General features: G+C 74.9%; 54 protein-coding genes and 1 other RNA gene (2 of these 55 cut by a window edge). 21 read left to right on the forward strand and 34 right to left on the reverse strand.

The genetic code is table 11. From position 1 onward, the window contains the following. The 4 genes from RM844_RS10345 to RM844_RS10360 form a co-directional block, all read right to left on the reverse strand. A protein-coding gene (locus RM844_RS10345; protein ID WP_311666728.1) for a hypothetical protein crosses the window boundary here: on the reverse strand, window positions 1–375 show its 5' portion. It extends 258 nt beyond the left edge of the window; the window shows 375 of its 633 coding nt (coding positions 1–375); it begins with the start codon at window positions 373–375; the stop codon falls past the left edge of the window. Then, on the reverse strand, window positions 375–953 hold the full coding sequence (locus tag RM844_RS10350) for a hypothetical protein (RefSeq protein WP_311666729.1): 579 nt from the start codon (window positions 951–953) through the stop codon (window positions 375–377). The genes RM844_RS10345 and RM844_RS10350 overlap by 1 nt, the downstream gene beginning before the upstream one ends. Before the next feature lie 104 nt (window positions 954–1,057). Then, window positions 1,058–2,272, reverse strand: coding sequence for a putative T7SS-secreted protein (locus RM844_RS10355; protein ID WP_311666730.1), 1,215 nt, complete (start codon window positions 2,270–2,272; stop codon window positions 1,058–1,060). A 371-nt stretch (window positions 2,273–2,643) separates the two neighbouring features. Further along, on the reverse strand, window positions 2,644–3,516 hold the full coding sequence (locus tag RM844_RS10360) for a LysR family transcriptional regulator (RefSeq protein ID WP_311666731.1): 873 nt from the start codon (window positions 3,514–3,516) through the stop codon (window positions 2,644–2,646). Window positions 3,517–3,728: 212 nt separating this feature from the next. Here RM844_RS10360 and RM844_RS10365 point away from each other — a divergent pair, with 212 nt between their 5' ends. The 4 genes from RM844_RS10365 to RM844_RS10380 all read left to right on the forward strand — a co-directional run bounded on the left by RM844_RS10365 (window position 3,729) and on the right by RM844_RS10380 (window position 8,152). After that, entirely contained in the window at window positions 3,729–4,628 is a 900-nt protein-coding gene (locus RM844_RS10365; RefSeq protein ID WP_311666732.1) for an oxidoreductase, read from the forward strand. A gap of 243 nt (window positions 4,629–4,871) precedes the next feature. After that, window positions 4,872–6,506, forward strand: coding sequence for a PepSY-associated TM helix domain-containing protein (locus RM844_RS10370; protein WP_311666733.1), 1,635 nt, complete (start codon window positions 4,872–4,874; stop codon window positions 6,504–6,506). A gap of 216 nt (window positions 6,507–6,722) precedes the next feature. Next, window positions 6,723–7,916: a UDP-N-acetylglucosamine--N-acetylmuramyl-(pentapeptide) pyrophosphoryl-undecaprenol N-acetylglucosamine transferase gene (locus RM844_RS10375; RefSeq protein ID WP_311666734.1), complete on the forward strand. Its 1,194-nt coding sequence runs from the start codon at window positions 6,723–6,725 to the stop codon at window positions 7,914–7,916. A gap of 104 nt (window positions 7,917–8,020) precedes the next feature. Then, window positions 8,021–8,152: a hypothetical protein gene (locus RM844_RS10380; protein WP_311666735.1), complete on the forward strand. Its 132-nt coding sequence runs from the start codon at window positions 8,021–8,023 to the stop codon at window positions 8,150–8,152. A gap of 29 nt (window positions 8,153–8,181) precedes the next feature. Here RM844_RS10380 and RM844_RS10385 read toward each other — a convergent pair whose 3' ends face one another. From RM844_RS10385 to RM844_RS10395, 3 genes are all read right to left on the reverse strand, one after another. After that, window positions 8,182–8,697: a TetR/AcrR family transcriptional regulator gene (locus tag RM844_RS10385; protein ID WP_311666736.1), complete on the reverse strand. Its 516-nt coding sequence runs from the start codon at window positions 8,695–8,697 to the stop codon at window positions 8,182–8,184. 76 nt (window positions 8,698–8,773) lie between these two features. Beyond that, window positions 8,774–9,988 (reverse strand): NAD(P)/FAD-dependent oxidoreductase, encoded by a 1,215-nt coding sequence (locus RM844_RS10390; RefSeq protein ID WP_311666737.1) that lies wholly within the window; start codon window positions 9,986–9,988, stop codon window positions 8,774–8,776. Window positions 9,989–10,092: 104 nt separating this feature from the next. Beyond that, a complete protein-coding gene (locus RM844_RS10395; protein ID WP_311666738.1) occupies window positions 10,093–11,037 on the reverse strand; it encodes an RNA polymerase sigma-70 factor in 945 nt (314 codons plus the stop codon). A 79-nt stretch (window positions 11,038–11,116) separates the two neighbouring features. Here RM844_RS10395 and RM844_RS10400 point away from each other — a divergent pair, with 79 nt between their 5' ends. Next, window positions 11,117–11,722 carry a sugar O-acetyltransferase gene (locus RM844_RS10400; protein WP_311666739.1) on the forward strand — a complete coding sequence of 202 codons (606 nt, stop codon included), beginning with the start codon at window positions 11,117–11,119 and terminating at the stop codon, window positions 11,720–11,722. Here RM844_RS10400 and RM844_RS10405 read toward each other — a convergent pair. From RM844_RS10405 to RM844_RS10435, 7 genes are all read right to left on the reverse strand, one after another. After that, window positions 11,719–12,699 carry an amidohydrolase family protein gene (locus RM844_RS10405; protein ID WP_311666740.1) on the reverse strand — a complete coding sequence of 327 codons (981 nt, stop codon included), beginning with the start codon at window positions 12,697–12,699 and terminating at the stop codon, window positions 11,719–11,721. The genes RM844_RS10400 and RM844_RS10405 overlap by 4 nt on opposite strands. Next, window positions 12,696–13,673, reverse strand: coding sequence for an MBL fold metallo-hydrolase (locus tag RM844_RS10410; RefSeq protein ID WP_311666741.1), 978 nt, complete (start codon window positions 13,671–13,673; stop codon window positions 12,696–12,698). The genes RM844_RS10405 and RM844_RS10410 overlap by 4 nt, the downstream gene beginning before the upstream one ends. After that, on the reverse strand, window positions 13,670–14,623 hold the full coding sequence (locus RM844_RS10415) for an ABC transporter ATP-binding protein (RefSeq protein WP_311666742.1): 954 nt from the start codon (window positions 14,621–14,623) through the stop codon (window positions 13,670–13,672). The genes RM844_RS10410 and RM844_RS10415 overlap by 4 nt, the downstream gene beginning before the upstream one ends. Further along, window positions 14,620–15,384 (reverse strand): ABC transporter permease, encoded by a 765-nt coding sequence (locus tag RM844_RS10420; RefSeq protein WP_311666743.1) that lies wholly within the window; start codon window positions 15,382–15,384, stop codon window positions 14,620–14,622. The genes RM844_RS10415 and RM844_RS10420 overlap by 4 nt, the downstream gene beginning before the upstream one ends. Before the next feature lie 212 nt (window positions 15,385–15,596). Then, window positions 15,597–16,394, reverse strand: a complete 798-nt coding sequence (locus RM844_RS10425; protein ID WP_311666744.1) for an ABC transporter permease — start codon at window positions 16,392–16,394, stop codon at window positions 15,597–15,599. Beyond that, complete coding sequence (locus tag RM844_RS10430; protein ID WP_311666746.1) at window positions 16,391–17,404, reverse strand: ABC transporter substrate-binding protein; 1,014 nt, start codon at window positions 17,402–17,404, stop codon at window positions 16,391–16,393. The genes RM844_RS10425 and RM844_RS10430 overlap by 4 nt, the downstream gene beginning before the upstream one ends. A gap of 242 nt (window positions 17,405–17,646) precedes the next feature. Next, complete coding sequence (locus RM844_RS10435; RefSeq protein ID WP_311666747.1) at window positions 17,647–18,399, reverse strand: class II aldolase/adducin family protein; 753 nt, start codon at window positions 18,397–18,399, stop codon at window positions 17,647–17,649. Window positions 18,400–18,659: 260 nt separating this feature from the next. Here RM844_RS10435 and RM844_RS10440 point away from each other — a divergent pair, with 260 nt between their 5' ends. Next, entirely contained in the window at window positions 18,660–19,394 is a 735-nt protein-coding gene (locus tag RM844_RS10440) for a Clp protease N-terminal domain-containing protein (RefSeq protein WP_311666748.1), read from the forward strand. Window positions 19,395–19,797: 403 nt separating this feature from the next. Continuing rightward, entirely contained in the window at window positions 19,798–21,387 is a 1,590-nt protein-coding gene (locus tag RM844_RS10445; protein ID WP_311666749.1) for a Na+/H+ antiporter, read from the forward strand. Window positions 21,388–21,622: 235 nt separating this feature from the next. On the opposite strand, the gene RM844_RS10450 is transcribed toward RM844_RS10445, so the two are convergent. Beyond that, window positions 21,623–22,918 carry an MFS transporter gene (locus RM844_RS10450; RefSeq protein ID WP_311666945.1) on the reverse strand — a complete coding sequence of 432 codons (1,296 nt, stop codon included), beginning with the start codon at window positions 22,916–22,918 and terminating at the stop codon, window positions 21,623–21,625. Between the two features lie 138 nt (window positions 22,919–23,056). Between RM844_RS10450 and RM844_RS10455 the strand changes: the two genes are divergently transcribed. After that, entirely contained in the window at window positions 23,057–23,638 is a 582-nt protein-coding gene (locus RM844_RS10455; protein ID WP_311666750.1) for a TetR/AcrR family transcriptional regulator, read from the forward strand. A gap of 328 nt (window positions 23,639–23,966) precedes the next feature. Here the strand turns inward: RM844_RS10455 and RM844_RS10460 are convergent, their stop codons facing one another. Further along, window positions 23,967–25,262, reverse strand: coding sequence for a serine hydrolase domain-containing protein (locus RM844_RS10460; RefSeq protein WP_311666751.1), 1,296 nt, complete (start codon window positions 25,260–25,262; stop codon window positions 23,967–23,969). Window positions 25,263–25,592: 330 nt separating this feature from the next. On the opposite strand from RM844_RS10460, the gene RM844_RS10465 reads away from it, so the two are divergent. Next, window positions 25,593–26,270, forward strand: coding sequence for a lytic polysaccharide monooxygenase auxiliary activity family 9 protein (locus tag RM844_RS10465; RefSeq protein WP_311666752.1), 678 nt, complete (start codon window positions 25,593–25,595; stop codon window positions 26,268–26,270). 91 nt (window positions 26,271–26,361) lie between these two features. On the opposite strand, the gene RM844_RS10470 is transcribed toward RM844_RS10465, so the two are convergent. Further along, window positions 26,362–26,562: a hypothetical protein gene (locus tag RM844_RS10470; RefSeq protein ID WP_311666753.1), complete on the reverse strand. Its 201-nt coding sequence runs from the start codon at window positions 26,560–26,562 to the stop codon at window positions 26,362–26,364. 333 nt (window positions 26,563–26,895) lie between these two features. On the opposite strand from RM844_RS10470, the gene RM844_RS10475 reads away from it, so the two are divergent. Both RM844_RS10475 and RM844_RS10480 read left to right on the forward strand, forming a co-directional pair. Then, window positions 26,896–27,585, forward strand: coding sequence for a hypothetical protein (locus RM844_RS10475; protein WP_311666755.1), 690 nt, complete (start codon window positions 26,896–26,898; stop codon window positions 27,583–27,585). A 34-nt stretch (window positions 27,586–27,619) separates the two neighbouring features. Further along, window positions 27,620–27,988, forward strand: coding sequence for a hypothetical protein (locus RM844_RS10480; protein ID WP_311666756.1), 369 nt, complete (start codon window positions 27,620–27,622; stop codon window positions 27,986–27,988). Between the two features lie 77 nt (window positions 27,989–28,065). On the opposite strand, the gene RM844_RS10485 is transcribed toward RM844_RS10480, so the two are convergent. The 6 genes from RM844_RS10485 to RM844_RS10510 all read right to left on the reverse strand — a co-directional run bounded on the left by RM844_RS10485 (window position 28,066) and on the right by RM844_RS10510 (window position 34,135). Then, a complete protein-coding gene (locus RM844_RS10485; protein WP_311666757.1) occupies window positions 28,066–28,797 on the reverse strand; it encodes a type I-E CRISPR-associated protein Cas6/Cse3/CasE in 732 nt (243 codons plus the stop codon). Next, on the reverse strand, window positions 28,794–29,660 hold the full coding sequence (gene cas5e / locus RM844_RS10490; RefSeq protein ID WP_311666758.1) for a type I-E CRISPR-associated protein Cas5/CasD: 867 nt from the start codon (window positions 29,658–29,660) through the stop codon (window positions 28,794–28,796). The genes RM844_RS10485 and cas5e overlap by 4 nt, the downstream gene beginning before the upstream one ends. Further along, complete coding sequence (locus tag RM844_RS10495; RefSeq protein WP_311666759.1) at window positions 29,657–30,994, reverse strand: type I-E CRISPR-associated protein Cas7/Cse4/CasC; 1,338 nt, start codon at window positions 30,992–30,994, stop codon at window positions 29,657–29,659. Before RM844_RS10495 ends, cas5e begins: the two co-directional genes overlap by 4 nt. Next, window positions 30,991–31,572, reverse strand: coding sequence for a type I-E CRISPR-associated protein Cse2/CasB (gene casB / locus RM844_RS10500; RefSeq protein ID WP_311666760.1), 582 nt, complete (start codon window positions 31,570–31,572; stop codon window positions 30,991–30,993). Before casB ends, RM844_RS10495 begins: the two co-directional genes overlap by 4 nt. After that, entirely contained in the window at window positions 31,565–33,205 is a 1,641-nt protein-coding gene (locus RM844_RS10505; RefSeq protein ID WP_311666762.1) for a type I-E CRISPR-associated protein Cse1/CasA, read from the reverse strand. The genes casB and RM844_RS10505 overlap by 8 nt, the downstream gene beginning before the upstream one ends. Before the next feature lie 750 nt (window positions 33,206–33,955). Then, window positions 33,956–34,135 carry a hypothetical protein gene (locus RM844_RS10510; protein ID WP_311666763.1) on the reverse strand — a complete coding sequence of 60 codons (180 nt, stop codon included), beginning with the start codon at window positions 34,133–34,135 and terminating at the stop codon, window positions 33,956–33,958. Between the two features lie 169 nt (window positions 34,136–34,304). Here RM844_RS10510 and RM844_RS10515 point away from each other — a divergent pair, with 169 nt between their 5' ends. Together RM844_RS10515 and RM844_RS10520 are read left to right on the forward strand one after the other, a co-directional pair. Next, window positions 34,305–38,171, forward strand: coding sequence for a hypothetical protein (locus RM844_RS10515; RefSeq protein ID WP_311666764.1), 3,867 nt, complete (start codon window positions 34,305–34,307; stop codon window positions 38,169–38,171). 359 nt (window positions 38,172–38,530) lie between these two features. Beyond that, the gene (locus RM844_RS10520; RefSeq protein ID WP_311666765.1) at window positions 38,531–39,343 is read left to right on the forward strand and encodes a hypothetical protein; all 813 of its coding nucleotides are present in this window, start codon (window positions 38,531–38,533) and stop codon (window positions 39,341–39,343) included. Window positions 39,344–39,360: 17 nt separating this feature from the next. On the opposite strand, the gene RM844_RS10525 is transcribed toward RM844_RS10520, so the two are convergent. Together RM844_RS10525 and RM844_RS10530 are read right to left on the reverse strand one after the other, a co-directional pair. Further along, a complete protein-coding gene (locus RM844_RS10525; protein WP_394814477.1) occupies window positions 39,361–39,714 on the reverse strand; it encodes a hypothetical protein in 354 nt (117 codons plus the stop codon). Beyond that, the gene (locus RM844_RS10530) at window positions 39,711–40,223 is read right to left on the reverse strand and encodes a SigE family RNA polymerase sigma factor (RefSeq protein ID WP_311666766.1); all 513 of its coding nucleotides are present in this window, start codon (window positions 40,221–40,223) and stop codon (window positions 39,711–39,713) included. The genes RM844_RS10525 and RM844_RS10530 overlap by 4 nt, the downstream gene beginning before the upstream one ends. Window positions 40,224–40,412: 189 nt before the next feature. On the opposite strand from RM844_RS10530, the gene RM844_RS10535 reads away from it, so the two are divergent. Continuing rightward, window positions 40,413–40,859, forward strand: coding sequence for a hypothetical protein (locus RM844_RS10535; RefSeq protein ID WP_311666767.1), 447 nt, complete (start codon window positions 40,413–40,415; stop codon window positions 40,857–40,859). A gap of 695 nt (window positions 40,860–41,554) precedes the next feature. On the opposite strand, the gene RM844_RS10540 is transcribed toward RM844_RS10535, so the two are convergent. Continuing rightward, window positions 41,555–42,178: a class I SAM-dependent methyltransferase gene (locus RM844_RS10540; RefSeq protein WP_311666768.1), complete on the reverse strand. Its 624-nt coding sequence runs from the start codon at window positions 42,176–42,178 to the stop codon at window positions 41,555–41,557. A gap of 63 nt (window positions 42,179–42,241) precedes the next feature. On the opposite strand from RM844_RS10540, the gene RM844_RS10545 reads away from it, so the two are divergent. Continuing rightward, a complete protein-coding gene (locus RM844_RS10545) occupies window positions 42,242–42,904 on the forward strand; it encodes a TetR/AcrR family transcriptional regulator (protein WP_311666769.1) in 663 nt (220 codons plus the stop codon). Window positions 42,905–43,177: 273 nt separating this feature from the next. Next, window positions 43,178–43,393: a hypothetical protein gene (locus RM844_RS10550; RefSeq protein ID WP_311666770.1), complete on the forward strand. Its 216-nt coding sequence runs from the start codon at window positions 43,178–43,180 to the stop codon at window positions 43,391–43,393. Window positions 43,394–43,463: 70 nt separating this feature from the next. On the opposite strand, the gene RM844_RS10555 is transcribed toward RM844_RS10550, so the two are convergent. The 3 genes from RM844_RS10555 to RM844_RS10565 are packed head-to-tail and all read right to left on the reverse strand — an operon-like array spanning window position 43,464 to window position 46,122. Beyond that, a complete protein-coding gene (locus RM844_RS10555; protein ID WP_311666771.1) occupies window positions 43,464–44,198 on the reverse strand; it encodes an ABC transporter ATP-binding protein in 735 nt (244 codons plus the stop codon). Window positions 44,199–44,212: 14 nt separating this feature from the next. Next, entirely contained in the window at window positions 44,213–44,812 is a 600-nt protein-coding gene (locus RM844_RS10560; RefSeq protein WP_311666772.1) for a hypothetical protein, read from the reverse strand. Further along, window positions 44,812–46,122, reverse strand: coding sequence for a DUF7224 domain-containing protein (locus tag RM844_RS10565; RefSeq protein ID WP_311666773.1), 1,311 nt, complete (start codon window positions 46,120–46,122; stop codon window positions 44,812–44,814). Before RM844_RS10565 ends, RM844_RS10560 begins: the two co-directional genes overlap by 1 nt. Before the next feature lie 814 nt (window positions 46,123–46,936). Between RM844_RS10565 and RM844_RS10570 the strand changes: the two genes are divergently transcribed. After that, the gene (locus RM844_RS10570; protein WP_311666774.1) at window positions 46,937–47,395 is read left to right on the forward strand and encodes a hypothetical protein; all 459 of its coding nucleotides are present in this window, start codon (window positions 46,937–46,939) and stop codon (window positions 47,393–47,395) included. 183 nt (window positions 47,396–47,578) lie between these two features. On the opposite strand, the gene RM844_RS10575 is transcribed toward RM844_RS10570, so the two are convergent. Beyond that, the gene (locus RM844_RS10575) at window positions 47,579–48,088 is read right to left on the reverse strand and encodes an NUDIX hydrolase (protein WP_311666775.1); all 510 of its coding nucleotides are present in this window, start codon (window positions 48,086–48,088) and stop codon (window positions 47,579–47,581) included. A 419-nt stretch (window positions 48,089–48,507) separates the two neighbouring features. Further along, window positions 48,508–48,922, reverse strand: an RNA gene (gene rnpB, locus RM844_RS10580) — RNase P RNA component class A. 96 nt (window positions 48,923–49,018) lie between these two features. On the opposite strand from rnpB, the gene yaaA reads away from it, so the two are divergent. Then, window positions 49,019–49,804 (forward strand): peroxide stress protein YaaA, encoded by a 786-nt coding sequence (gene yaaA / locus RM844_RS10585; protein WP_311666776.1) that lies wholly within the window; start codon window positions 49,019–49,021, stop codon window positions 49,802–49,804. 82 nt (window positions 49,805–49,886) lie between these two features. Here the strand turns inward: yaaA and RM844_RS10590 are convergent, their stop codons facing one another. Genes RM844_RS10590 through RM844_RS10600 form a run of 3 tightly spaced genes read right to left on the reverse strand, consistent with a single transcriptional unit; the run spans window position 49,887 to window position 52,715 of the window. Then, complete coding sequence (locus RM844_RS10590) at window positions 49,887–51,122, reverse strand: bifunctional RNase H/acid phosphatase (protein WP_311666777.1); 1,236 nt, start codon at window positions 51,120–51,122, stop codon at window positions 49,887–49,889. A 7-nt stretch (window positions 51,123–51,129) separates the two neighbouring features. Beyond that, window positions 51,130–51,873 carry a zinc ribbon domain-containing protein gene (locus tag RM844_RS10595; RefSeq protein WP_311666947.1) on the reverse strand — a complete coding sequence of 248 codons (744 nt, stop codon included), beginning with the start codon at window positions 51,871–51,873 and terminating at the stop codon, window positions 51,130–51,132. Further along, window positions 51,870–52,715: a Nif3-like dinuclear metal center hexameric protein gene (locus tag RM844_RS10600; protein ID WP_311666778.1), complete on the reverse strand. Its 846-nt coding sequence runs from the start codon at window positions 52,713–52,715 to the stop codon at window positions 51,870–51,872. Before RM844_RS10600 ends, RM844_RS10595 begins: the two co-directional genes overlap by 4 nt. A gap of 388 nt (window positions 52,716–53,103) precedes the next feature. Between RM844_RS10600 and RM844_RS10605 the strand changes: the two genes are divergently transcribed. The 3 genes from RM844_RS10605 to RM844_RS10615 all read left to right on the forward strand — a co-directional run. Beyond that, a complete protein-coding gene (locus RM844_RS10605) occupies window positions 53,104–54,447 on the forward strand; it encodes a hypothetical protein (protein ID WP_311666779.1) in 1,344 nt (447 codons plus the stop codon). Window positions 54,448–54,609: 162 nt separating this feature from the next. Continuing rightward, window positions 54,610–55,212, forward strand: a complete 603-nt coding sequence (locus tag RM844_RS10610) for a class I SAM-dependent methyltransferase (RefSeq protein WP_311666948.1) — start codon at window positions 54,610–54,612, stop codon at window positions 55,210–55,212. A gap of 163 nt (window positions 55,213–55,375) precedes the next feature. Next, window positions 55,376–55,558 carry the 5' portion of a DUF5336 domain-containing protein gene (locus RM844_RS10615; RefSeq protein WP_311666780.1) on the forward strand. Its footprint extends 588 nt past the window's final position, so 183 of the gene's 771 nt are visible here — the first part of the coding sequence; its start codon is at window positions 55,376–55,378; the stop codon falls past the right edge of the window.

Here is a 55,558-nt window from a genome sequence, read left to right on the forward strand (position 1 = left end):
GGCCGGCTGGCCGCACGGCAACCCGTAGACGTTGCCGCTCCACAGCTGCCCCCGGGCCGCCACCAGCGACTGGAGCACCCCCTCGGCGGCGACCCTGGCGCTGTCCCCGTAGGGGAACTCCGTGGCGGTGACCGCCATCGTGGCCAGCGAGGGCTCGCCCTCCATCGTGCCGATCACCGAGCCCGAGTACAGGGCGCCGATCCGCGCCAGCGCCTGCGAACCGCCGTGCACCTCCCGCAGGACGCGCCGCTGGACCTCGGCGTCGCCGGACTCCAGGTCCGGCAGGTTCTCGAACGCGTAGGCGTAGGCCTCCTCCGGGCTCATCCCGACCGGCATCTGCCGGAAGTGCTCCGGCACGTCGAACGCGACGTACATCAGCCGCCTCCCCCTTGTTCCTCGTGGCTCCAGAAGACCCGCTGCCGGTCGAAGTCGGCGAGCGTCCTCCGGTACTCCGCTTCCTTCCGCGCCCGCCGGCGCGGGTACCAGAGCAGCGACGCGCCGCCGGCCAGGGCGACGCCCAGGCAGGGCAGCGCGCCCAGCGGCGCGCTGACCAGGAACCAGACGCCCCCCGCCAGGGCCGCCACGATGATCGCGACCATCGGCCACAACTGCTGGATCAGCGGGCGCTTCTCGTACAGGTACAGCCCGAAGCGTGCCTCCGCCGCCGTCATGGGCGAGATCGCGCTCGCCGAGGGGCCCGGCGCCGCGGTCGCCCACCAGGCCCCGTTGGTCTCGTAGTGGTACTTCGCCCAGGCGGCCCGCCGCCTGGCCGACTCGTCGTCGTCCCTGGCGAAGGCGAACCTGCTGATGCCGGTCTGCGGGCTGATCTTGCACCAGGTCAGCTCGTAGCCGTACTCGTGGGCGATGGCCAGCACCGGGAACAGCCGCCCCTGGGTCACGACCTCGACCTCGGCCGCCCCGTCGAAAAGCGCGATGATCTGGTGGTCTTTCACGTGTGACTCCCGTGTGGTTCGGCTGGAGTGGGTGGTGCGGCCGGGGCGCCGGGTGCGGTCAGGCACCGCTGGTCACCGCTGCCCGGAACTGTCCCGGCGCCCCCTCAGCCTTCCTCGCCGCCCGAACGCCAGGCGTTCTCGAACGCGACCAGCAGCGGACCGCCGGTGAGCGCCATCTCCCCCCACTGCCGCGGGTTCTGTGGCACGAAGTGGTTGAAGACCGACGGGTCGCCGAACAGGCCGACCACGCTGTCCGCGAGGGAGATGTTGCCCAGGCCGGTGGTGTAGTCGCTCCCCCTGACCGCCGTGGCCGCCCGGCCGATCGTGCCGCCCACCCGGGCCAGGGCACCGACCACCGGGATGGCGCCCAGCGCGTCCTGCCCGATGCTGCGCCAGGAGACGTCGGCGCCCGCGAGCTTGGCCACTCCGTGGCAGACCAGGGCGCCCGCGGCGAGCCCGGCCGACACGGTGCCGAGGGCCGTGCCGACCGCCGCGCCCAGCGGGCCGGTGAACGGCGCGGTGGCGAACGCCAGCAGCGAGAGCACCCCGACCGCCGTGCTGAGCAGCGCCAGCACGTCACCGATGGCGGCGATCCGCTGCGCGTTCTCGACGATCCAGTTGACCAGGCCCTCGGCGATGTCGCCGATCGCCTCGACCATGCCGGCGGCGGCGTCGACGAAGGCGCTGCCCAGGCGGGAGAAGAAGCCGGGCTCGTTCGGGGCCAGGTCCATGGCCCGGCCGATGCGGTCCGCTATCGACTCGCCGTAGGCGACGAAGCCGTCGCGGAGCACCTCGGCCTGGCGGTACACGTCGTCGTAGGAGGTCTGGAGGCGCTGCCGGTCCGCCTCCAGCTGACGGCGGTCCTCCGCCGCCTGGTCCGCCTCCTCGTCCTCCAGCATGCCCTCGCGGAGGATCTCCTCCATGGAGGCGGGCCCCGGCAACGCGTCCAGCTGGGACTTCAGCTCCTGGGCCCGGTCCTCCAGGCCGCGCGCCGCGCGCTGCTGCCCGGGCACGTAGCCGGCCCAGTCCTCCAACGCCTGCGCGGCCATCAGGAACGACTCGTGGACGACCTCGACCTTGGGCTTGAAGTCGTCGTCGAACCGCTCGCGGAACGCCTCGGCGGAGCGGCCCCGCCACTGCCCCTCGCCGGTGCCGCGCAGCAGCGCGACGATGTCGCCCAGCGAGGTCGTGGTGGTCCGCACCTCGGTGGTGACGCTCTCGATGGAGTCCATCCGGCCCGGGCAGGGCACGAAGCCCAACGCCGGGTATTCGGCGGCCTGTTGTGAGTCGGGCTCGACCGATGGGGTCAGCCAGTTCATGGCGCGCCCCCGTCGGTCGGGTCTTCGGGTGTCCGGCTGTGGCACGGTGGCACGCCGAGTCGCACGTTTCCCCCCTCAAGGATCGTGTTCCGCGCGTGCGGACACCCCCGAGGAACCTCCACGCGTCCCGCACACGCCGCGCCAGGGTACGAACACGCAGCACGCTTTCGAAAGCGCGACCGGTGCGCTGTGAGGTGAATCACCGTTTCGTGGTGGTGAGTTGACGGTCCGTTGGCTGACAGGTAGCCGGTGCCGCCCGCCCCGGGGTGGCAACGGGCCGGTGCGGCCGGGAAGTTACCCAGGCTCCAGCGCCGCCGCTGGTCGCGGCGCGCGCCGGTCGCTCGCCCGCGGCCGTGGGGGCGCGGGTCCGGTCAGAGGCTGGTGGCGGTGCGGACCAGCGCGGCCAGCGCCAGGGAGCGGTTGTGCGCGGGCCAGGCGATGTGGGTGACGACGGGCGGCGCGTCGGCCAGCGGCACGGCGGCGTGCTCGGCCCACAGCCAGGCGCGGGCCGAGTCCGGGTAGACGGCCACGGTCCGGCCGAGCGCGATCAGCTGGGCCAGCTGCGTCTGGTCGTGGATCTCCGGGCCAGGGCCCGGCGGGTAGACGCCGTGCCGGGCCCAACGGGCCAGCGGCAGGCCGGGGACGCCCTCGATGTCGGCCATGGAGAGCGTCCGGCGGGCGGCGAGCGGATGTCCGGCGGGCAGCACGGCGATCTGCCCCTCGGTCATCAGCTCCTCGCTGTCGAAGCCGACGAGCGAGTTGAACGGCGCGTGCATGAGCGCCGCGTCGGCGCGGCCGTCGCGCAGCATCGCCTCCTGGTCGCAGGTGCCGCTCGGCAGCACCTCGATCTCGGCGGCGGCCGGCTCGGCCGCGTGCGCGTCGAGGAGCTTGTGCAGCAGTTCGTGGGAGGCCCCGGCCTTCACGGCGAGGACCAGCCGGTCGCGGGCGCCACCCGGCCGGTCGGCGGCGCCGGCGCGGCGGGTGCGGCGCGCGGCGGCGGCGGTCGCGTCGAGGGCCGCCCGGCCCTCGTGCAGCAGCGTCTCGCCGGCGCCGGTCAACGCCACACCGCGCCGGTCACGGGCCAACAGGCGGACGCCGAGGCGCCGTTCGAGCTGCTGGATGGCGCGGGACAGCGGTGGCTGGGCGATGCCGAGGCGCTCGGCGGCCCGCCCGAAGTGCAACTCCTCGGCGACGGCCACGAAGTACCGCAGCTCGCGGGTCTCCACGGTGTCCACGGTCTCCATGGCCCCAGCGTACGCCGCTGATACCCGGCGGGTATCAGCGAGCGCCGCATCGGTATTGGCCGCGCCGCCCGCCCTCGGACGACGATCGACGGCAGGAGCGAACGCGGCGCGCGCCAGCGCACCGCGCGCCCGAGGTTTCCGCCGACGCCCGGCGAACGCCCCGGCGACACACCGCTCTCCCCATCACCGGACCCGGCAGCGAAGGCACCGTCATGCACACTCCCGTCCCCACCCTTCCCGGCGGCGGCTGGCCCCTCGGCGAGTCGACCGTCACCCGCTTCGGCTACGGCGCCATGCGGTTGGCCGGCCCCGGCGTCCTGGGACCGCCCGCCGACCGCGACGGCGCGCTCGCCGTCCTGCGCACGGCCGTCGACCTGGGGATCACCCACATCGACACCGCCGGCGCCTACGGACCGCGGGTCACCAACCGGCTGATCCGGGAGGCGCTGCACCCCTACCCGGCGGGCCTGCGCCTGGTGACCAAGGTCGGCGCGGTCCGCGACGAGCAGGGCGGCTGGCCTCCCGCCCGGCGCCCCGACGAGCTGCGCCGCGCCGTCCACGAGAACCTCGACGACCTCGGCCTCGACGCGCTCGACGTGGTCAACCTCCGGCTCGGCGACGCCAGCGGCCCCCAGCCGGGCTCGCTCGCCGAGCCCTTCGCCGCCCTCGTCGACCTCCAACGGCAGGGCCTCATCCGGCACCTCGGGGTGAGCAACGCGACGGCCGCCCAGGTCGCCGAGGCCCGGTCGCTCGCGCCGATCGTCTGCGTGCAGAACCTGTACAACCTCGCTTACCGGCAGGACGACGAGCTGATCGACTCACTCGCCGACCAGGGCATCGCGTACGTGCCCTTCTTCCCGCTCGGCGGCTTCACCCCGGTGCAGTCCACCGCGCTGTCCGCCGTGGCCGACCGGCTGGGCGCGACGCCGATCTCGGTCACCCTGGCCTGGCTGCTGCGCCGGTCGCCCAACATCCTGCTCATCCCGGGCACTTCGTCGGTGGCGCACCTGCGGGAGAACGTCGCGGGCGCGGGGCTCGCGCTCCCCGACGAGGCGCTGGCCGCGTTGGAGGGCATCGGCCGCCGGCCGCGCCCGACCCGGCCCGCCGACTGACCCCACCCCGCACACCCCGCCGCGCCCGGCCCCGGCCACCCGGGCCACCCGGGCCACCCCGGGCGCGGCAACCGCCCACCGGCCGGGTCCCGCACGCCGGGTCGGCGTGCGGCCTCCGGCGGGCCGGGCGGCGCGGACGGGCGCCGGGTCCGCGCTCGGCGGGAACGGGAGCCGCCGCGCGGACGACTCCTGGGGTGAACGCCGTTCGCGGGCCGGCCGGCCCCACCGGACCAGAGGTGACGCATGACGACCGCCACACCGGACACCCCAGCCAGCCCCGAGCCACCCCCCGAGGAGGACCGCCCCGCCGGGCCGCGCTCCGCGTCGCTGCGGCCCCTCGTGCTGCGGCTGCACTTCTACGCCGGCCTGCTGGTCGCGCCGTTCCTGTTCGTCGCCGCCTTCTCCGGGCTGCTGTACGCCGGTTCGGTGCAGGTGGAGAAGCTGGTCTACGACCACGAGCTGAGCGTGCCGGTCGGCGACGCCCACCGGCCCGTCGACGAGCAGATCGCCGCGGCCCGGGCCGCGTACCCGGAAGGCACGCTCGACGGGGTCCGCCCGGCGGCCGAACCGGGCGACACCACCCGGGTGTTGCTCGACCTGCCGGACCTCGGCCCCAGCCACCGCCTCGCCGTGTTCGTCGACCCCTACACGGCGGAGGTCCGGGGCGACCTGGAGGCCTACGGCTCGTCCGGGGCGCTCCCCTTCCGCTGGTGGATCGACGAACTCCACCGCGGCCTCCACCTCGGCGACTTCGGCCGCCACTACAGCGAACTCGCCGCCAGCTGGCTGGCCGTGATCACCCTGGGTGGGCTGTTCCTCTGGCTCGGGCAGCGGCGCCGGCGCCGGGCCAGGGGCGCGCTGTTGCCCGAGCCACGCGCCAAGGGCCGGCGCCGGCTGCTGAGTTGGCACGGTTCGCTCGGCCTGTGGATCGCGCTGCCGCTGTGCTTCCTGGCGCTGACCGGCCTGACCTGGTCGCAGCACGCCGGCGCCAACATCACCCAGCTGCGCGGCGACCTGTCCTGGGAGACCCCGACGGTGAACACCGCACCGCCCGGCTCCGCCGAGCCCTCAGGGCACGGCACCCACGGCGGCCGCGCCGACGGCGAGGGCCACGGCGAGCACGGTGAACATGGCGAGCACGCGGAGCACCCCGCACACGAGGACCACCTGGACGACGGGGCTGACGGGGCCGACACGTCCGACGCGCCGACCATCACCCCCGGCCAGGCGTGGGAGAGCGCCCGGGAGGCCGGCCTGCGCGCCCCCGTCGAGATCGTCTACCCGACCGAGCCCGGCGGCGCCTACGCCGTCCAGGAGGTCCAGGCCCACTGGCCGACCCAGGTGGACGCGGTCGCCGTCGACGCCGGCACCGGCGAGGTGACGGACACCGTGCGCTTCGCCGACTTCCCGCTGGCCGCCAAGCTCGCCCGCTGGGGCGTCGACGCGCACATGGGGCTGCTCTTCGGCTTCGCCAACCAGCTCCTGCTGATGCTGTTGGCCACCGCGCTGATGACCCTCATCGTCCTCGGCTACCGCATGTGGTGGCGACGCCGCCCAACGGGCGAGGGCCGCCGCGGCTGGGCGCGGCCACCGAGCCGGGGCGCCTGGCGCCGCGCACCCCGCGCCGGACTGCTCCTCCTGCTCGCGGTGGCGGCCGTGGCCGGCTACTTCGCGCCCCTGCTCGGCCTGTCCCTGCTGGCCTTCCTGCTGCTGGACGCCGTCCTCGGCGCCGTCCACCGCCACCGCGTGAGCCGCGACCCACACGGCCGCGAAACGAACGACCGGGACGCGGGCGACCGCGACCCACACGGCCCCGAGGCGAACGGCCGGCGGCCGGCGGAGCCGAACCCCGCGGACGGCGGCCCGCGCCGGACCTAGCGGTGGCCGGGGGACGCCGGGGGCGCCGGCCGGCCGCCGGCCCCCGGCGCGCACGCCAGCCCGGGTGCCGGCGTGCGCGCCGGCACCCGGGTCGGCGCACGTCACCGCGTGCGCCGGCCAGGAAACGGCCCTGCTATCGTCCGCGCTGTCGTCCCATCACCCCAGCCACGCACGCGGGTTGGGGTCCGTCGCCCCTGGCCAGATTGGTTATCCGCTGTGAGCAGTGCTGCCGGCCGTTCCCCGTCCGACTCCGACCGGGCCTTCCGACTGATCGTCACCGGCGGGGGCACCGGCGGCCACACCTACCCCGCGCTGACCGCCGTGCGCACCCTCCAGGCCCGGCTGGCTGACTCCCGGCGGGCACTGGACGTGCTGTGGGTGGGCACGGCCGACAGCCTGGAGGCGCGGGTGGCGGCCGGCGAGGGCATCAGGTTCGCCCCGGTGGCGACCGGCAAGATCCGCCGCTCCAGCAACCCGCTGAAGATGCTCTCCCCCGCCAACGTGAAGGACATGGGCCGCGTCCCGCTGGGCGTGGCGCAGTCCCGCAAGCTGGTCAACGGCTTCCGCCCGGACGTGGTGCTGGCCACCGGCGGCTATGTCGCGGTGCCGGTCGGGCTGGCGGCGGCCAGGTTCTGCAAGCGGCCCCTGGTGGTGCACGAGCAGACGGTGCGGCTCGGCCTGGCCAACCGCACGCTGGCCGGGCGGGCCACCCGGATCGCCGTCTCCTCCGAGTCGACGCTGCCGCTGCTGCCCGAGGCGGCGCGGGCGGTCGCCGTGGTCACCGGCAACCCGGTGCGCCCGGAGGTCCTCACCGGCCAGCCCGAGAAGGCCCGCGCCGCGCTGGGCCTGTCCGGCTTCGCGCCGCAGTTGCCGACCGTCTACGTCACCGGTGGCGCGCAGGGCTCGCAGCAGATCAACCACCTGGTGCGGGACATCCTGCCCTGGCTGCTCACCCAGGCCAACGTCATCCACCAGTGCGGCCCGGGCAACGTCGAGGAGCTGCGGCGGCACACCGCGGGCCTGCCGGCCGAACTCGCCGGCCGCTACCTGCTGACCGGCTACGTCGGGCCGGAACTGCCGGACGTCCTGGCCCTGGCCGACGTGGTGATCTCCCGCAGCGGGGCCGGCACCATCGCCGAGCTGACCGCGCTGGGCAAGGCCGCGGTCTTCGTGCCGCTGGCCACCTCGGCCGGCAACGAGCAGGCGCACAACGCGCGCCACCTCCAGGAGGCCGGCGCCGCCGTCGCCCTCCCGGCCGACCCGACCCCGGACACCCTGCGGGAGGCGGTCGGTCCGCTGCTCGCCGACCCGGCGCACCGCGCCACGATGGCCGCGCAGGCCCGCACCCAGGGCCGCCCGGACGCCGCCGAACGCCTCGTCGACGTCCTCCTCGACGCCGCCCGCGCCTGACCCGAACGCCCGCCCTCCCCCACGACCGCCGGCCGGGGGTCGCCGCGCCCCCGCCACCCGTCGTCCACCCGGCCCCCGACGGCGCCACCCGCCGGGTGATCACCGTGAGCGACCCGCGGGGCGCCAGGCTGGCCCGGATCGAGGTGCTGGGGCTGGACATCCGGCTGCCGCCCCGGGAGGCGGCGGCCCCGCTGCGCGCGCTGGTCGCCCGCTTCGCCAGCGGCGCCCTCCGCTGAGCAGCCGCCCAAACCTCCGGCGTCAACGCTCAGGCGGGGATCCGTGGTGGGCCGGCGTGGGCCCGGCCGGTGGCGGGGCCGGCGAAGATCGCGACCATGCCGAGGACGTCCTCGGTGACGTCCCGGCGCCCCACGTGGCGGGCCTGCCGGCGGCGTTCGGCGACGATGCCCTGGAGGGCGGTCCACAGCAGTTCGGCCCGCTCCACCGCGTCGGCCCGGCCCTCGACGGCGCCGGCGGACCGCAGGTCGTCGGCGAGGGCGGCGACGTGTTCGTCCAGCGACGCGCGGACCGCGTCGGTCTCCTTGAGCCAGTCCACGCTCTCGAAGAGCAGCTGGTAGGGGCCCTGGTGGGCCAGCCCCCAGCCCACCAGGGCCAGCGCGAAGGCGTCGAGGCGCTCGCGCGGCGAGCCGGCGGCTGCGGTCGGGGACTCGACGCGGGTCCTGGCGTCGGTGAAGTGCTGCTCAAGCACCGCCTCGATCAGCGCGGTCCACGAGTCGAAGTGCAGGTAGACGGCGGTCGCCGAGACGCCGGCGGCGCGTGCCACGGCGCGCAGCGAGGGGGCCGGGGGCCGGCCACCAACGGCGGCGCCCGCCGGGCCAGCCCCCGGCGCCCGGCCCGGCCTAGACGCCCCGCGCCTCCCCCACCCCCGTCGCCGCCCGGCCACCCGCCTCCGGCGCGACGACGGCGCGGCGCCGGCTCGGCAGGCCGAGCGTCGGGTTGCCGACGCCCCAGGCGGCGCCCCGGCACACCACCTCCTTGTAGAGCGCGGCGAGCCGCCCCGTCACGGCCGCCCGCACCGGGCGGTCGTCCGCGGTGACGTACTGGATCAGCCCCTCCTTCCGGCCCAGCGAGACGCACTGGTTGACGTACCGGGGCGCGGTGGTCGGCAGCGCGCGGCCGGTCAGCCGGGCCGCGATCGCGTCGGCGGCCTGCCAGGCGGTGGGCACGCCGGAGGCGCAGGACATCCGCAGCGGCTTCCCGCCGGGGCCGGCCACCTCGGCCGCGTCACCGATCGCGTACACCTCCGGGTGGGAGACGGAGCGCATGGTCGCGTCGACCACGATCTGGCCGGTGTCGGCGGTCGTCAACCCGGTGGCGGCGGCCAGCGGATGGACCGCGAACCCGGTGTTCCACACGGTGACCGCGGCCGGGATGGTCCGGCCGTCGGCGGTGGCGACGTGGTCGGGCGCGACGCGCGCCACCACGGTGTGCTCGTGCACGGTGACGCCGAGCCGGTCGATGACCTTCCGCAGGTGCCGGCGGCCCTTGGCCGAGAACTGGTCGCCGAGCCCGTCCTGGGTGGCGAGCGCGACGGCCAGGTCCGGGCGGGACTCGGCGATCTCGGTGACCGCCTCCAGGCCGGTGAGGCCGCCGCCCACGACGAGCACCGAGGCGCCGGCGGTCAGGCCGGCCAGCCGGTCCCGCAGCCGGAGCGCCCCTGGGCGGCCGGCGATCTCGTGGGCGTGCTCGGCCACGCCGGGCACGCCGCCGGCCGCCCAGCCGCTGCCCAGCGCGTAGACCAGCGTGTCGTACGCCAACTCCGCGCGGTCCGACGCGTCGTCGGTGACGGTGACCGTGCGGTGCTCGACGTCGATACCGGTGACCCGCCCGACGCGCAGCTCCACCCCGGTGCCGGCGAGCAGGTCGCGCAGCGGCCGGGGGGTCAACTCCCGCCCGACCGCCAGCTGGTGGAGCCGGACCCGCTCGACGAAGTCGGGTTCGGCGTTGACGAGGGTGATCCGGACGTCCTCCCGGCGCAACCGCCGCGCGACGCGCCCGGCCGCGGTGACTCCGGTGTAGCCGGCTCCGATGACGATGATGCGGTGCTGCTGCATGGGCCTTCTCCTGTCCAACGCGGATGCGCCCCTTGAACCGGACAGCCCGCCGATTCCTGACAGCCCCCCGCTGTGAACCAGCTCACACCGCCGTGCGTCGCCGGTCAGAAGGTGTTGAGCAGCGGCTCCCCCGGCCCGGACGCGGCCCAACGGGCCGCGACCCGGGCCAGCTTGTCCGGGTTGACCTGGCTGCGCACCCCGGCGATGCCGGCCTCGGTGACCTCCAGGCACAGCACGCCGACGACCCGGCCGGCGACGACCACCACCAGGGCCGGGTCCCCGTTGGCGGTGCTGAAGTGGAGATCGGCGGAGCCGCCGAGCAGCGCCCGCTTCGCGTCGCTCGGCCGGAACAGGCCACGCAGGAACGTCGCCACGGCGACCGCCCCCTCGAACGGCACGGCGCGCGCCGGGACCTGCCCGCCACCGTCGCCGACCGCGACGGAGTCGTCGGTCAGCAGCCGCACCAGCGGCTCCGTCCGGCCGCTGGTCGCGGCCGCGAGGAACTCCTCGACGATCCGCCGGGCCGCGGCCTCGTCGATCTCGACGCGGACCTTGCCGGCGGCGACGTGCTTCCTGGCCCGGTGCAGGATCTGCTGGCTGGCCGCCTCGGTGAGGTCGAGGATCTCGGCGATCTCCCGGTGCGGGTAGGCGAACGCCTCCCGAAGCACGTACACGGCCCGCTCGTTGGGGGTGAGCCGCTCCATCAGGGTGAGGATCGCGAACGACACCGACTCACGCTGCTCCACGGTGTCCGCCGGGCCCAGCATCGGATCGCCGGCGAGCAGCGGCTCGGGCAGCCACTGCCCCACGTAGGTCTCCCGACGGGCCCTGGCCGAGGTGAGCTGGGTGCGACACAGGTTGGTCAGCACCTTCACCAACCACGCCTCGGGCACCTCGATCCGCCCGACATCGGCCGCCTGCCAGCGCAGGAACGTCTCCTGCACGGCGTCCTCGGCCTCGCTGGCCGACCCCAACAGCCGGTACGCGATCGCCGCCAGCCGCGGCCTGACCGCCTCGAACCGTGCCACGTCCTCCATGCTGAGGGCCACGCCCGAATCCTAGCCCGCGGCCGGCCGGGGTGGGGCAGACTGCCGGGGTGACGGGGGCGGTTGGCGACGGAGGTCGGGCATGGATGAACGGGAGCGCGAGCGTGCGGTGTTGGACCGGATCGGGCGGGGGCTGGTGTACACCGAGTCGGAGGCGGCCTTCCAGGCCGGGCGGCGGCGGGCCGACCTGATCTTCGAGTACAACCACACGCCGCCGGGCCAGACCGAGCGGCAACGGGAGCTGCGTGCGGCGATCCTCGGCTCCTGCGGCGCGGACGCCGTGCTGCTGCCGCCGTTCCATGCCGCGTTCGGCAGCAACGTGCACCTCGGCGACGGGTTCTTCGGCAACGTCAACCTGACCTTCGTGGACGACGTGGAGATACGCGTCGGGAACGGGGTGATGATCGCGCCGAGCGTGACCCTGACCACCACCGGGCATCCGGTGCACCCGGACCGCCGGGTGGACTTCGCGCGGTTCTCCGAGCCGATCACCATCGAGGACAGGGTGTGGATCGGCAGCAACGTGGTGGTGCTGCCGGGCGTCCGCGTCGGCTACGGCTCGGTGATCGGCGCGGGCAGCGTGGTGACCAGGGACGTGCCGCCGATGACCGTCGCGGCGGGGGTGCCGTGCCGGGTGCTGCGCGAGATCACGGAGGCGGACCTGCGGACCCGTGTGGCACCCGACTAGCGTCCGGCCGTCCCCCTCGGGGCGTCGCGGCCGAGGAGGCGCAGCGTGTTGCCGCCGGCGACCAGGTCGGCCTCGGCCGGGGTGAGCCCGGTCTCCCGCAGCGCGGTCTCCACCCGCCGCCGGCTGGCGGCGCGTTGGCCGATCGGCCAGTCGCTGCCCACCAGGACGTGGTCGGCGCCGAGCAGGTCGGCGGCGAACCGGATGGCGGTCGGCGCGAAGCCCATCGTGTCGACGTAGACGTGCGCCCGGTCGGCGCCGGGCGGCGGCGCGGTGAGGGCGGCGCCCTCGTCGGCGGCCGCGGCGAGCGCCAGCCCGGCGATGCCGAGCATCGGGAACACCACGTGCAGGCCCGGGAGTTCGGCGAGCACGCCCTCGGTGACCAGGGAGAGCAGGGCGGCGGCCGTGACGCTGCCGCGGGCCAGCGAGGTGCCGAACCGGCCCAGGTCGGCGAAGGCCAGGCTGAGCGGCTCGGTGCTGACCGGGTGCGCGAAGACGGGGACGCCGAGGCGGGCCGCCGCGGCCAGCGTGGGGCGGGCGGCCGGGGCGCCGAGCAGCTGGTCGCCGGTGGCGCAGTCCACCACGATGCCGGGCAGCCCCAGCCCGGTGACGGCCCGCGTCACCTCCTCGGCGGCGGACTCGCCGGCGAAGGCGTCGACCGTGGCGAGGCCGGCCAGCCGGTCCGGCGCCCGGGCGGTGGCCTGGGCCAGGTGCTCGTTGAGCAGGCGTAGTTCGGCGGGGCTGGTGCGCCGGCCCGGCGGGGTGACCAGCGAGGGCGGGGCGCTGAGCACCCGCAGGTCGAGGTCGTGCCGGCGGGTGTCGCCGAGCAGGTCGTCGAGGTCGGCGATCCGCCGGGCCAGCCCGGTCCACCGGTCGGCCAGCGCGGCGGCCGGGTTCGGCGGCGGCAGCGCCGGCAGCGCGGGGTTGGCGTAGTGGGTGTGGAAGTCGGCGACGTAGCGCCGGGGCGTCGGCTCGGTCACGCGCGCGGCCGGTCGACGGGGGCGGCCGGGTCGGCGACGTCGAGGAAGGTGTAGCCGAAGCCGCGCTCGACCCGGCTGACCCGGCCGGCGGCCGGGAACGGGAAGTGCGCCGGAACCAGCAGGTCCCCGGTGTCGGCGACCCGTTCCAGCAGCGCGCGCCGCTGGGCCGCCGAGTCCTCGGCGTGCACGCAGTACCTGATGCTCCACTCGGGCCGCTCCAGTTGGACGCCGTGGTGCAGCATGTCGCCGGCGAACACGGCGCGTTGGCCGGCCGACTCGACCTCGACGCAGACGTTGCCCGGGGTGTGGCCGAAGGCCGGGACCAGCCGGACGCCGGGCGCCACCTCGTGGTCGGCCGGCACCAGGTCGAGGACGCCGGCGGCGGCCAGCGGCAGGATGCTGTCGGCCAGGTAGTCGCCGGTGCGCTCCAGCGCCCGCGCCCCGGCGGGGCCGGTCCACCAGGCGAACTCCTCCTCGACCACCAGGTAGCGGGCGTTGGGGAAGGTCGGGGCCCAGCCGCCGGCGCCGTCCGCGCTGGTGGCGAACCCGACGTGGTCGACGTGGAGGTGGGTGAAGACGACGGTGTCCACGTCGGTCAGGGCGACGCCGGCCCGGGCGAACTGTTCGAGGAAGGGGCGGTCGGCCCGGTCGAAGACGGCTCCGTTACGGCGCTTCCCGTTGCCGCCGCCGGCGTCGATCAGGATGTGCCGGCCGGCCACCCGCAGCAGGTGGGCCTCCTGGTTGAGGACGATCCGCCCGTCGCGGAGGAACGGCTCCCGGGTGTAGAAGGCGCCCTCGGTCCAGGGCTCGCGCTCCAGTTGCGGGAAGAACTCGGTGGGCGACGGCAGGTAGTCCACCTCGCGGAGCGGGAAGACCCGGGCGTCGCCCACCGGGAAGGACCAGAGCGGGCCGGTGCCGCCGCCGGTGTCGGTCCAGCGGGGGGCGGCGGACGGGCGCGGGGGTGTGGCGGTCATGGGGTCTGGCTCTCCCGGGGGTGACGGGGCTCGGCGGACTCGGCGGACTCGGCGGACTCGGGGCGTGCGACGGACCCGGTCGGCGCGGCGGGTTGGGCCGTTGTCCCGGTCGGCTCGGCGGGCTGGGCGGGCTCGGCCGGCTCGGCGCTCGGCGGGGCCGCCGGCGGGCGGCGGACGTGGCCGTAGACGCGGGCGCGGAGTTCGGCGAAGCGCGGGTCGGAGCGGGTGGTCAACTGGTCGCGGACGGCCGGCAGATCGACGGCGATGTCGGCGGTGACCCGGGCGGGGGCGGCGCTCAGCACCACCACGCGTTGCCCCAGGTAGACGGCCTCGTCGATGTCGTGGGTGACGAACACCACGGTGATTCCGTACCGCCGCCACAGGGTGGCCAGCAGGTCCTCCAGGTCGGCCCGGGTCTGGGCGTCCACCGCCGAGAACGGCTCGTCCATCAGCAGCAGTCGGGGCCGGTGGGCGAGGGCCCGGGCGATGGCGACCCGCTGCTGCATGCCGCCGGACAGCTGCCAGGGGTAGGCGTCGCCGGCGTCGGCGAGGCCGACGTCGGCCAGCGCCTCGGCGACCAGGCGCCGCCGCTCCGCCCGGTCCGACACCCGGTGGCGCAGCGGCAGTTCGACGTTGGCGCGGACCGTCTTCCAGGCGAAGAGGCTGCGCCCGTACTCCTGGAAGACGACACCCAGCCGCTCGGGTGGTTCGCGGACCGGGCGGCCGTCGAGCACGACCTGCCCCTCGGTCGCCGGCAGCAGCCCGGCGACGATCTTCAGCAGGGTGGTCTTGCCGCCGCCGGACGGCCCGACGACGGAGACGAACTCCCCGGCGCGCACGTCCAGTTCGACGCCGGCCAGGGCGGTGACCGAGCGGCCGGCCGCCCGGTAGGTCTTGCCGACGCCGGCGACGCGCAGCAGCACGTCCCCGTCGGCCGTGGTGCCGGTCACGATGGTCCTTCCTGGCGTCCGGTGAGGCCCCGGTGCCATCTCAGTGCGTGCCGCTCGACCCGCTCGAAGAGCTTGGCGAGCACGAAGCCGAGCAGGCCGATCAGCAGCACGCCGCTCCACATCTCGGGGAGGGCGAACGACCGTTGGAACCGCACGACGGTGAAGCCGAGGCCGTCGGTGCTCATCAGCATCTCGCTGACCACCATGAGGATGATGGCCAGGCCGAGCGCCTGGCGGGCGCCGGCGAAGATCCGCGGGCTGGCCGCCCGCAGCACGAGGCGGCGCCGGGTCCAGGCCGGCAGCCGGTAGACGGCGGCCGTCTCCAGCGCCACCTCGTCGACCGCGCGCACCCCGTCGGCGGTGTTGAGCAGGATCGGCCAGAGCGCGCCGAAGGCGATGACGACGATCTTGGTGGTCTCGCCGATGCCCACCGCGACCAGCAGCACCGGGATGATCACCGGCGGCGGCAGCGCCCGCAGGTAGCCGAGCACCGGGTTGACCAGCGCGCCGAGCAGCGGGGACCGTCCGATCAGGTAGCCGACGGGCACGCCAAGCGCGAGCGCCGCGCCGTAGCCGGTCGCCAACCGGCGCAGGCTGGGCAGCACGTCGTCGATCAGCACGTCGGAGAACCAGACCCGGCCGAAGGCGTCCAGGATGTCGCGCAGCGGGGGCAGGAACACGTTGCCACTGTCCGCGCTGGTCACCCACCAGAGTGCGGCCAGCGCGGTGGGCAGCGCGAGGGTCGCGCCGACCGCGCGCACGGCGCGCCGGCCGGCGGCCAGCGCCCCACGCCGGCGGGCGCCCGCGCCGGCCGCCGGCCCCGTGGCCGGGCCCGCTCCCGTCGCCGAATCCGTGCCCGTGCCTGTTCCGGTGCCTGGTCCCGTCGCCGTGCCGGTGCCCGTTTCGGTCTCGGTGCCCGTTCCTGGGCCCGTACCCGTTCCTGTCCCCGTTCCCGTTCCTGGGCCCGTGCCGGTCATGTCAGGGCCGCCCTTCGGGTCGCCAGATGCCAGTGCAGCAGCCGCCGTTCGGCCGCCCGGGCCAGCAGGTCGAGGGCCACGCCGAGGCAGCCGGTCAGCAGCACCAGCCCGTACATGCGGGTGACTTCGCCGGCCTCCTGGCTGCGCCAGATCAGCTCGCCGAGTCCCGCCGCGCCCATCACCAGGCCGCCGGTCACGGCCAGCGCCAGGGCGACGGAGACCACCAGCCGCAGCGCCGTCGCCAGGTAGGGCAGCACGGTCGGCCAGGTGACGTGCCGGGCCCTGGCCAGCGGGCCGAGCCGCAGGCAGCGGGCGGTGTCCACGGCCACCGGGTCCACGTCCCGCAGGCCGTAGAGCACCTGGAACAGCACGATCCAGAAGCCGGAGACGGCGACCAGCAGCACCGTGATCTGGCCGACGTCCAGCAGGAACACCAGCACCGGGATCAGCACGATCGGCGGGACCGGCCGCAGGAAGTCCAGGGTGGAGGAGGTCAGCCGCAGCAGCCACGGCACCGAGCCGATGCCGAAGCCGAGGGCGATCCCGGCGAGCAGCGCGAGCGCGGTGCCCAGCCCGGCGGCGCCCAGCGTGGCGCCGGTCGCGGACCAGAACGCCCCGGTGCCCAGCAGTTCGACGGCGGCCGGCAGGCAGGCGCTGAGCGGCGGCACGTGCCGCGGCTCGAAGAGCGCCCGGACGGCGACCTCGTAGAGCAGCGCCGCGCCGGCCACCCCGAGGGCGCCCAGCGCCCAGCCGCTGCGCCAACCCACCGGGCCCGGCGCGGTGTCGGTGGTCACGGCAGGATCAGCCCGTCGAGGTCGGGTGCCGCGTCGATCAGTTCGTCCCGCAGCGCGTAGTCGGCCAGCTTCTCGGCGGCCACCCGGCTGACCTCGTCCCGCCAGCCGGTGATGGTGATCGACTCGGCGACCTCGGGGCTGATCTCGGTGAAGGTCGGGATGACGGCGCGGACCTCGTCCTCGTGCTCCCTGGCGTAGGCGTAGGCCTCGCGGACGGCGGCGCGGAACGCCTCGACGGTCTCCGGGTTGTCTTCGACGAAGGCGCCCGAGGTGTACCAGGCGGAGACCGTCAGGTCCTCGGCCAGGTCGGTGAAGCCCCAGCCGATCGGCACCGCGCCCTCGGCCTCGGCGGCCGACAGGAACGGCTCGACCACCCAGGCCCCGTCCACCTGCCCGGTGCTGACGGCGGCCGGGACCTGCGGGAACGGCAGCTCGACCAGCCGCACGGAGTCGGGGTCGCCGCCGTCGGCGCTGACCGCCTCGCGGGCCGCGGCGGCGGCGATGTTGGTCAGGCTGTTGACCGCGACGGTCTTCCCGGCCAGCTCCCTGGGGCGGGTGATGCCCGAGTCGCCGTCGACGACCAGCGCCCCGTAGTCCTCGCCGGCGACGCCGGTGGAGGCGGAGGCCGGCACCACGGCCTTGACGTCGAGACCCTGGGCGCGGGCGACGATCAGGGTGGTGAGGTCGCCGGTGGCGAAGTCCACCCGGTCGGCGAGCACCGAGGGCACCGAGACCAGGTCGGAACTCTCGGTGTCCACTTCGACGTTGAGGCCGTGCTCGGCGAAGATGCCCTGTTCCTGGGCGAGATGGATGGGCGCGAGGTGGCTGAGCGGCGCGGACGCCAGGGTGACGGTGGTGAGTCCGTCGCCGCCGGGGGCGTCGGAGTCGCCCGAGGTCGCGGCGCCGTCGTCGCCGCAGGCGACCAGGACGCCGGTCAGCAGCAGGGCGGTGCCGACGGTCGCGGCGGCCCGGCGGGCACGGCGGCGGGTCGAGGCGCTGGTGGACATCATGGTGCTCACTCTCAGGGGACGCCCGGAGCAACCGCCCAGGTCCGACGGGGACGCGCGGGGGCTCACGGGGAACTCTCGGGGAATCGCGGGGGGTTCTGGTCGCGGGGGCCTTGGGGCCTGGGCCCCTTGGGCTCTCGGCACCCCGTTGGAAGGAGGGCGCCGGGCCGGAGGTCGGCCGGTGCGGGCGGTAACGGGGGGCGGACGGCCGGGAGTTGGGCCGTCTCGCGCGGGCGGGTGCGGGGCTAGAAACGGAGCCGCAGGTCCAGGTCGCGGACGTACTCCGGCAGCGGTGCCGGGCCGCCGAGCGGCAGCGAGCCGACGCTGGAGACGGCGGCCTCCTCGATCGCGGTCACCAGCCGCGCCGCGTGCACCGCGCTGTCGCCGGCGACGAGCAGGCCGTGGTTGCCCAACAGCACGCCGTACGTCTCGGGGTTGGCCCGGTAGGTGTCGGCGATGGACCGCACCGCCTCGCTGGTGCCGCGCGGCGCCCAGGGCGCCACCGGCACGTCGACCCGCTGGCCGTGCACGAGGAGCGCCTCGTACCTGGCCGGCAGGGCCACCGCGGCGAGCGCGTAGCTGGTGGCGTGGGGCGAGTGGGTGTGGATGACGGCCTGGACGTCGGGCCGGGTCCGGTAGACGCCGACGTGCATCGTGAGGATGGCCGCGACGGACGGGCTGGGCCGGCCGTAGAGCACCTCGCCGTCGAGGTTGACGACCACGACGTCGTCGTTGACGGTGCGCAGGCCCGGCACGCCGACCCGCAGGTCGCCGGCCGGCAGCGGGCGCAGCAGTTCGCCCGCGTTGACGGCGAGCAGGTCGTCGTGACCTGGCAGCCGGACGCTGACGTTGCCGTGCCCGCTGGCGGACATCACGGAGGCGCCGAAGAGCCGGCCGATGGACGCGGCCAAGTCGGCTCGCGCGGCGGCGAGTTCGTCCGCGCCGAACGGCTCGGCGCCGTCGAGGGAGGGAAGGGAGGAGGGGTGCTGCTCGGTCATCGGGTCGCTGCCTTGTCTCGGGGCGCCACGGGCGGCGACGCGCGCCGGGGGCGGACCCGGGCGTCGCGAACGGCGGACGTGGCGTGAAAAGGGGGTGAGATGAGGAAGATCAGCGACCGAGACACAGCGCGCTGGCGACGCAGCCGTAGTCAACGGCGCGACGAATGGTCAGCAACGCAGACATAGCCCGACTATAACCCTGGGGGTATACGGCCGGCAACCCACCCTCGGGAGGTAGCCGTCCGTGACAGGATGCCTCCGTGCCCAAGGTCAACGTCTACCTCCCCGACGGCCTCGCGGACCGCGTGCGCGAGGCGAAACTCCCCATCTCGCGCATCTGTCAGATCGCGCTCACCCAGGCGCTGGAGAGCGCCTCGGGCCCGACCGGCGCCACCTCACCCACCGCCACTGCCGTGCCGGGGCCGACCGAGCCCACCGACCTGACGCCGCCCCCGAACCACCATGTGGCGCTCATCCTGCGGCAGGCCAGGTCCGCGGCGGCCGACCGCGGCGCGGCCGAGGTCGACACGGCCGACGTGCTCAACGCCCTGCTGGACGAGGGCGAGAGCGTCGCCCTGACCACCGTGGAGCGGCTCGGCTTCCCCCGGGACGACATCCGGCGGGCGCTGGCCCGGGCCGCCGCCGCGCACCGCGCGGACGCCGTCGCCCCGGCGGCCGGCCCGCCCCGGCTGTCGGCCGGTACCAGGACGGCGCTGGCCACCGGCGCGGCACAGGCCACCGAGCACGGCTCGGACGTCACCACCGCCAGCCACCTGCTGCTCGGCCTGATCCGCGACGCCGGCCCGGCCGGCGAGGCGATGCGCCGCTCCGGCGTCGCCGACACCGTCACCCCGGCGGTGCTCTCGGCGCTCTACTTCGGCGTCTCCTTCGGCCGCATCCGGCTCGAACGGGACACGGAGGAGGCGTGGTTGCGCACCGCGCTCACCGAGATCACCACCCGGCTCGGCCGGATAGAGCGCGGCCTGCCGCACTGACCGCTGACGCGGGTTGACGCGGCCCGGCCCATGGCCCGGGGCCGGCCCCGGGCCGTGGGCCCGGCGGTCCGGCGGCCGGGCGGTCAGGCGGTCAGGCGCCCGGTCGCCGAACGCGGGCGCCGCGAGCCGCCGTTCCGCGCCCGCTCCGCCGGGGGCCACCGTCCAGCACCCGCCCCGCCGCGAGCCGCCGTTCCGCTCCACCCTCCCCGGGGCGCCGGCACGCACCGCCGCGGGCGTCGGGGTACGCCGATCGGGTCGCGGGCCGGCGGTCGCGGTGTGCGCACCCCCGCCAGGTGGCCCTGTCCATGGCCCCGCCTGCCGCCCCGCGCCCCGGTCGGTGCGCGACCCTCGATCCGGCGACCCCGGCGCCCGACCCGGCGCCCCGGCTCCAGGGAGGGTGCGGATGCACGGTCTCGAACTCGTGGTGATCCTCGGGCTGGCCCTGCTGGCGGGCAGCGTGCTGGCCCGCCGGCTGCGGCTCGCGCCACCCATCCCGCTGCTGGCCATCGGCGTCCTGCTGGGCTTCGTGCCAGCGCTGCGCGAGGTGCACCTGCCGCCGGACGCGGTGCTGCTGCTCTTCCTGCCGGCGCTCCTCTACTGGGAGAGCCTCACCACCTCGCTCCGCGGCATCCGCCGCGACCTGCGCGGCGTGCTGCTGCTCGGCACCACGCTGGTGATCGCCACCGCCGGGGTGGTGGCCACCGTGGCGCACGCGTTCGGGCTCGGCTGGGGGGCGGCGTGGGTGCTGGGCGCGGCGGTGGCGCCGACGGACGCCACCGCGGTGGGCGTCTTCGCCCGCTCGCTGCCCCGGCGCAACGTCACCCTGCTGCGGGCGGAGAGCCTGATCAACGACGGTACGGCGCTGGTGGTGTTCGCCCTCGCCGTGGGCATCACGGTGGGCGAGGACCACCTGACGCTGCCCCATGTGAGCTGGCTGTTCCTGCTCTCCTACCTGGGCGGGGCGGCGGCCGGCGCGCTGGCCGCCTGGCTCGGCTACCGGATCCGCCGGCACGTCAACGAGGACCCGCTGCTGGCCAACCTGACCATCGTGCTGACCGCCTTCGGCGCGTTCCTGCTGGCGGAGCTGATCGAGGCGTCCGGCGTGCTGGCCGTGGTGGTGGCCGGCCTGACCATGAGCCAGGCCGGTCCCCGGCTGCGCGGCGCGGCCACCCGCCGGCAGGCCGAGTACTTCTGGTCGCTGGCGACGTTCCTGCTCAACGGCGCCCTGTTCGTGCTCGTCGGCCTCCAGGTGCAGGCCGCCGTGCACGACCTGCGCGGCGCCCGGCTCGGGTACGCCCTGGCCGCCGTCGTCATCGTCTCCGCGCTGGTCGTCGGCACCCGCTTCGCGTTCCTGTTCACCGTGCCCTACCTGATCCGGCTGCTGGACCGGCGGCCGGCGCAGCGCCGCCGGCGCGGGTCGGGCCGCTCCCGACTGGTCAGCGCGCTGTGCGGGTTCCGCGGCGCGGTGTCGCTGGCGGTGGCGCTCTCGGTGCCGAAGGCGCTCGACTCCGGCGAGCCGTTCCCCGACCGGGACATGATCATCTTCGTCACCACCGGGGTCATCCTGGTGACCCTGGTGGTGCAGGGGCTGCTGCTGCCCCGGGTGACCCGCTGGGCGCGGCTGCCGCGCGACACCTCGGCGGCCGAGGAGCGGCTCCTCGCCGAGACCACCGCGATGCGGGACGCCTACCGGGCCATCCCGGCCGTCGCCGAACGCCTCGGCGTCGACCCCAGGGTCGCCCGGCGCACCCGCCGGGAGTACGAGATCCACCTCCAGGTGGTGCGCGCCGACGGCGGCGAGGTCGAGGACGCGGACGCCCTGCGCCTGGACCACGACTACACCACGCTGCGCCTGGCCCTGCTCGACCACAAGCGCGCCACCGTGCTGCGCCTGCGCGACCAGCACGAGATCGACGACGCGGTCCTGCTCCAACTCCAACGCCGCCTCGACATCGAGGAGGTCCGCCTCCGCCCCCACGACCCGCTGGAGTGACGCCGACCGCGACGAGCCGCGGGACCGCGCCGTCCGCAAGCGGACCCTCCGGGGAACGGGGACGGGAACGGGATCGGGGACGGTCCCGGGATCGAGACCCTCGGGGCGAGGCCCGCGGGCGCGAGCGGGGACCCGTCGTCGAACACCGGGTCAGCCATTCGGCGCCGGACCCGGCCTCCGCCCGAAGTGGCGTCCGTAGCGCGGGGACGGCCCCGCCGGCTGGCGCGGCCCGTGGTCAACGCCCCTGCCCGGTACGGGACTCCCCCGCCGGCTCCGGCTCGTCCGCCGTCGCCGGCGGTTCCGTCGCCAGCGGTTCCGTCGCCGGCGGTTCCGTCGCCGGCGGTTCCGGGGTGCCGCGGCGGACGTTGACCGCCGGGGCGAGGAAGATCGCCACGGCGACGAAGGCCAGCACCACGGTCATCGCGGCGCGCAGCCCGTAGTGGTCGCCGAGGAAGCCCAGCCCCGGCGGGCCGACGAGGAACGCGACGTAGCCGATCATCGCGACCATGCTGACCCGGGCCGCCGAGTCGGGCCCGGAGTCGCCGGCCGCGGAGAGTGCCAGCGGGAAACCGAGCGACGCGCCCAGGCCCCAGAAGAGCACGGCGGCGGCGGCCAGCACCGGGGAGTCGGCGAAGATGACGACGGCCAGGCCGATGGTGGCGGAGACCGCGCTGGCCCGGACGACGGCCACCCGGCCGAAGCGGTCGATGACGTAGGCGCCGCAGAACCGGCCGACGGCCATGGCGGCGGCGAAGCCCGCGTAGACGGCCGACCCCAGGGCCGGGTCCATGTCGTGGCCGTCGACCATGAGCAGCGGCAGCCAGTCGTTGGCGGCGCCCTCGGCCAGCGCCATGGTCAGCACGATGCCGCCGATCAGCAGCAGCCGCCGTTCCCGCCACAGCCGGGCGCCGCCGGCCGGCGCGGCGTCGGCCTGGCCGGCACCGCCGGCGCGCCGGGTCCGGCCGACGCCGGCGGGGATGGCCCGCAGCGCGTAGCCGAACATGCCGGCCGCGGCGGCGGCCATGGCGAGCAGGTGCCACTGGACGGGGAACTCGACGGCGGTGCACAGGATGCCCAGCGAGGCCCCCACCACGGTGCCGAGGCTGAAGAACCCGTGCAGGGTGGGCAGTACGGTCTGGCCGGTGAGCTGTTCGACCTCGGCGCCGTCGATGTTGACCGCGACCTCGCCGCCGCCCATGCCGGCGCCGAAGAGCAGCAGCCCGACGGTGACCACGGGCGCGGAGGAGAGGAGCGTGCCGCCGCCGATGACCGCCAGGCTGAGGATGACCAGCGAGGTGCCGACGCCGATGACCGGCCGGGTGCCGAACCTGGCCACCAGCGCCCCGGAGCTGAGGATGCCGAGCATGGAGCCGACCGAGAGGCCGAACAGGACGACGCCCATCTGCGCGGTGGAGGCGTCCAGTTGGTCCCTGATGTCGGGGGTGCGGGTCACCCACGAGGAGATCGAGAGGCCGGGGAGCAGGAAGAACAGAAACAGCGCCGTCTTGCGGCGGCGGGTGGCCAGGTCTATCACGGCGGACTCGTTCCAGGCGGGTCACGGCGGGAACGGTCGACGACCGCCCCGGAAACAGAGAATGTACGGATGTACATGTTCGGGCGTGTGCAAAGGTACCTGCCGAGGGGTGCCGAGGGAAAGGGACCAAGGACCATGACCGGAAGCTCACGCGGGCCCAACGACCCCGGCCGGCGGGACCGGATCATCGAGGCGGCCCTCGACGTGATCGCCGAGCACGGGGTCACCGGGGCCACCCAGCGCCGCATCGCCGAGGCCGCCGGCGTCTCGCTGGGCTCGATGACGTACTACTTCGACGGCCGACAGCAGCTGCTCGTCGAGGCCTTCACCCGGCTCGCCGAGTCGATGTCCGACCGCTACCGCGAGCTGCTGGACGCCGCGCGCGACGTGCGGGAGGCCCGCGCGGCCGTGGTGGAGATCATCTGCGGCCCGGTCTGGGGCCGCCCCAGGGACCTGGTGCTCAGCTACGAGCTGTACGCCTTCACCGCGCGCGACCCGGCACTGCGCGACGTGGTGGGCTCCTGGATGCGCGCCAGCCGCGCCGCGCTGGGCAAGCACTTCGACGCCCGCACCGCCCGCGCGCTGGACGCGCTGGTGGAGGGCTTCAGCATCCACAACTCGATGGACACCGACCCCACCAGCCGGGCGGATGTCGCCGCCGTCGTCGAGGCGGTCAGCGCGGGCGCGACGCCGCCGAGGCCGGACACGGAGGGCTGACCACCGGGCCGGGCCGGCGCCGCCGGAACGGGGAACGGGCCGGGGAACGGGCCACGCCGGGGAACAGCCACGCCGCCCGGGCGACCGGCAGGCGCGAAGGTCACAGCGAGCGCTGGGACGTGAACCCGCGACCCCTTGACCCCCAGTCAAGTGCGCTACGTCGCGACGCGGCCACCGCACGACGCGCGCCAACCGCCGCGCGCCGGCGCGCCGTGCACCACGCCGGTGCACGCGCCCACGACCCGCGGCGCCCGCGCGCGACAGCACCCACGACCGACGGACTCGTCGTCCGCCGACCGTGGGTGCCGTGGGCCGGGCCCGCGCCCGGTCAGTTCGACTGGAGCTCGGCCGGCAGGTCCGGCTCGGCCGGCGCCACGAAGCGCTGGCCCTCGGCGCCCTCGCCGGACTCGGTCCGCTGCCGGGCGGCAGCGCCGGTCTCCGCCGGCTCGACGCTCTCCGCACCGCAGAACGCGGCCTCCAGGGTGTCGCCCAGCGCCGTGTTCACCACCCCGTTGTTCGAGGTGTTGGCCGTGGCGGCCAGGCTGCGCGCACCGTCCTCGGTGCTGAACGCGTAGGTGTAGTACCCCTGCACGGTGCCGGTGTGCCCGTAGACCGACACCTCGCAGGAGAGGTCGTAGCGCCGCAGGCCGAGGCCGTAGTGGCGGGTGCCGGTGTCGTCGGTCGGCGCCATCTCCAGCATCGCGTCCAGCTGTTCGGGCGCCAGCAGCTCGCCGCCGAGCAGCGCGCTGGTGAAGCGGTTGAGGTCGGCGGGGCTGGAGATCATCGCGCCGGCCGACTGGGCCCACGAGACGGTCTGCTCCGTGGAGTCCACCAACGGCTCCCCTGGCTCGTCCGGGGTGAGGTGCCCGTCGATGTGCGCGCCGGGGATGGTGGTCTCCGGGTGCACGTACGCGGTCTCCGTCAGGCCGAGCGGGCCGATCACCCGCTCCTGGTAGTTCTCGGCGAGGGGGAGCCCGGTGAGGTGTTCGACGAGGAGGCCGACGACCACGAAGTTGGTGTTCGAGTACGCGTAGGCCGCGCCGGGCTCGACCGTGAGCGGCTGGGCGGTCGACAGGGCGACCAGCTCCTCCAGCGGGTACACCGCGTCACGCACCGCCTCGAACCCCGGCACGGTCTGGGCGAACATGTCGTTGCTGTAGTCGTACAGCCCGCTGCGGTGGCTCAGCAGGTGCCGGACGGTGATCCGGTCGTCCGGCAGCAGGCCGGGCAGGTGGGCCTCGACCGGGTCGTCGAGCCCGACCAGACCCTCGCCCACCAGCTGGAGCAGCACCACGGCGGAGAACGACTTGGTGACGCTGCCGACGCGGAACCGCGCCTCGGTGTCCATCGGTTCCCCGGAGCCGGCCTCCCGTTCGCCGACCACCTCGGAGAGCGCGCCGTCCGGCCCGTCGAAGCGCGCCATGGCCCCGGGCGCGCCCAGCCCGGTCGCCTCGGTCAGCGCCGCCCGCACCCCCGCCAGGTCGGGGGCGGGCACCTGCGGCGCGTCGTCGCCGCCTGCCGGTAGGTCGCTTCCCGGTACTCCGACGGCCTGGGCGGCGACGGCGAGGGAGGCGACCAGCGCGGCGCCGACCAGCGCCGCCTGCTTGCGAGTGGGGGAACGCACGACAGTCCTCAACTCCTGTGAAAGGGAACGGTTGTGGGGATCGACTGTCCTCCTCACCCTAGTGACCCGGCGGGCCGGCGAGGGCCCCGTGGTGTGTGGCCGCTGGCCGTGTCCGGTGTGGGGTTGGGGCGGTGGTGGAGGTCCGGGCAAGAGGCCGTGGACGACCGATGACGACGGCCCCCACCCGGAACCGGGCGCCCGCCAGGTGTCCGGCCAACCCCCGTACGCCGCGCACTGTTTCAGGCGTGTGTCGGCGGGTAATCCACCGAACGGGAGCGCTCCCACACCGGAATCTCCACCCCCACCCTTCCGGAAGAGGGAGACCGCGCGATGTACGCAGACACCCCCGCACGCCGCTGGACACTGCGGGTGATCACCCCGCTGCTGGCCGGCGTCGTCGGCCTGATCACCCTGTTTCTCAGCCCGTGGAGCGACTCGGCGAACGCCCACGGCTCGATCGTGGACCCCGCCTCCCGCTCCTACGGCTGCTGGGACCGGTGGGGTGACGACCACATGAACCCGGCCATGGAGCAGGAAGACCCCATGTGTTGGCAGGCCTTCCAGGCCAACCCGAACACCATGTGGAACTGGATGAGCCTGTTCCGGGAGAACCTGGCCGGCGACTTCCAGGGCAACATCCCCGACGGGAAGCTGTGCAGCGCCGGCGACGCGCAGGGCGGCCTGGCCACCTCGCTCGACAACCCGGGCCCGTGGACCCCGACGGACGTCGGCAACGACTTCAGCGTCCACCTGTACGACACGGCCAGCCACGGCGCCGACTACTTCCAGGTGTACGTGACCGAGCAGGGCTTCGACCCGACCACCGACGCCCTGGGCTGGGGCGACCTGGAGCTGGTCGCGGAGACCGGCAGCTACCCGCCGGCCTCGGACATCACCTTCGACGTGAGCGCCCCGGGCCGCACCGGGCACCACATCGTCTACACCATCTGGCAGGCCTCGCACCTGGACCAGACGTACTTCATCTGCAGCGACGTCAACTTCTCCTGAGCCGCCCCGGGTTGACCGCACCGCCGACGCCGCCCACCGGGCCCCTCGCCCGGTGGGCGGCGTCCCCACCCCGCGGTCCGAACCGGCCGGGCTACGCCCCGCCCCAGACGACGTTGACCAGCGCCATCAGCAGCACCGCCACCAGCCCCACCCCCTGCAGGGCATTCCCCCAACCCGGCATCGGCTCGCCCCGCTTGAGTGCCGACCGCCGCGCGCCGAAGGCCAGCGGCAAGGTGAGCACGACCACGGCCGCGCACAGCAGGGTCAACCAGTCCGCCTGCACCGCGGTCATCGCGGGCCTCCCTCCGTCGATGGCGAGGCCCATCCTCCGCGCCCGCCCCGGGACCCCTCCCGCCGGCGCGACGGCCCACCGCTCCGCGCCGGTTCCCCGTCGGCTCGTCCAGGTTCCCCGTCGGCTCCGTCCCGGTTCGGCACCGGCTCCGTCCCGGTTCCGCACCGGCCGCGTCCCCGACCTCGACGCCGGCGCGGTGGTGCCGGTGGCCGGTCATAGGATCTGCCGCGGAGCCAGGCGGCGGCGCACGCCCCGCCGCGGCGCGGCACCCGCCGGCGGACGCCGCGCGGCGGGCCACCCGTGGGGCTCCCGCCACCAGGGAGGAACACCGGCATGAGCAGGGCACTGACCATGAAGGGCACGCGGCACGACAGCCGGGTCGTCCTCCCGGAGGGCGCGCCCCAACCGCTGCGCTGGCAGGTCGAGTTCACCGACGATTCGGGGACGACGCGGACGGTCGGCTACCCGGAGCGCCTGCTGCCGCCGGGCGGCGTCCCCGCCTACCTGGCCGCCCGCGGGAGCGGGGCCAGGTCCTTCGTCCTGTGGGCCGACCAGGACCGCGGGGAACGGCTGCTGACCCTGGTGACCACCTCGGCCGCCGGTGGCGTCGCCACCTACCAGGTGCTGGGGCCACGGGGCGAGGTGCTCGGCACGTTCGTCCGGGCGAAGGCGCTGCGCGGCCGGGGCATCAGGACCCACTGGACGGTGACCCCGGCCGGCGGCCCCTCGGCGGTGGGCTTCAAGGGGCGGATCCTCTGGTGGTGCGTGTGGTGGCCGCTGATGCCGGTGCAGGCGCTCGTCGTCGTGGCCAGTCTGCTCTCCGGCGGCGGCGATGTCGCCCGCGGGCCACGCCGCGTCATCTGGCGCGCGGCCGGGAAGTCCCCCCTGGAGTTCCGGTCCGGCGGCGACCGGCTGCTGCTGCACGCCCCCGAGTGGGACTGGCGCCTCGGCGCCGCCCTGGCGGTCCTGCTGCGCTCCTACGAGAGCTGGGTCGGCGTCTCCTGGGACGCCGACAAGAAGTAACGGCCGCCCGGGGCCGGCCGGTTACGCTGCCGGCGTGGACCACCCCGCCCGGCAGTACTACAACCCCCGCCTCACCGCGGCCGAGGAACGCGACCTGCTGCGGTGCAACTACCTGCTGCTGCAGGCCGGTCAGGCGGCGCTGGGGCTGATCGGACCTGACCTGCTCGGCATCGCGGTCGAGCCCCGACCCGGCGCCGTCGTCCTGCACTTCGCCGTCGCCGCGTACTCCGCCGAGCTGGCGGAGGACCTCGACGACCTGGTCTCCGAACTCTCGGTGTGCCTGGCCGGCGGCCCCGAGCGGGACTCCGAGATCATCGCCGCACCGCACCTCGGCCCCCCGGACCCCTCCTGGCCCGGCCACCGACACGCGCCGCTCTACCTCGCCAAGTCACCGCCCCGATGACGGAGCGGGAGGAGCTGGCCGGTCACCCGCCGCGCCGCCCTCGCCCGTCCGCGTCAGCGACGGCGTCACGCGCCGGCTCAGCGCACCAGGACGAGGCCGCAACTGTAGGCGCGGGCATGGCCGATCCCCCTGGTCAGCGCGGCGACGAAGACCGCCGGGTCGGTGACCGTGAGGGTGCCCTTGATCTCCGCGCGGGCGATGCGCAGCCCCTTGTGCGGTGCCGTGCTGGAGACCTTGGGGAGCATCCGGAAAGCCAGCCGCTCCGGGTCGGCGTCGGCGCCGATGCGTGGCACCCCGTCCGGTGCGACGGCCGGTTCACCGGCCGGCTGGAGGCGGCGGACGAACCAGGCCTTCACATGCTCGGGGCGGGTGTGGGCGACCCGTGTCCCACGGGTCCTGGGCGGGGAGCCGGGGGCCGGCGGGCGGCTGCGCACCGGGTTGACCACCGTGCGGAAGTCGACCCGGTCGCCGATTCGGAAGGCGCGGTCGACGGTCAGGATCCGCGGCTCCTCGGCGAGCGCCTGCCGGGGGAGCCGGCCCCAGTCGCTGGGGACGCTGGACTGCACGACGAGCGACAGCTGTGCCTGCCGCAGGTCGATGGTCCACGTCGAGAGGACGCCCATCTGGGCCCGGGCGTCGGGACTGCCGTCGTCCACCCAGCCGGGGAAGCCGCTCATGACGGTCCGATGCATGTCCTGGGCGTCGATCAGGGACTTCGCGGCGAGGGGGTGCCGGGCGTCCAGGGCGAGCAGGGCCTGCGTGGTGACGAACCTGCTCGTTCTTCCGGAGGTCGGGGCGGGGGTGTTCACAGGATGATGTCCCAGTCGCTGGCGTGCGGGGCGATGGTGATGCGGTGGCGGGTCTCCCACCGTGGGCCGTGGACCGGCCCGTCAGCGTCGAACCGCACGGGCTGGTCGTGGACGGGGCCGACGCCCGGCAGCGGCCGCGGGCTCTCGATCCACGCGTACGGGCGGGTCCCGGTCGGCGGCGCGGCCTCGCCTTCGGCGGGGAGCAGGGCGCTGGCCGTGAAAACCTCCGACAGGGTGCCGGGGACGACGCCGAGGGTCAACTGGCCCGTCGGCGGGCAGGACTTGCGGCCGAGCCAGAGGAGGCGCCGAGGATGTTCCAGGGCGTGCCCGACGCGTTCCAGCAGCGCGGGCTCGGTGTGCTGGAGGCCGACGAGGAACGCGGCGTCGGCGAGGTACCAGCGCTCGGTGATCATGGCGTTGCGGCGGATCTCGCCGGAGACGAGGGCGCCGGAGACCGGGTCGGCCGCGACCTTCTTCGGCGCCCCGTACCAGCCGTCCAGGGTCCGGCGGCCGAACGGCCCGGCGGCCCGGTCGGACGCGGACGCGGCCGCGTCCGGCTCGACGGCCGCCGCCCGGCGGTGGTCGGTCACCAGGTCACGGGGGCGCAGCGGGTAGGAGCCGCCGCCGACGGTGTGGTAGTCGCGCAGCGGGGTGCCGGGGTGGTCGGCCCGCACGCCGAAGAGCACGGCGGCGAGCTCACCGAGCGGCTCGGCCCGGTCCAGGCCGAGAGCGGCGGCGCACAGCCCGACCACCCCGGACTTGGTGGGCCGCGAGTGGCTGTCCCGGCGGGCGAACCGGCTGGTCAGCCCCCAGGACTGCAGCGGCCCGGCCAGCCGGACCAGCAGCACGTGCGGCTGGCTCATGGGGTGAGGTCCTCGGCGCTCTCCACCACCGTCGCGGCCAGTGTGGTGGTGCCCGCGAGGAGTTCGTCGATCTGGGGGTCGTAGGTGAGGATCCGCGCGGTGCGCAGGTCCGCGCGCCGCCTGCTGACGAAGGCGTGGTGACGCAGCAGCCGGCGTACCGCGGCCGGCCCGGCCGGGCCGTCCCCGCCGGCGCTCTCGGGGGCCTCGTCCACGGGGCGCTGGAAGGCCGCCGCGTAGTTGTAGGGGCGCTCGCCCTCGAACGCGAGCACCAGGGCGGGGAGCGAGCCAGTGGAGGCGGTGGAGTTCTTCTTGGCCTCCGGGAACGCCTCCACGAAGGCGTTGACGAACTCCTTCTCCGCGTCGCGGGCGGCCTCCTCGGCCTCCGCCTCCGTCATGCCCGCCACCCGGAGGTTGGCGCGCAGTTGCCAGCGGTCGAGCACCGCGTGTCGGTAGAAGGTGCCGGAGATCAGGGACTGGTACCCGGTCATGCCTGCCCCGGCGTCGTCCGCCGCGTCGAGAAAGCTCAGGGCGTTCCGCTTCCGGTCCAGCTTCGCGTCGTCGGCCGCCGCGTAGAAGTCGTCGATCTGTTCCGCTTCGTGCACGGTGAAGGCGTGGCTGCTCTGGACCGCTCCGTCGACGTTCGGCGAGTCAGGGACCTCGGCCAGGAACCGTCCGTAGAGGGCGATGTCCACGGCGTCACGCGGGGCGATCGCGAGCAGCACCGCGTCCCGGGTCGCCTTGGGGAGCGGCGGCAGCTTGGCGGCGGACCCCGGGCCGCTCTCCTCCTCCGCCGGCGGCGTCTCGGCCTTCTTCTTGGCGCCCCGGCGTGACTTCTTCGCGGTCTCCGCCTGCACGAGGAGGTACTCCTCACGCCAGGCCCTGAGTTCGTCGGCGTGCGCGGCGATGTGTGTGGCGATCCGCTCGCCCGCGTCGGCGGGCGCGAAGATCAGCACCTTCGTCAGGTTGGCCACGGTCTTCTTGGCCGGGTCGCCGAACTTCAGGCCGCTGGCCTCGATGACCGCCCGGGCGGTGACGACGGCCTCCTCCTTCTCCCAGCCGTGCGCGGACTCCAGCTCCCGGCCGGCGAGCAGCGCCCACTCCCGCGTCCTGATGCCCATGCTCCGCCCCCTGAGCGCGCCGAGGCCCGCGTTGGCACGGTCGCGGGCGTACACCCGCTCGGCCCGCCGGCGCGCCTGGCTGGTGATCATGTGCCGCTCGGCCCCACCGTAGACAAGGCTCTTGGGCTGGCCGTTCTCGTCCCGCACCGGCAGGACCGCGACGAGGGTCTCTAGAAGGTGCAGGGAGAGGAACTGACTTCGGGGGGCCTCGGTCACGTGCTCGCGTCCTTCCGCGTCGTCTGCTTGCTCGTTGCTGTCTGGCTCACCGTCACCGGGGTGTGGAACTCGACCGACCACCGGTAGGCGACCCGCTCCCTGCGGTCGTGCCAACGGATCAGGTCCTCGGTCAGCTGGGTCCAGGAGGGCGGCGCCTGTTCACAGGAGCGAAGCCGGGTGATGGCGTGTTGGAGGTGGCGCCAGGGGACGCGGCGGCTGGCGACGACGCGGTCCAGGAGCCGTTGCGCCCCCGGGTTCTCCGGGCCGCGGGCGGTGCCGTCGCCGATCCGGCGGGCCGCGGCGCCGAAGCTGCCGTGTCCGAACGAGGGGGCCGGGCGGCCCTGGTGGTAGATCGCGAACAGGAAGGCCATCCGCTCGAACAGCTCGCGATGGGCGTCGCCGCCGTACCAGCCGGCCCTGATGTGGGCGTTGGTCGGGTTCCTGGCGCGCCGCAGGTCGGCGAGGGTGCCGTATTCGCGGTTACGCACCAGCGTGGTCAACCAGGTGGTGAGGGCCGCGCTGTCGTGCGGGACGGCGTCGCGGGGGACGGCGTCACCGGGATGGTTGTCCTCAGTCATGGGCGATCTCCCCTCGGAGTTCGGGGACCTTCTGGTGGTTCATGTCCTTCTCGAACCGCTGCTCGGCCCGTGCGCGGGCGCGGTGGCCCCGGTCGTTGGGCGGCAGCGAGTCGAGGCAGTTGCCGAGATGGGTGCGGGCCGACGCCAACAGGGTGCGCGCGTACTCGATGAGCGGCTCCGACACCGGGTCGTCGTCGTCGAAGGCCCCGCGTTCGACCACCTCGTCCAGCAGCTCGTAGAACGGCTGGGCCGCGGCGGGCCAGAACGTCCAACGGGCGTCGAAGCGGGCCACCTTGCCGCCCTCGTCGGTGGCGTGGGCGGCCGGGTAGACGATCTCCGCCGCCACGATGGCGGCGCGCTTCAGGCTGTCCGCCACGTGCTCGGCGACGACCGAACCACGGTAGGACGCGTGGTGCAGGTGCCGGGCCAGGCCCGGCGCGTAGGGGTAGGTGCCCTGCGTCCAGGCGACCGGCAGGGACTTGTTGGCGAGCAGCCCCACCGCCCACATCTGGTACGGGGCGCCCGGGCCCCGTCGCGTGTAGGGCAGGGAGCGGAGCCGCGCGTAGAGGCCCGAACCGGCCTCCCGCACCGCCCCGTACAGCGCGTGCGCGTCCTGCCAGAGTGCCCGGGTGTGCGAGGGCCACAGCGGCTTCGACAGGCCGTTGGTGGTCTGCCGGAACACCGCGTCCTGCAGGTGGCGTTCCGGATCGAGCGCGAGGACCTCACCTGCTCCGATCAGGACCCGGTCGACGACGAGTTGGCCACCCGGCGCGCGCTTCGGCCGCAGCGCGATCGAGCGGCCGAGCGCGCTGTGCAGATCCGCCGCGTCCCTGGGCGCCCTGGGCTTGGCCTTCGCCTCGAACGTGCGGCGCTCGATCCCCGCCGTGGTCCACGAGGTGTTGAGCGGACCGCTCGGGCCCTCGGGCGGATAGAGGTTGAGGCGCAGCGTCTCGCCGAGGGTGCGCCCGAGGGCGACCACCCGCACCCGCCCGAGCAGCCGGCCGGCGGACAGGTTGGTCACGCTCGCCCCCAGCCTCTCCCCCGACATGCGGGCCCGACCGGACGGCGCGTACACGTGCTGCGTCAGCATGGCGCGGAACGCGTCGGCCGCGGGCAGCGGGTCGTCACGCTCCAGATGGTGGTGGTCGAAGAGCTGGCTGTAGTCCCCGGTGTGCTCGATGACCAACTGGGCCGTGCCGGTGCCGTGTGCGTCGAGGTCCTGCCTGAGCAGGGCGTTCTGCCCGAGCGGGAACTCGGGGTGGAACAGGTCCCACGCGTCGGCCGGCTGCGCAGCCAACCACTCGGCGGCGGAGTCGAGTGCACGCGCCTCGGTGATCCAGGTCCGCCACTCGTCGGCGTCCGCGGGACAGGTGCCCGAGGCGAAGCAGATGGCCAACAGGAACTCGATGACGGCGACCGTCTCGCCCGGCGTGGCACACGAGATGGCACTCAGCCGGTCGGCCTCGGCGAAGACGGCCCGCAGGGAGTGGTGGGCCGTGGCGCCGTCGAGCGCCACGGTGGGAATACAGGGCTGGGACCTGGGGTCCCAGCTCGGACGCCCCAGGACACGTTCACGGGTGGGTACTTCGGGCAATGCCTGACTACCGCTTTCTGAACCAGGCCAGCAGGACACGGCGGTGACGTTCCGGAACGATAAGAACGCTAACAGTTGTGCCGACCTCGCGAGGCGGATTCGAGATGATCAGCCACCGCCTCCGGATCCGGAGGCGGTGCCCGCACACCCCCGCGCACGCGGGGAGAATCCCAAACGGAGCCACGGAGGCTGTCGACGGGCCATCCCGCCGGGTCGCGGGACATCTGTTGATCGCGCGGCGGCGCGTGATCAGAGCCGGGGCTTCAGCTCTAGGCCGGAGCCACAACAACTCATATGCTGGAGGGTTGCCGACGCGTTCGGCAACCTCGGCAGAATTGGCGGCTCGAACACGTCAACTAACCGTCGGGTTCCGCACCGCCGACACGGGGCGGAACCCGACGAGACAGCCGGGGCCGGCGGTCGTTCTTGGTGGCAATCACGCCAAGAACGGCCGCCTACCGGACCAGGTCCAGCGCCTCGGCCACCACTGCGGACGTTACTGCGGCAACGAAGGCAAGCACGAGCTCACTTCGATGCCGCCGCAGCCAGCTACGCAGGCTACGCATCATCACCTCCCGTATCGACATCCCCCGCCCCAACCCAACTGGCTGAGATGAAGGGCACCGATGCGGGGCCGATGCGGTCCGCACGCCCGATTCTGGCACCAATGCGTCACGGGTGGCCGCCAGTTGCCGTCCGTAGATCAGTTCGCTATACGCCACCGGCGCCACCGATACTGTCGAGTTCACTTCGGGTTCAGCGGAGCCACCGAAGCCGTCGACTTCCCCACTAACCCGAGCGGCGGCGCCTGATCAGGATGGTGAGGGTGGAGCGCGCGTCCCGACGGCGTTCCGCCGTGGGGGCCAGGACCGAGGTCAGGGCGACGACGGCCAGGGTCCCTCCGTAGAGGAGGCCGGCGGCGGCCGTCAGGGCGGCTACGTTGTCGAGGAGTTGGGGAAGCTGCGACACGGGAAACCTTCCGTCGGAGGGCCCCGGGGGGCGACCTCTCGGTTGATGGCCTCAGCTTCGGAGCCTGGGAGGGTGTGCAGCGACGGGCTTCGGGACAAAACGCGGATGTGCCCAGGTCACCTGCCCCTTACCTGACGTTGAAGGCCGAGGCGTGATCAACAGGAGCGTGATGACGGACCATGACGGCGGAGCGGCCCGCCGGCGACTCGGCTCGATGGTGCGGGGGCTGATGGAGCGGACGGGGCTCGGCCTGCGCCCGACCATCCGGAAGTGCGCGGAACACCACCTGACCTTGGGCACCCTCAGGAACTGGCAGGCCGGCACCACGGCCCCCGCCGCCACCGAGGAGTCGGAGACGACCTTCTGGGGCCTGATCAGCACGCTGCAGGCCATGCTCGAACACCCGCCGCACAGCAACGCCGAGTGGGAGGCGGCGCTCCGGGCGGCGCAGCACGAGGCGGTCGAGGAGAAACGGGCCCGGCAGGAGTTCTCACCACGTCAGGACCCCTCCAACTCCTTTGTGCGGGCCCACCTTCCGGTGTTGCGCCCCCGGGGCGGTCTCGTGGGGCGGAAGGCGGAGCGGGACGCCCTGCACGCGTTCGTTCGGGCCGAGGATGCCGATGATCCGTGGGCGGCCGGGTATCTGTGTTGGGAGGCCGCGCTTCCGGTCGGGAAGACCGCGCTGCTCGCTGACTACGTGAAGCGGCCGTCGCCGGACGTCGACGTGCTGAACTTCTTCGTGTCCGCGGCCCGTGGCACCCACCACCGGGCGGCCTTCAGCGCCGAGTTGGGCCGGCAGGCCAGGGCCTTCCTGCACCGGAACGCGAAATCCGTTCCCGACCCCGGGACGCCGGAGGCGTTCGCCGAGCTGCTCACCCTGGCCGCGGCCAAGGCCGCGGGGCGGGGGCGCCGGCTGCTGCTCGTGGTCGACGGCCTCGACGAGGACGCGGCCTGGTCCGCGCCGGCCGGCAGCATCGCGGCGCTGCTGCCCGTCCGCCCCGTCGCCAACCTGCGGGTTGTTCTCTCCCTGCGCGCGGCCGCGCCCCTGCCCGCCGAGCTACCGGCCGAGCACCCGCTGCGGCGTCAGGAGTGCTTGCGTGCCCTCGGGGCCGGCTCCCCGGAACGGGCGGTCCGGATCGAGCGCGAGGCAGCGGCGCGGGCGGACCGGCTCCGCTCGGACGACCGGGGCCGGCGGGTGGTGGAGCTGCTCGCGGTGGCCGGCGGCGGCCTGCGGGTGCCGGAACTGGCCGAGCTGACCGGCGTGGACGCGCCCCACATCGAGGGCCTCCTGCGCGGCGCGGACGGGCGTTGCCTGGTACTCGGGGACCCCGGGCTGGGGAGCTACGGCCTGAGCCATGACGGCATCGCGGAGTCGGTCCGCCGGGCGATCGGCCCGACCGAAGTGGGCCGCCAGGCTGCTCTGTTGCACGCCTGGGCCGACCGTTGGCGGGCCGCGGGGTGGCCCGAGGGAACGCCCCGCTACCTGCTCGTGGAGTATCTCCGGTTGCTGCCCGAAGGCGACCGGCGCACGGGGTACGTGCTGGATCCGGGCCGCCAGCTGCGCCTTGCCGCCACCGCCGGCTTCGACCTGGCCCTCGCCCAACTGGACTTGCTGAGCGCCACGTTCGACCCGGCCGACGACAGCCCGGCCGGCCTCGCCCTGGCGGCCCGGCACGCCGTCTCCCGTACCCTGCTCCTGGCGCGGGCCCCGCACGTTCCGCTCGCTGCTCCCGCGCTCCTCGCCCGACTCGGCGACATGGACCGGGCCCTCGCGCTGGCCCGGTCCGCGCCGGCCCCGGTGGCGCGGGCGGCTCGACTGGCCCATATCGCGGTGGAGTTGGCCCGCCACGGCCTCCCGAGGGCCAGCCAGGTCGCCGAGGAGGCGGCCGGGTGCGTCGACGGCTCGGGTTGGACGCGGCCCCGTTCCGCCGCGGAGACGGACGCCCTGGCTGAGGTTGCCGAGGCCGCCCGTCTGCTCCTCGACGAGAACGCGACCGAAGCCGCGCGGGCCTTGCTGAGGTGCGTGGTCGTGAGCGGGTCGGCCGACGTCGAGACCCTGATCGCGGCGGTCCACCTCCTCGGTGACTCCGACAAGCGGGTGGCGAAGGCGGTGCGGGACCGGATCGACGCGCTCAGCGCGGGCGACCTCAGGGCCCGGGTCGACGCGGTGGACATCCTCGCGGTGATCGTCGCCCGGTGCCCCGCCCTGGGCCCAAAGGCCAGCGACGCGATTGCCACGATCTGCGCCGAACTGGAGCCGAGCGACGGCCTGTTGGCCGTGGACATCCTGGCGCTGGGCGCCTCGGCGTTGGCGAAGCGCCGGTGGAAGGCGGCGTCCGGGCTGGCGCGGGCCGCGCTGGAGCGGCTGTCCGGCGCGCTGGCCGCACCGGCCGAGCTGTCCCCCGAGGACCAGGCGCACCTGCGCCGGGAGCTCGCCGCGACGCTGGCGCGCGTGGTGCGGGCGGTGGCCGACGTGGAGCTGAACCCGCGCACCCTCGACGAACTGCGCGAGCTACTGACGCCGCACCGGGAGGAGTGGCGGGTCGGGCTCCTCGACGACGACCTGGCCGAACGTGCCGAGGCGGGCATCGCGGCGGGCGCGGAGCGCCTCGGCGTCGAGGCCGCCACCCGCGACGAGGCGGAGTGGGAACAGCGGCAGGCACGCCGGCGGGTGAAGGACGCGGAAAGCCGAGCGCTGGCGCGCCAGCGGAAGAAACTGCCCCCCGTTGTCCCGCGGTCGCGGAAGAGGCCGCCCGCACCACGGACGGCGTCCCCGGCCCCGGCCGAAGATGGCCAGCCGGCGCACCTGCGGCTGGTGGCGCGGGCGGAACGGCGGCTGCGGCACGGTGACCCGCCGCGCTGCCGCGCCCTGCTGGAGGCGGCTCTCCGCCATGTGCCGGTGTCGGCCGTCGACGCGGGCGAGGACTGGGCACCGGCTCTCGTCCAGGCACTCGGCGCGGCGGGTGAGGCGGCCGAGGCGACCCGGCTGGTCTCAGGGCACCTTGAGGCGCCCGTCCGCGCGCGACTACTGGCGGCGCTGTCGCTGGGCTGCGCGCTGGGCGGGCGCGACGCGGCCGCGGCGAGCCACGCGCAGGAGGCGGCGCGCCTCGCCACCGGCGTGCCCGATCCGGTACTGCGGGGCGTGGTGGCGCAGGCGTTGGCCCACGCCGGGGACGCGACGGCCGCCGTGCGGCTGGCCCGGCACCGGGACCCCGGGGACGGCGTGCCCACCAGCCAACTCCGCGGGCAGATCCGGCAGTCCCTGACCGCCGTCGCGGCCGGCCTGGCCCGCCGGGCCCCGGAGGCGGCGGCCCAGGTGGTCGATCCGCTGCTGACACAGCTGAGTCTGCGCGTCGGCACCGGCAGTCCGGTCAACCCGCTGCCCCGGCTGGCTGCCCTGGTGCTCGCCGTTCCCGACCGCCCGGAGTCTGGCTCGATGTCGGGCTCCGAGTTGCGGGAGGTGCTGCGGCACGCCACCGGCTTCGTCACCGAACCGCCCCAGCAACGGCCCGTGCCGGCGGCGCTGGTGCTCGCCCTGTTGGGGCGGTTCGAGGCCTACCCGGAGCTGTCCCCCGGAGCCGACCTGATGAGCGACTGGCTGCGGACCCTCGACCCGGCGCGGGTGCCGCACGCCGCGCTCGCCGTCCTGCGAGCCGTGGAGGGGGAGACCGCCGAGGCGCTGCGCGTCGTTGAGGCGGCGCCGACCCGTGCCGAGCGCGCCACGGCCCGGGCCGCCGTCGCCAGCCAACTGGCGGGCGTCCCCGTCACGCTCGCCGCCGACCCCGACGCGGACGACGCTCTCGTTCGCCTCTGCCTGGCGCTCGCGTGCGCCGCTGGCGCCAGCGCGGCCCCCGACGAGGCGACGGCCCGGTCGCTGACGCGGCGGCTGCTAGCCGACGACGAGTGGCGGCGAGCGATCCCGCTACTCCCTCGACTGGCCCCCGACGCGCTGGCCCCCCTCGGCGAAGCCACCCGGGCCTTCCACACGCCCCTCACCACCGACCCACCCACCTCGGTCTCGCCCCCGGTCAGTTGAACGCGCGCAGGACCGCCCGGACCGCGGCCGTGATGGCTCGGCCGATCCACTCGAACGCGCCGCCGGCGACCGCCATGTCGGCGCCGGTCGTGGCCACCTCCTCGCGGTCGATCTTGGTCCGGCACTGGGGGCACGATCGGGGCCAACGGCGTTTCCGCCCACCGCACTTCTTGCATATCGCCATGGCCTCATTCTGGCCTGCTGCCGACCCGGCGCCGGCCGCGACCCGGCCGGGGCGACGACCCGGATCGGGGAACGGTCGATGGCATCGCCGAATCCCCGCCTGCTCCGCCACCGCCCGCCGACCCCCTAGGTTTTCCCCAGCACAAACCGCCCGAAAGCGAGGGAAGGTGGTGGAGATGTCCCTGTGGGCATCCACCGACGGGACCGCTGCGAAGCCGCGCACGTTGGCGGAGAAGTTGCGCTGGGCGCGGGACGCGGGCACGGCGCCCGGGCAGCGCCCGCCCTCCTACGAGGCGCTCGCCGGGCGTGTCGCGGAGGCCACCGGGGTGCGGATCTCGGGGGCCCACCTGCGGGAGCTGGCCACCGGCCGGGCCACCGCCCCGGCGCCGCACCAGCTCCGCGCGCTGGCCGACTACTTCGCCCTGCCGGTCGACTACCTGGCGAACGACGCCCCGGACGCCGCCACCGAAACCGGCCTCGACGCCGGCCTCGGCCTCGGCACCGCCACCCGCGCCGGCACCGCCACCGCCACCGCCACCGAAGCCGGCCTCCTTGCCGACGTCGATGCCGACGCCGGTGCCCGCGTCGGCAAGGAGGCCGCCCCGGACGCCGCCGGGCCGGAACGGGGGGCGCCCGGGCCGGCGTTGGCCGCGCTGCCCGGGCCGCACGGCGTCCGAGAGGTCCGGCTCCGGGAGCCGGCCGACGAGCGGGCCGACCCGGACACCCTCCGCCGCGTCCTGCGCGGGCTGCGCCTGCTGCCCGACCCGGACGGGCACGGGCCGGCCGCCGCCCCGCCGCCAGGCGGGCCGGACGCGGAGCGCCGACGCCTGCTGGCGGAGGTCGCGGCCGAACCCGGGCTGCTGGACGCGCTGTCGGACGCGGAGACCCGGGCGATCACCGCCGAGGTGGGCGCGTTGTCGGCGGAGAGCAGGTCAACGCTGCTGCCGTTGATCACTCGTCTGCGGGAAATCGAAGCACGCGGCGAGTGACCGCGCCCCGGGGGCGGTCACTCTTCGACCGGATCCGGCTCGGCGTGCTCCGGTTCTTCGAACGGTTCGACCGGGACGGGCACCTCCACCACCTCCGGCTCGGGCGGGGTCGGGTGCACGGTGTCGGCCGGCATGGTCGGCGGCGCGGGGTCGGCCGGCGTCCAGGGCGGGCCGACGAGCACGAGGACCGCCGAGACCGCGACCGCCCCGGCCGCGGCGAGCGCCGCCCGACGGCGGCGGATGCGGCGGCCGCCGGCGACGGCCGCGTCGGCGAGGCTGGGCAGCGGAGGCTCCGGCCGGGCCGTGAGGACCGCCTGGAAGGCGGCGTGCAGGGCGTCTTCCCCCTCGTGGTCCTCCATGGATGTTCTCACCGCTGCCCCACCCCCTCGTCGGCCAGGTTCTCGACGACCTCGCGCAGCCGGGCGAGCCCGCGGGCGCTCTGGCTCTTGACCGTGCCCGGGCTCACCCGCAGCGCCCGCGCGGTCTGTTCCACCGTCCAGTCCTCCCAGAACCGCAGCACCAGCACCGCACGGTAGCGGGGCGGCAGCTCCAACAGGGCCTCCTGCATCATCAGTCGCAACTCCGGAGTGGCCGGCACGGTGGACGGCAGATCGGGTGGCTCACCGACCGGCTCCTCGCGCCAGCCGCCCTTGCGCCGTTGGTCGATGAAGGTGCGGGTGAGGATGGTGCGCGCGTAGGCCTCCACGTTGCCGTCCCGTCTGACCCGGCCCCAGGCCGCGTAGAGCTTCATCAGGGCCGTCTGGGTCAGGTCCTGGGCCTGGTGCCAGTCCCCGCACAGCAGGTAGGCGCTGCGTCGGAGTTGCGCCTGCCGCGCCTCGGCGAACTCCCGGAACTCCCGCTCCCGGATCGCTTCTCTCACTCTCGCCGACCTTCCCTTCGCGCACCACCCCGCCTTGAGACATACGTGGGGCGGCGCTGTTGGGTTGCATCGCCCGGCGGGACATTCTCGTTCACCGCGCCGTGCAACCGACGCGCGGCGGCTTCCGTACTCCACTCACACGAGGGCCCACCGATCGGCGGGCCCGTGCACTGTGACAGGGGAAGACCGTTGTCGAAACACCGCAGGATCTCGCTGGGCCGCCGCCGGATGTACAGCCTCGCCGCCGGAACCGTCCTGGCCGCGGCGGGCACGGCCGGCGTGGCCACCGCCGCCAACACCGGCCAGCAGGGGGAGGTCTCGACCCCCGTGCCCGTCGAGGAGATCTCCACCCCCGTCCCCGTGGAGGTCCCGACCCCGGTGCCGGCCGAAGAGGTCTCGGTGCCGGTGCCTGTTGAGGAGGTCGCCGTCCCGGAGCCGGCCGAGGAGGTCTCGGTCCCGACCCCGGTTCCGGCCCCCGCCGAGGAGGTCTCGGTGCCGGTCCCTGTCGAGGAGGTCGCCGTCCCGGAGCCGGCCGAGGAGGTCTCGGTCCCGACCCCGGTTCCGGCCCCCGCCGAGGAGGTCTCGGTGCCGGTCCCGGTCGAGGAGATCGCCGTCCCGGCCCCCGTTTGGGACTGAGCGGCGCCGAGCGGGGCAAGGCGGTGGGCTGACCCGCCGACCGGGCACGTCGCGTCAGGGGCCGGCCCGCCGCCCGGCCCCTGACGCGGGGCTCGTGGTGTGGCGGCGGGCGGCGGGGCGGCCGCGGCCCGGTGGGCGCGGGTGGCACCGGCCACGATCCCCCGCTCCGGACCGCGGACGCTCCGAATCCCCTGACGGCCCCCGGGCGACTGCCGGGCCGTCGCCGCGCGGAGACGGCGGGCGGCGCCGGCTCAGCGCGACATCGGGATCGTGATCCCCCCGGGGCAGCGATCACACTTCGGCAGATAGGGATTGTCGGCGGCCTCGTGCGCGCACTCCACGCACAGCAATCGGCCGCACTCGGTGCAGATCAGAGCGATACCGATCAGTGCGCCGCCGTGGGAGACCGTCACGGACGACGGGGACTGGAGCCTGACGTCGAGCGCCGCCGCACAACGGCCACAGGCCACCGTGTCGCCGTCGGTCAGCCCGTGGTCGAGCCACGGCCGGTGTCCGGCCCGAGCCGCGGGCCGACCGGGCGACCCACCGGACCGCGTGGACCCCCCGGACCGCGTGGCCGGCGCGACGCGCCGCTTCCGCCGGAACAGAGCCATGCTGCCCCCCTCCTGATCGAGGACCCAGTCCACCAGAACCGGCCGGGACCGGTCCCGGCCCCGCCGCCGGGCCGGCCTGGTTCACGCCATGGCGGCGCGGCGCAGGGTGAACCAGAACGTCGGGACCGGGTTCGTTCCCGGCGTGACGTCGACCAGCCGCCAACCGGCGAACCGCGCCTCGAGTTCGTCGGCGGTGACGCCGGAGATCGGGTCGTCGAACGCCTCCGGGCCGTACCCGAACATCAGCAGCGTCGCGCCGGGGGCGGCCCGCCTGGTGAGACCGGCGGCGTACGCGTCGCGGCGGTGCGGCGGGATCCCGCAGTAGCAGCTCAGGTCGAAGAACAGCTCGTAGGGGCCGGGCACGCCCACCTCGTCGAGCCGGGTGGCGTCCCCGCACAGCACCGTGACGTCCACGCCGGCCGCGGCGGCCTTCTCCCTCGCCTGCCGGACCGCGCGGTCGACCAGGTCGACGGCCGCCACCCGCCAGCCGTGCCGGGCCAGGTACACCGCGTTGGTGCCGGTGCCGCAGCCGAGTTCGAGCGCCCGGCCCGGCGGCAGCCCGTCGGGCCCGGCCACCATGGCCACCAGCTCGGGCGGCGTGACGCCGCTGTCCCACGGCGGCCGACCCGCCCGGTAGTAGTCCTCCAACTCACGGCGCACGGCCGCCTCCTGGTCCAGTTCCACGGCCGTCCTGGGCTCACTCATCGCCACCCCTCCAAGAAACTAGAGTCCGTCTCTAGTGACTGACTCTAGAGATAGACTCCCGACATGGACGAGGTCAAGGGTTCCGCCGGACAGCACGCCAAACGCCCCGACAAACGGGCCGAACGCGCCCGGCGCACCCGCGAGAGGATCGTCACGGCGGCACGGGACCTGTTCGTGGCGCGGGGGTACGGGGCGACCAGCCTCCAGGAGGTCGCGGACCGGGCCGGCGTGGCCGTCCAGACCGTGTACTTCGTCTTCCGCAACAAGCGCGCGCTGTTCAAGGACGTCGTCGACACGTCCATCGCGGGCGACGCCGAGCCGGTGGCCACGATGGACCGCGACTGGTTCCGGACGGCGTGCGCCGAGCCCACCGCCGCCGGTCAACTCCGGGCCCACGTAAGGGGGGTGCGCGACATCCTCGGCCGAGTGGCCCCGATCATGCCGCTGATCGCGGCCGCCGCCGCCACCGACCCGGAGATCGCCGCCGAGTGGCCCACCGACCCCGACCCCCGCTACACCGTCCAACACGCCGCGGCACAGGCCCTGACCGGCAAGCCGGACGTCCGCCCCGACATCGACACCACCCGGGCGGCCGACCTGCTGTACGGGCTGCTCAGCCCGGAGCTGTACCTGGTCCTCGTCCGCGACCGCGGCTGGTCCCCCGACACCTGGGAAGCCTGGGCCCGCACCACCCTGACCACCCAACTCTGCACCCCCGACCCGTAACGCCGGCGGCCTCGCGGCCCGTTGCCGAACGACGGACGAGCGAGCACGCCCGCACCCCTCTACGACACACCCCCTTCACACTCGGTGGCAACTGGCCACAGAATGGGCACGAACGGCCAACGAGCGCCGCGGCACGGGTGACTCGGACACGGGGGGTGCCGCGTTGGGAACGGGCCGGCGGCCCATCGACCCCGCGCACTGCCTGACCGGTCGACACATTCCGCTCGACTACCTGTCAGGCAGCCGGGACGGACCTATCCGGTCACCCTGCGCATGATTCTCCGCGACTCCCGGGTGACAGTGGCACTGTGGCCGCCGGCCCTCACCTTCGCCGCGATCGTCTACTCACCGCTGGTCGCCGCCGGCATGGTCGGCGTCGCCCTCCTCGTGTTCCTCCTGGCGATCCGCTTCCGGCACCGGCGCGGCCATCAGCGACGCTGCACCGCCCTGGGAGCCCTGGCCATCGTCCTCAGCTTCGAATGGCTCTAGACGCTCGCGCCTGTGACACGAAACGGCCCTGACCCGCCCGTCACCGGGATCCGCCCGTGCGGCCGGGACTTCAGGCCGTGGACTCGCTCAGCGCGGTGTACGCCGCCTCGGCCCGGCGGCCGGGGGCCACGTCGGCCGGGGCGTGGGCGAGAAAGCCCTCGGTGCTGCCGGTGTAGCGGACACGTCCGGTCTCCAGGACGGTGACCTGGTCAGACTCCTCGGCGAGGTCGGCCACGTCGTGGGTGGAGAGCAGCACCGTCACCTCGTTGGCCAGGGTCGCCAGGACGTCGCGGAAGACCCGGCGCTGGCGGGGGTCCATGCCCGCCGTCGGCTCGTCGAGGAGCAGCACGCGCGCGCCGTGGACGAGGGCGGCGGCGACGCCGACCCGGCGGAGTTGGCCGCCGGAGAGCCGTCGTGCCCGGGTGTCGGCCTGGCCCGCGAGGTCGACCCTGACCAGGGCGGTCGCTGCGGCGGCCCAGGCGTCGGCCCGGTTCATGCCCTTCAACCACCCGGTGTAGGCGACCTGTTCGCGGGCGGTCAACGCGGTCATGGCCGTGACCTGCTGCGGCATCCAGGCGACGGCCCGCCGGTAGGCGCGGGCCCCGGAGGGCGTGCCGTCGAGGGTGACGCTGCCGCCGCGCGGGCGGGTCACGCCGGCGGCCAACCGCAGCAGCGTGGACTTGCCCGCTCCGTTCGGGCCGAGCAGGACGGTCACCCCCGGTGGCAGCCGGTAGTCGAGGCCGTCGAGCACCGGGCGGGTCCAGGGCCGATAGGCGTAGGTGCAGGCGTGTAGTTCGAGCGTCATGACGTGCCGGTTCCTCAGGTGGTGGACGGGGTGACGGAGCGGCGGACCGTGACATGCAGGAGGAGGCCGAGGGCGAGCGCGAGCACGGCGGCGAGGGCGGCCGGAGCGTCGCCGCTGGGCCTGGGCAGCACCGTCCAGAACCCGGAGTGGCCGCCACGGGAGAAGCCGGCGAAGATCACGGCGAAGACCCAGAGCACCGGCGCGGCCACCGCCGGCTGCCCCACGAACACCCGCACGCACAGCAGCAGTCCGGTGAGGAAGACGACGTTGCGGCCAGCGGCCACCGCGTACGCGTTCCCCGTCAGCAGGTGCACCGCCCCGCCAGCGGCCAGGGCCGCCGCGCAGACGCCGAGGACCAGGCCAGCGTCCCAAGCGCGCACCCGACGCACCGCGGTGTCCTCCGCCTCCACCAGCCGCGACCCGAGGCTGAGTTCGAGCGCGGCGCAGACCGGCACCGGTGCCATCAGCACGAAGAGCACCGGGTTGGCCGACCCGCTCAGGATCGACGGCAGCTCGACCGTGGCATCCCCCAACAGCAGTACCGCCCCCGTGAAGACGCCCAGCGCCAGCAGCAGCACGGAGAACGTCCGCCGGGCCCTGACCCACCACCACATCAGGCCGTACCCGATCGCTCACCGGCGGCGCAGGCGGCCACCAGCGCGTCCCGATACCAGGCGGCCTGCCCGTCCGGGGTCAACTGGCCAACAGCCGACGCCTGTTCGGCGATCTCGTCGAGCAGCCGGGCGCCGTCCCGGTGGCTCGACAACTCCTCGCGCTGCCGCTCCGCGTACGCTTCGGCCGAGCCCGCCACCCCGGCGGCCCACCACATCACGGTACGAGCCGTGGTCGGCTCCGGTTCCTCGCAGGGGAAGACCAACAGCGCGTCGACCACGGCCAGCCGGGTGGTGTCGGCCGCGTGCAGACTGGTCAGCGACAACCGCCAGGTGCCGTCGGGGCGCTGGCCGTCGGCTGTCAGCCGGTCCTCCACCCGCGCCGGCGGCTCGACCGGCACCCCAGCGTCCGCCAGCAGCCGCAGGGTCTCGTCGATGTCCGCGCGGACGGCCGGCAGATCATCAGCCGTCGCCGCCGGCATGCACACCGGCAGTTCGTCTCCGGCGCAGCGCACCGGCACATGGCCGCCCGAGGTCGGCGGCGTATGCCCCCAGTCCCGCACCATCGCGTACGCCCCGACCGTGCCAGCCAGCATCACCACACTGCCGGCCGCCGCGCCCACCACCCGCCACGCCGGCCGCCAGAACGGCGTGGCCACCAGGGTGGCCCCGACCGCGAGCGCGCCGACGAACAGCACCGGCGCCAGCACGGAAGCCGGCGTCGGGAGCTCACCGAAGCCCAACTCCCCCGGATACTGGCCCGATAGGTGCCGCAGCCAGAACGGCTCGTAGGACCAGGCCGCCGCCACCGCGTAGAAGACCGCCAACGCCAGCACCGGCGCCACCACCACCCGAGGCAGCAGCAGTCCGGCCGCGAACCCGATGAGCGAGTGCGCGACGGCGATCACCCACGCCATTCCCGGCAACACCAGGCTCGCCACGGTCGGCGTCTGCCCCTCCCGCACCAACGCGAGAGTAACGGCAAGACCGATCATCAAGGCGGACAGCAACCACACCGGAACCAACGTCCGCGCCACGACCACGGCCCGCCACCGCGCCGGACCCAACGCCCAGACCCCGTCCCGCCGCAACCGCCCGCTCTCCCACCCGCCGAGCGCCGCCGCCACGGCATAGACCAGCGGATAGACACTCAGCAACACGGACGAGACAGTGCGCGGCGCATAGCCAAGACGCGGATCGCCCGGGCGGTAGTCCGCGAGGTAACTGCCGTAGAAGTAGAGCACGATCAACGCCAACGCCAACGGCCCCAGCCACAGCGCGGCGGACGCGCGCAACCACGTACGAAATCTCATCAGAACCCGGTCAGAAGAAGCGGACGGACCGAGCACGGCGTCGCACGCCACGACACCAAGCCCGGAAGGACAGCACGCGCGGACGAGACCACGGGGCCACGGGCGGGTGTCAAGCACGGGTCTTCCCTCTACGGGAAGACCCAACTCCCCTCACCGCATCGACACCTCGACGGCACGCCATGGCCAGAACATCACAGAGAGCGCATGCTACCTCACCCGCAGCCCGGCTCTGGCTGCGTGCCCCGCCGACACGGCACCCCAGGGGCAGGGGTCCATATCGTCGAAGCACACCAACTCCGCCGACGGATCCCCCTGCACCGCACGGTGCCACGACACCTCGGGACGGCCGATCCCCGCCCGCACCCTCCCACGTCGCCGCGTGCCCCGGTCGCGACCGATGCTCGCGCACGACCACCCACGCGCCGCCCCTGACACGACCTCCCGGACGGTCCGCCCCCCGGCGCGGGAAAACAACCCCCGTACAACCGAACAACCACCCCGCTCCCCTGCCGAAGCCCGGCGGGTGAGGCCGCTCGCCACGGCTACGGCACGGCCAGATCACGGCGGCGGGCGCACCGGTCGTGCCCGAGGTGCAGTCGGCGCAGGTCCTGCAACGCCGCGACGTGGAAGGGGTATCGGACCCGCGTACGGAGGAACCGCGCCCGCACCCCGACTTCCCTCGAAACCCTGTCTGTCCCGGGTGGCGTGGGACATCCTGGGAACGGTCGCGTCGGCACCCGACCAGCTGGTCGAACTCCTCCGGCGTGAGGGGGAGTTCGTGGCTCCCAGAGCCCCGGACAGACGAGGAGACGGCATGAGCGATCCCCACAGCGTGATCGGCCCCGAGGTCCTGGCCGCGCGGCGCGCCTTGGAAGGGATCTTTCTCCACGGCAAGCAGGTCGGGGAGGTCCAGCACGAGATCGAGGCGGCCGGCGAGGCGTTCTCGGGAGTGTCCAACGCCCTGTTCCGGAACGTCGTGGAAGCGCTGTTCACCGGCCACGAGCCCGTCGAGGAGATCGCCGCACGGCTGACCGCCCTCCAACGCGCACACCCCGAGGAACTCGCGGCGCTCCGGCCCGGAACGATGAGCGAGTTCACCCTGGAGCAGATCGGCCACGGTGCCCCGCCCCCCGGCTGGTCCGGCCACCCCGAAGCGGACTCCCTGCTGCACCAGCAGCACCTGCTCATCCGGTGCATCGCCCGAACAGAATCGCTGGACCTTCCCACCTGGATCCTCGGTTCCTGCGCCCGGTACGTGTCGGACGACTACTAACGCACGCACTGTGCCCGAATCCGGCGGGAGAGTCGGCGCGGGGTGGCGGTGCACGGCCAGGACGCGAGCCGCCCGGCCGGTGGTCCGCGAGACAACTTGCCACGGGCGACCGCCCGCCGGGCCTCGTTCGTGGCGAGGGGCGCCGCCCCACCGCACGCGATCGCCACATCGGCCGGAGGGGCGCTAGGTCGCGACGCGAGCGCCGAGTACGAGGATCGGCAGCACCCGCCCCTCCTCGACGGCCGACAGCGACGAACGGATGCGCCGGACCTGCTGCGGGGTGCCGTAGTCGTCCAACCGTTCCGGCCGCACGAAACGCAACGCGTCCAACTCGGCCCGCGCCGCCTCGGGTATGGCCACCGCGGCGGCCTCCGAGGCGGTCAACCGCCGCCCGATGGTGAAGACCGTGTTGTACCCCTCGGCTTGGCCGTCTCTGGCGGGCACGTAGTCCAGGGCGACCACGCCCGTGACGGGGACGGTCAGCCCGGTCTCCTCCAGCAACTCGCGCTGGGCCGCCTCGTGTGGGGGTTCGTCGGCGTCGGCACCCCCACCGGGAAGCTGCCAACGTCCCCTCCGATAGGTGGGCCGCACCAGCAGCACATCGCCCCTCGCGTCCTGCACCAGCACGAGGTTGCCGCTGCGACGGCGCGGCGGAAGCGCCGGATCGATCTCCGCGTGCGCCCTGGCGTCCATGGCCGTATCCCTCCGTCGGCCGCCGGCGGCGGCTGCTGACGTGCACGATGTCGACCGCGCCCCCCGCTGCTGAACGGGTACACCACACCCCGCCCCGGCACCTCCGGGACGGCCATCGGGCGTCGGGCGTCCAGCGGGCCGCTGCGACTCGACGAGCGGACTCCTCGGTCGCGCCAAGCCGACGTGGGGTGACAGAACGGGCGCACGGCCACCGTGTTCGTGAAACGGGACGCGGCTTCCCCGGTTCCCCGTGCAGGAGACTCCGGTGCTCTCACCTTCGGGGACGGCCCGGAGAATGACAAGCCGCCCACGATCCGCACCCTCGCCAACCGGCCACCGCACGCGAACCGCCACGCCCGACCTCGGGTCGGGCCGGCCCCTGCCCTGCCATCCGAGCCGCCCCCGGCGGGGAGGAGCGGCGGACGAGTCGGCCTGTACGCCGGGTTCTGTGGTCCCGGGCGGCGCGGGGCGCCGGCCGGGGTGGCGGTCATCCATCTAGGAGTGGTGTCGCCACCACCCTCCAGCGGTCTACCCGTGAACTCGGGCGGGCAGCCCTCAGGCGTTCACGCGGGGGCGTCCGAGGTCGCCCCCTTCTTGACCTTGCTCCGGGTGGGGTTTACCGAGCCGCCCAGGTCACCCTGGGCGCTGGTGGTCTCTTACACCACCGTTTCACCCTTACCGGGTCCCGCTCGCGCGGCCCCGGCGGTCTGTTTTCTGTGGCACTGTCCCGTGGGTCACCCCAGGTAGGCGTTACCTACCACCCTGCCCTGTGGAGCCCGGACGTTCCTCGGTGGGGCTCGTGAGAGCACCCAACGCGACCGCCCGGCCGGCTCGTCCGCCGTGTGCCCACTGTACCCCGCGGCGTCCGGGCGGCCGGCCATCCGGCCGCCCGGCGTCGGGTGGTTCGGGCCAGGACGTACCCTGCTGGGCATGTTGGTGCTGTTGCCGCCCTCGGAGGGCAAGGCCGGTGGGTCCAGAGGCCGCCCGCTGGCGTGGGAGTCGCTGTCGCTGCCGGGGTTGACCGAGGCCAGGGCGCGGGTGCTGGACGAGCTGGTGGCGCTGTGCGCCGGCGACCCGGGGAAGGCCAGGGAGGTGCTGGGCCTGAGCGAGGGGCAGGCGCCCGAGGTGGCGCGGAACGCCGCGTTGCGGGAGGCGCCGACCGCGCCGGCCGGCGCGGTGTACACCGGGGTGCTCTACGACGCGCTGGATCTGGCGACGCTGAGCCCCGCCGCCAAACGGCGGGCCGGGAAGGCGTTGTTGATCTTCTCCGGGCTGTGGGGCGCGCTGCGGATCGGCGACCGTATCCCTGCCTACCGCTGTTCGGCCGGGGTGCGGCTGCCCGGGCTTGGCGCGCTGGCCGGTCACTGGCGGGCCCCGCTGGCCGAGGTGCTGCCCGAAGTGGCCGGCGAGGGGCCGGTGTTGGACCTGCGGTCCAGCGCCTACGCGGCGCTGTGGCGGCCGGCCGGCGCGCTGGCCGAGCGGACGTTGACGGTGCGGGTGCTCCAGGAGCGGGTGGTCGACGGGCGGCCGAAGCGGAGCGTGGTCAGCCACTTCAACAAGGCGACCAAGGGCCGGCTGGTGCGGGACCTGTTGGCGGCCGGGCCGTTGCCACGCCGGGCCGGCCAGGTGGCCGGGGCGCTGCGCGACCTGGGCTACCGGGTGGAGTGCGACGCGGCGGCCCCGAACCGGCTGGACGTGGTGGTCACCGAGGTGTGAGCCGGCCGCCGCCCGACGGGGCCCAAGGCCTGACCGAGGCATGCGCCCCGACACCGCCGGCCCGACCCGTCGGTCGGCCGGCTCAGCCCGTCGGCCGGCCGAGGTGCGCCGTGTCGTTGAAGCGGCGCACGGTGGCGTTGCCGTCCGGGTAGTAGCCGATCTCGCAGACGGCCGCCGGCGACAGCTCCATGCGGAACATGGCGGCGGGTGGGGCGCCCAGCGCCAGCCGCACCAGGGTCTTGACCGGGGTGACGTGCGTCACCACCAGCACGGTGCGGCCGGGGAAGCGGGCCAGGGTCTTGTCCCTGGCCACGGCGACCCGGCGGGCCACCGTGGCGAAGCTCTCGCCGTCGCCGCCCGGCCGGGCCTCGGCCGACTCCAGCCAGGCGCGCAGCTCCTCCGGGTGGCGCTGCCCGATCTCCTCGAAGGTGAGGCCCTCCCAGGCGCCGAAGTCGGTCTCCCGCAGCCCGTCCTCGACCCGGACGTCCAGGTTGAGGCGGGTGGCCACCGCCTCGGCGGTCTGCCGGCAGCGGCGCAGCGGCGAGCTGACCACGGCGCCCACGCCGACGCTGGCCAGCGCGGCGGCGGCCGAGGCCGCCTGCGCGCGGCCGACCTCGGTCAGCTCGGGGTCCTGGCCGCCGCTGCCGGAGAAGCGCTTGCGCGCGGTGAGCGCGGTCTCGCCGTGCCGCAGCAGCAGGAGCGTGGTCGGGGTGCCGGTGCCCGGGCCCCAGCCGCGGGCGGCGGCCGGCTCCTGGGCGGCACGGCCGGCGGGAGTCGGCTGGTGGCCGGGCTCCCGGGCCGGCTCCTGCGCGGTCCGGGGGATGCCGGGAACGGGCGGCGGCAGCGGCGGGGGCGTGGCGGTGGCCTCGGCGCTGGTGGCCGGCCCGCCGGGCCGCCACTCCTCGCCGCGCCGGCCGGCGTCCATCGCCTCGTTGGCGAGCCGGTCGGCGTGCTTGTTGCGCTCCCGGGGGATCCACTCGAAGCGGACCGCGCCGGCCGGGTAGATCTGCTTGGCCTCCAGGGCCAGCGGCCGCATGTCGGGGTGCTTGATCTTCCAGCGCCCCGACATCTGCTCGACGACCAGCTTGGAGTCCATCCGCACCCGCACCGCGGCGGTCGGCGCCAGCGCGTGCGCGGCGCGCAGGCCGGCGATCAGGCCGCGGTACTCGGCGACGTTGTTGGTCGCCCGGCCGATGTAGGCGGCCGTCTCGGCCAGCACCCGGCCGCTGACGGCGTCCTTGACCACGGCCCCGTAGCCGGCGGGCCCCGGGTTGCCCCGGGAGCCGCCGTCGGCCTCGACCAGCAACTCGCGTGTCATCGCCGGCTCACAGCCCCGATTCCGGGGTGCGGACCAGGATGCGGCGGCAGTTCTCGCAGCGCACCACGGTGTCGGGAGCGGCGGCCCGCACCTCGTTCAGCTCGGTGATGTTCAGCTCCAGCCGGCAGCCCTCGCAGCGGCGCTGGTAGAGCCGGGCGGCGCCGATGCCGCCCTGCTGCTCGCGGAGCTTCTCGTAGAGCTTGAGCAGGTCGGCCGGGACGGCCTCGACGGCGGTGGCCCGCTCGGCGCGGACGGTGGCGGCCTCGGCGTCGATCTCGGTGAGCGCCGCGTCGCGGCGGGCGGTCACCTCGGCGGCCCGGCTCTGGGTCTCCTCCAGGCCGGCGGCCAGCTCCTTGGCGCGGGCCTGGGCGCTCTCGTGGCGTTCCATGATCTCCAGGACCACGGTCTCCAGGTCGTCCTGGCGTCTGGCCAGCGAGGCGATCTCGCTCTGCAGCGACTCCAGGTCCTTCGGGTTGCTGACCTGTCCGGAGTCCAGGCGCTGCTGGTCGCGGGCGGCCCGCTGGCGGACCTGGTCGACGTCCGACTCGGCCTTGGTCTGCTCCCGCGCGGTGTCGCTCTCCTCGGTCTGGGCGGCGACCAACAGGTCGCGCTGGTGGACGAGTTGGGTCTCGACGCTGCGGATCTCCGCGTGCTCGGGGAGGTTCTCGCGGCGGTGGGCGAGCTGCGTCAGGCGGACGTCCAGGGCCTGGACGTCGAGCAGACGGAGCTGGTCGGCGGGCGCGGCGTTCAGTTCGGGGCTCCTGAGGTGGACGAAGGGAGTTGGACGGTCCAGGGGTCCGTCACCAGGCGCGAGACCTCGGTGCGCAGGCCCCAGCCGTGTTGCTCGGACACGGCGTCGAGTTGGGCCGCGGCCTGCTGGCACCAGGGCCACTCGGTGGCCCAGTGCGCGGCGTCGAGCAGCGCCAACGGGGAGTGTTCGCGGGCCTCGGAGGCCGGGTGGTGGCGCAGGTCGGCGGTGAGGAAGGCGTCGACGCCGGCCGCGCGGACCTGGTCGAAGAGGCTGTCGCCCGAGCCGCCGCAGACGGCGAGGGTGCGGATCTCGCGGTCCTGGTCGCCGGCGATTCGGAGACCCTGCGCGGTGTGCGGCAGCCGGGCGGCGGCCAGTTCGGCGAGGGCGCCCAGCGGCGTCGGGGCGTCCAGCTCGACCAGCCGGCCGAGGCCGCGCCGGCCGGTGGGGTCGTCGGGGGCGGGCACCAGGGGGCCGGTGACCCGCAGGCCGAGGGCGCCGGCGAGGGCGTCGGAGACGCCGGGGTCGGCGCGGTCGGCGTTGGTGTGCGCGACGTGCAGCGCGACGCCGTGTTTGATCAGTGTGTGCACCACCCGGCCCTTGAAGCCGTCGGCGGCGACCGTGGTGGTGCCGCGCAGGTAGAGGGGGTGGTGGGTGACCAGGAGTTGGGCGCCGGTGGCGACGGCCTGCTCGGCGACCTCCCGCACCGGGTCGACGGCGAACAGCACCCGGGTGACCTCGGCTTCCGGGTCGCCGCAGACCAGGCCGACGGCGTCCCACTGCTCGGCCCAGGCGCGGGGCCACAAGCCGTCGAGCGCGGTGATCACATCGGAGAGTACGGGCACGGGCCCAGGCTACCTGTCCCGCGGCGACGGGAGACCGTCTCCTCGGGGATGGCCGGGCGGGCTCGGCCGGGGCCCGGCGGGCGGGGTCGGCGGGGGCTCGGTGGGCGGGCTCGGCGGGGGCCCAGGGGCGGGGTCGGCCGGCCTGGCGCGGCCCGGGGGCGGCGTCAGTCTGAGTGGACGGCGGCCACCCGTGCGCGTGATCGGGGAATGGGCTGGTGGGGCGGTTGGCGCCGGCATCCGACGGGGCCGACCGGCCGGGGGGCCAGCGCGGGCGGCCGGTTCGGCCCTACTGTCGTTGATTCGCGTGGCGTTGCGCCCGGCGCCCGGTGGGGCGGGCGGGCGGTCCGGCGCCGCGGTTCGGATCGCCCCTGTTGGAGGTGCACGACGGATGACGGGTGGAGTGCCACAGCCGCCGTTGGCCATCGCGGCCGACGGCTCCTACGCGGCCCGACTGGTCGCGCGGGGTCAGGGTGGCTGGTGTCCGGAGCGGTGGACGCTCCAGGGCCCGGAGCCCTACGCGGTGTTGTTGCCGGCCGACCAGCCGGAGGAGCCGGACAGTCCGGTGCTGCCGCTGGCCGACGGGCGGGTGTTGATCGGCCGCCGCACGGAGGGCCGTTACCACTTCTCGCTGCTGTACCCGTCGGGTCCCGACACCGGGGAGTTGGCGTTGGGCGCGGTGGAGTGCGAGCGGTTGACGCTGCTCCCGCCGGCGCCGGACGGGACCCGGGTCTACGCGCTGGCGCCGCAGGCGGGCGAGGCGTCGGGGACGGCGCTGTGGCTGGTGTGCGGGGGCGCGTTCGGCCCGGAGTTGGTGACGGTGCTGGCCGGTGCCTGTTCGGGCGGCGCCTGGCTGGACGGCACCGGGCGGCTGTTGGCGCTGAACCGGACGGACGCCGCTGGCCGCACCCGGGCGGTGACGGTGGACGTGGAACACGGCGGTGAGCCGGCCGAGTTGCTGCGGATCGCGGAGGACAGCGACGATCGGCTGCTGCTGGCCGACTACGACAGCGGGCTGCTGCTGGTGCGGTCGGACGCGCCGGGCAGCGACCGGATCGGCTGGGGGGTGCTGGGCAGCCACCGGCCGGTGCGGTTCCCGGAGAGCCTGCGGCCCCGGGGGGTGCGGGTGACGCCGTTCGCGGTGCAGCCGGGGCAGGTGCTGATGCCGGAGCACTGCGCGGTGGCGCTGTGGTTGGCGACGGCCGAGGCGGAGTGGGTGGCGGTGTGGCGGCCGCAGCAGCGGGAGTTGCTGCATCTGGCGGCGCCGGCCGGCTGGTTGCCCGGGGTGGGCCGGTTCACGGTGGACGGGGACCTGCTGTTGCCGTTCGTCACGGCGCAGTCGCCGTGCGGGGTGGCGCGGCTGCCGGTGCCGGTACCGCCGCCGGGCGCGGGGCGGTCGGCGGCGGCCGAGCCGGCGGCGTTCCCCGCGCCGGCCGGGGAGGCGGCGCCGCGGCACGAGCCGGCGGCCGGCAACGAGTCGCTGCCGCCGGGCACGCCGGCGGAGCCCGGGCCCTGGGCGCCGGCGGCCGAGCCGGCCGGCCTGGCCGCGGACCTGGCCGGGCTGGGGGAGCTGCCGGCTGACCTGCCGGCCGGGGTGTCGGCGGCGGACGCCGGGGTGCCACCGCCCCGGATCGAGGCGGCCGGGCCGGCCGAGCCGCCAGGGGGCGGCGGCGAGGCGACGGGCGTGGCCAAGCCGGTGCCGCTCCAGCAGGCCCCGTTGGCCGGCTCCCGCTGAGCCCGGCGGCGCGCCGGCCCCCCTTGCGGGCCGGCCGGGCGGATAGGGCAGCATGGGCGCGGACGGGCACCAGTGGTACAGGGGGGACGCGTGGCGGAGGACGAGGGCGGCATCGCCCCCGCGCCGGAGGTACGTGCCGCCTTCGAGGCGGCGAGGGGCTTCATGCCGCTGGACGAGGGCCTGGCGCTGTACGCGGCGGCCGTCGAGGCGGCCGGGCTCGGCCTGCCGCTGCTGGAGATCGGCAGCTACTGCGGCCGGTCCACGCTGCTGCTGGCGGACGCGGCGCGGGCCGCCGGCACGGTCGCCGTCACGGTGGACCACCACCGGGGCAGCGAGGAGCAGCAGCCGGGCCAGGAGTACGCGGACCCGGAGTTGGCCGATCCCGAGCAGCCGGGCCGGATGGACACGCTGCCGTTCCTGCGCCGGACGCTGGCCGCGGCCGGCCTGGAGGAGCACGTGGTCGCCGTGGTGGGCGCCTCGCCGGTGGTGGCGGCGGCCTTCGGCGGGAACGGCGGGGGCCGGTTCGGGCTGGTCTTCGTGGACGGCGGGCACACCGACGCGCACGCCGGCGCGGACTACGCGAGTTGGGCGCCGGCGCTGGCCGTGGGCGGGCTGCTGGTGATCCACGACGTGTTCCCCGACCCGGCGGACGGCGGGCAGGCGCCCTACCGTGTCTGGTCGCGCGCGCTGGCCAGCGGCGCCTTCGTCGAGGCGGGCCGGACGCGTTCGCTGCGCGTGCTCAGACGGGTCGGCGCCGGCCACTGACGGCGGGGGGCGGCCCGCCTCCGTCGACGAGGTCACAACAGCATCACAAGCGTGTCGCCTGGGAAACAGTCAACCCCTCCCGCGCATCCGCCGCGCGGTTCATCCGTACGATGGGCTGGCCCCGACGACCGACCATGACGACGAGAACGACTAAGGATCTGACGTGAACAACCGCTCGCTCTCCCGAGGCGACGCTGGAGTGATCGGAGCAGCGGTCCTGCTCTTCATCTCCTCGTTCCTCGAAGCCCGTTCGGCGCCAGGCTTCGACTGGTCCGGCTGGTCCGCCGACCTGTTCCCGGTCCTGCCCTCGGTCTTCCTGGCCGGGATCATCGGCGCGGGCCTGATC

This window comes from Streptomyces chisholmiae (assembly GCF_031845445.1).
GTDB classification, from domain to species: domain Bacteria; phylum Actinomycetota; class Actinomycetes; order Streptomycetales; family Streptomycetaceae; genus Streptomyces; species Streptomyces chisholmiae.

Coding starts and splice junctions, on each gene's coding strand:
- RM844_RS10355 (WP_311666730.1), bottom strand. CDS start 2,272: ATGAACTGGCTGACCCCATCGGTCGAGCCCGACTCACAACAGGCCGCC.
- RM844_RS10360 (WP_311666731.1), bottom strand. CDS start 3,516: ATGGAGACCGTGGACACCGTGGAGACCCGCGAGCTGCGGTACTTCGTG.
- RM844_RS10365 (WP_311666732.1), top strand. CDS start 3,729: ATGCACACTCCCGTCCCCACCCTTCCCGGCGGCGGCTGGCCCCTCGGC.
- RM844_RS10370 (WP_311666733.1), top strand. CDS start 4,872: ATGACGACCGCCACACCGGACACCCCAGCCAGCCCCGAGCCACCCCCC.
- RM844_RS10390 (WP_311666737.1), bottom strand. CDS start 9,988: ATGCAGCAGCACCGCATCATCGTCATCGGAGCCGGCTACACCGGAGTC.
- RM844_RS10400 (WP_311666739.1), top strand. CDS start 11,117: ATGGATGAACGGGAGCGCGAGCGTGCGGTGTTGGACCGGATCGGGCGG.
- RM844_RS10410 (WP_311666741.1), bottom strand. CDS start 13,673: ATGACCGCCACACCCCCGCGCCCGTCCGCCGCCCCCCGCTGGACCGAC.
- RM844_RS10430 (WP_311666746.1), bottom strand. CDS start 17,404: ATGATGTCCACCAGCGCCTCGACCCGCCGCCGTGCCCGCCGGGCCGCC.
- RM844_RS10435 (WP_311666747.1), bottom strand. CDS start 18,399: ATGACCGAGCAGCACCCCTCCTCCCTTCCCTCCCTCGACGGCGCCGAG.
- RM844_RS10445 (WP_311666749.1), top strand. CDS start 19,798: ATGCACGGTCTCGAACTCGTGGTGATCCTCGGGCTGGCCCTGCTGGCG.
- RM844_RS10455 (WP_311666750.1), top strand. CDS start 23,057: ATGACCGGAAGCTCACGCGGGCCCAACGACCCCGGCCGGCGGGACCGG.
- RM844_RS10465 (WP_311666752.1), top strand. CDS start 25,593: ATGTACGCAGACACCCCCGCACGCCGCTGGACACTGCGGGTGATCACC.
- RM844_RS10470 (WP_311666753.1), bottom strand. CDS start 26,562: ATGACCGCGGTGCAGGCGGACTGGTTGACCCTGCTGTGCGCGGCCGTG.
- RM844_RS10475 (WP_311666755.1), top strand. CDS start 26,896: ATGAGCAGGGCACTGACCATGAAGGGCACGCGGCACGACAGCCGGGTC.
- cas5e (WP_311666758.1), bottom strand. CDS start 29,660: ATGAGCCAGCCGCACGTGCTGCTGGTCCGGCTGGCCGGGCCGCTGCAG.
- casB (WP_311666760.1), bottom strand. CDS start 31,572: ATGACTGAGGACAACCATCCCGGTGACGCCGTCCCCCGCGACGCCGTC.
- RM844_RS10515 (WP_311666764.1), top strand. CDS start 34,305: ATGACGGACCATGACGGCGGAGCGGCCCGCCGGCGACTCGGCTCGATG.
- RM844_RS10520 (WP_311666765.1), top strand. CDS start 38,531: ATGTCCCTGTGGGCATCCACCGACGGGACCGCTGCGAAGCCGCGCACG.
- RM844_RS10540 (WP_311666768.1), bottom strand. CDS start 42,178: ATGAGTGAGCCCAGGACGGCCGTGGAACTGGACCAGGAGGCGGCCGTG.
- RM844_RS10545 (WP_311666769.1), top strand. CDS start 42,242: ATGGACGAGGTCAAGGGTTCCGCCGGACAGCACGCCAAACGCCCCGAC.
- RM844_RS10550 (WP_311666770.1), top strand. CDS start 43,178: ATGATTCTCCGCGACTCCCGGGTGACAGTGGCACTGTGGCCGCCGGCC.
- RM844_RS10555 (WP_311666771.1), bottom strand. CDS start 44,198: ATGACGCTCGAACTACACGCCTGCACCTACGCCTATCGGCCCTGGACC.
- RM844_RS10560 (WP_311666772.1), bottom strand. CDS start 44,812: ATGTGGTGGTGGGTCAGGGCCCGGCGGACGTTCTCCGTGCTGCTGCTG.
- RM844_RS10565 (WP_311666773.1), bottom strand. CDS start 46,122: ATGAGATTTCGTACGTGGTTGCGCGCGTCCGCCGCGCTGTGGCTGGGG.
- RM844_RS10570 (WP_311666774.1), top strand. CDS start 46,937: ATGAGCGATCCCCACAGCGTGATCGGCCCCGAGGTCCTGGCCGCGCGG.
- RM844_RS10575 (WP_311666775.1), bottom strand. CDS start 48,088: ATGGACGCCAGGGCGCACGCGGAGATCGATCCGGCGCTTCCGCCGCGC.
- yaaA (WP_311666776.1), top strand. CDS start 49,019: ATGTTGGTGCTGTTGCCGCCCTCGGAGGGCAAGGCCGGTGGGTCCAGA.
- RM844_RS10590 (WP_311666777.1), bottom strand. CDS start 51,122: ATGACACGCGAGTTGCTGGTCGAGGCCGACGGCGGCTCCCGGGGCAAC.
- RM844_RS10605 (WP_311666779.1), top strand. CDS start 53,104: ATGACGGGTGGAGTGCCACAGCCGCCGTTGGCCATCGCGGCCGACGGC.
- RM844_RS10610 (WP_311666948.1), top strand. CDS start 54,610: ATGCCGCTGGACGAGGGCCTGGCGCTGTACGCGGCGGCCGTCGAGGCG.